Origin of the sequence: Pedobacter segetis, assembly GCF_016623585.1 — a bacterium.
Taxonomy (GTDB): Bacteria; Bacteroidota; Bacteroidia; order Sphingobacteriales; family Sphingobacteriaceae; genus Pseudopedobacter; species Pseudopedobacter segetis.
This window is the reverse complement of the sequence record NZ_JAEHFY010000003.1, coordinates 115,344-173,014: the sequence shown is the minus strand read 5'-3', so window position 1 is coordinate 173,014 and position 57,671 is coordinate 115,344. Positions and strand designations below refer to the sequence as shown.

General features: G+C 36.0%; 53 protein-coding genes (1 of these 53 only partly in view). 22 read left to right on the top strand and 31 right to left on the bottom strand.

The features are described 5' to 3' along the window. The 8 genes from I5M32_RS03075 to I5M32_RS03040 form a co-directional block, all read left to right on the top strand. A protein-coding gene (locus I5M32_RS03075) for a SulP family inorganic anion transporter (protein WP_200584709.1) crosses the window boundary here: on the top strand, nucleotides 1-346 show its 3' portion. It extends 1,193 nt beyond the left edge of the window; the window shows 346 of its 1,539 coding nt (coding positions 1,194-1,539); the start codon falls outside the window, past its left edge; the stop codon is at nucleotides 344-346. 35 nt (nucleotides 347-381) lie between these two features. Then, the gene (locus tag I5M32_RS03070; protein WP_200584708.1) at nucleotides 382-777 is read left to right on the top strand and encodes a hypothetical protein; all 396 of its coding nucleotides are present in this window, start codon (nucleotides 382-384) and stop codon (nucleotides 775-777) included. A gap of 82 nt (nucleotides 778-859) precedes the next feature. Continuing rightward, on the top strand, nucleotides 860-2,776 hold the full coding sequence (locus I5M32_RS03065) for an LTA synthase family protein (protein ID WP_200584707.1): 1,917 nt from the start codon (nucleotides 860-862) through the stop codon (nucleotides 2,774-2,776). Nucleotides 2,777-2,931: 155 nt separating this feature from the next. Then, nucleotides 2,932-3,171, top strand: a complete 240-nt coding sequence (locus I5M32_RS16965; RefSeq protein WP_200584732.1) for a pentapeptide repeat-containing protein — start codon at nucleotides 2,932-2,934, stop codon at nucleotides 3,169-3,171. A gap of 122 nt (nucleotides 3,172-3,293) precedes the next feature. After that, nucleotides 3,294-5,015 carry an amino acid permease gene (locus I5M32_RS03055; RefSeq protein WP_200584706.1) on the top strand — a complete coding sequence of 574 codons (1,722 nt, stop codon included), beginning with the start codon at nucleotides 3,294-3,296 and terminating at the stop codon, nucleotides 5,013-5,015. 110 nt (nucleotides 5,016-5,125) lie between these two features. Then, nucleotides 5,126-5,794, top strand: coding sequence for a hypothetical protein (locus I5M32_RS03050; RefSeq protein ID WP_200584705.1), 669 nt, complete (start codon nucleotides 5,126-5,128; stop codon nucleotides 5,792-5,794). Nucleotides 5,795-5,800: 6 nt separating this feature from the next. Then, on the top strand, nucleotides 5,801-6,313 hold the full coding sequence (locus tag I5M32_RS03045; RefSeq protein WP_200584704.1) for a GNAT family N-acetyltransferase: 513 nt from the start codon (nucleotides 5,801-5,803) through the stop codon (nucleotides 6,311-6,313). A 36-nt stretch (nucleotides 6,314-6,349) separates the two neighbouring features. Further along, entirely contained in the window at nucleotides 6,350-6,808 is a 459-nt protein-coding gene (locus I5M32_RS03040; protein ID WP_200584703.1) for a c-type cytochrome, read from the top strand. Between the two features lie 28 nt (nucleotides 6,809-6,836). Here the strand turns inward: I5M32_RS03040 and I5M32_RS03035 are convergent, their stop codons facing one another. Beyond that, nucleotides 6,837-7,400, bottom strand: coding sequence for a type 1 glutamine amidotransferase domain-containing protein (locus I5M32_RS03035; protein WP_200584702.1), 564 nt, complete (start codon nucleotides 7,398-7,400; stop codon nucleotides 6,837-6,839). Nucleotides 7,401-7,814: 414 nt separating this feature from the next. Here I5M32_RS03035 and purN point away from each other — a divergent pair, with 414 nt between their 5' ends. Next, entirely contained in the window at nucleotides 7,815-8,396 is a 582-nt protein-coding gene (gene purN / locus I5M32_RS03030; RefSeq protein ID WP_200584701.1) for a phosphoribosylglycinamide formyltransferase, read from the top strand. Between the two features lie 128 nt (nucleotides 8,397-8,524). On the opposite strand, the gene I5M32_RS03025 is transcribed toward purN, so the two are convergent. From I5M32_RS03025 to folB, 10 genes are all read right to left on the bottom strand, one after another. Continuing rightward, nucleotides 8,525-9,541 carry a PorP/SprF family type IX secretion system membrane protein gene (locus I5M32_RS03025; RefSeq protein ID WP_200584700.1) on the bottom strand — a complete coding sequence of 339 codons (1,017 nt, stop codon included), beginning with the start codon at nucleotides 9,539-9,541 and terminating at the stop codon, nucleotides 8,525-8,527. Beyond that, nucleotides 9,538-13,074 carry a PKD domain-containing protein gene (locus I5M32_RS03020; RefSeq protein ID WP_200584699.1) on the bottom strand — a complete coding sequence of 1,179 codons (3,537 nt, stop codon included), beginning with the start codon at nucleotides 13,072-13,074 and terminating at the stop codon, nucleotides 9,538-9,540. The genes I5M32_RS03025 and I5M32_RS03020 overlap by 4 nt, the downstream gene beginning before the upstream one ends. A gap of 102 nt (nucleotides 13,075-13,176) precedes the next feature. Then, the gene (locus I5M32_RS03015) at nucleotides 13,177-17,289 is read right to left on the bottom strand and encodes a PKD domain-containing protein (protein WP_200584698.1); all 4,113 of its coding nucleotides are present in this window, start codon (nucleotides 17,287-17,289) and stop codon (nucleotides 13,177-13,179) included. Between the two features lie 145 nt (nucleotides 17,290-17,434). Next, entirely contained in the window at nucleotides 17,435-17,890 is a 456-nt protein-coding gene (locus tag I5M32_RS03010) for a YHS domain-containing (seleno)protein (RefSeq protein ID WP_200584697.1), read from the bottom strand. A 61-nt stretch (nucleotides 17,891-17,951) separates the two neighbouring features. Next, nucleotides 17,952-18,362 carry an EVE domain-containing protein gene (locus I5M32_RS03005; RefSeq protein WP_200584696.1) on the bottom strand — a complete coding sequence of 137 codons (411 nt, stop codon included), beginning with the start codon at nucleotides 18,360-18,362 and terminating at the stop codon, nucleotides 17,952-17,954. A 36-nt stretch (nucleotides 18,363-18,398) separates the two neighbouring features. Continuing rightward, nucleotides 18,399-19,724 carry a DEAD/DEAH box helicase gene (locus I5M32_RS03000; RefSeq protein ID WP_200584695.1) on the bottom strand — a complete coding sequence of 442 codons (1,326 nt, stop codon included), beginning with the start codon at nucleotides 19,722-19,724 and terminating at the stop codon, nucleotides 18,399-18,401. Nucleotides 19,725-19,968: 244 nt separating this feature from the next. Further along, a complete protein-coding gene (locus I5M32_RS02995) occupies nucleotides 19,969-20,334 on the bottom strand; it encodes a methionine-R-sulfoxide reductase (protein ID WP_200584694.1) in 366 nt (121 codons plus the stop codon). A gap of 44 nt (nucleotides 20,335-20,378) precedes the next feature. After that, a complete protein-coding gene (locus tag I5M32_RS02990) occupies nucleotides 20,379-20,729 on the bottom strand; it encodes a septal ring lytic transglycosylase RlpA family protein (RefSeq protein ID WP_200584693.1) in 351 nt (116 codons plus the stop codon). Between the two features lie 43 nt (nucleotides 20,730-20,772). Then, on the bottom strand, nucleotides 20,773-22,170 hold the full coding sequence (locus I5M32_RS02985) for an FAD-binding oxidoreductase (protein ID WP_200584692.1): 1,398 nt from the start codon (nucleotides 22,168-22,170) through the stop codon (nucleotides 20,773-20,775). Next, nucleotides 22,170-22,535: a dihydroneopterin aldolase gene (gene folB, locus I5M32_RS02980; protein ID WP_200584691.1), complete on the bottom strand. Its 366-nt coding sequence runs from the start codon at nucleotides 22,533-22,535 to the stop codon at nucleotides 22,170-22,172. The genes I5M32_RS02985 and folB overlap by 1 nt, the downstream gene beginning before the upstream one ends. Before the next feature lie 316 nt (nucleotides 22,536-22,851). Between folB and I5M32_RS02975 the strand changes: the two genes are divergently transcribed. From I5M32_RS02975 to I5M32_RS02960, 4 genes are all read left to right on the top strand, one after another. Continuing rightward, nucleotides 22,852-24,057, top strand: a complete 1,206-nt coding sequence (locus I5M32_RS02975; RefSeq protein ID WP_200584690.1) for an acyl-CoA dehydrogenase family protein — start codon at nucleotides 22,852-22,854, stop codon at nucleotides 24,055-24,057. A gap of 47 nt (nucleotides 24,058-24,104) precedes the next feature. Beyond that, nucleotides 24,105-24,911 (top strand): hypothetical protein, encoded by an 807-nt coding sequence (locus tag I5M32_RS02970; protein WP_200584689.1) that lies wholly within the window; start codon nucleotides 24,105-24,107, stop codon nucleotides 24,909-24,911. An 82-nt stretch (nucleotides 24,912-24,993) separates the two neighbouring features. Further along, nucleotides 24,994-25,206, top strand: coding sequence for a hypothetical protein (locus I5M32_RS02965; RefSeq protein ID WP_200584688.1), 213 nt, complete (start codon nucleotides 24,994-24,996; stop codon nucleotides 25,204-25,206). Nucleotides 25,207-25,378: 172 nt separating this feature from the next. Then, complete coding sequence (locus I5M32_RS02960; protein WP_200584687.1) at nucleotides 25,379-25,768, top strand: SRPBCC domain-containing protein; 390 nt, start codon at nucleotides 25,379-25,381, stop codon at nucleotides 25,766-25,768. A gap of 20 nt (nucleotides 25,769-25,788) precedes the next feature. Here I5M32_RS02960 and I5M32_RS02955 read toward each other — a convergent pair whose 3' ends face one another. The 13 genes from I5M32_RS02955 to I5M32_RS02900 all read right to left on the bottom strand — a co-directional run bounded on the left by I5M32_RS02955 (nucleotide 25,789) and on the right by I5M32_RS02900 (nucleotide 35,418). Beyond that, nucleotides 25,789-26,793 carry a glycosyltransferase gene (locus I5M32_RS02955; protein WP_200584686.1) on the bottom strand — a complete coding sequence of 335 codons (1,005 nt, stop codon included), beginning with the start codon at nucleotides 26,791-26,793 and terminating at the stop codon, nucleotides 25,789-25,791. Further along, a complete protein-coding gene (gene lysA, locus I5M32_RS02950) occupies nucleotides 26,774-27,976 on the bottom strand; it encodes a diaminopimelate decarboxylase (protein ID WP_200584685.1) in 1,203 nt (400 codons plus the stop codon). Before lysA ends, I5M32_RS02955 begins: the two co-directional genes overlap by 20 nt. 13 nt (nucleotides 27,977-27,989) lie before the next feature. After that, nucleotides 27,990-29,303, bottom strand: coding sequence for an aspartate kinase (locus tag I5M32_RS02945; protein WP_200584684.1), 1,314 nt, complete (start codon nucleotides 29,301-29,303; stop codon nucleotides 27,990-27,992). A gap of 177 nt (nucleotides 29,304-29,480) precedes the next feature. Further along, nucleotides 29,481-29,579, bottom strand: a complete 99-nt coding sequence (locus I5M32_RS16905) for a HepT-like ribonuclease domain-containing protein (RefSeq protein ID WP_317193091.1) — start codon at nucleotides 29,577-29,579, stop codon at nucleotides 29,481-29,483. 62 nt (nucleotides 29,580-29,641) lie between these two features. Next, entirely contained in the window at nucleotides 29,642-29,812 is a 171-nt protein-coding gene (locus I5M32_RS16815) for a HepT-like ribonuclease domain-containing protein (protein WP_262895579.1), read from the bottom strand. Next, complete coding sequence (locus tag I5M32_RS02935; RefSeq protein ID WP_200584683.1) at nucleotides 29,809-30,111, bottom strand: nucleotidyltransferase family protein; 303 nt, start codon at nucleotides 30,109-30,111, stop codon at nucleotides 29,809-29,811. The genes I5M32_RS16815 and I5M32_RS02935 overlap by 4 nt, the downstream gene beginning before the upstream one ends. A 134-nt stretch (nucleotides 30,112-30,245) precedes the next feature. Next, on the bottom strand, nucleotides 30,246-31,682 hold the full coding sequence (locus I5M32_RS02930) for a Glu/Leu/Phe/Val family dehydrogenase (protein ID WP_200584682.1): 1,437 nt from the start codon (nucleotides 31,680-31,682) through the stop codon (nucleotides 30,246-30,248). Nucleotides 31,683-31,835: 153 nt separating this feature from the next. After that, nucleotides 31,836-32,042, bottom strand: a complete 207-nt coding sequence (locus I5M32_RS02925; protein ID WP_200584681.1) for a CcmD family protein — start codon at nucleotides 32,040-32,042, stop codon at nucleotides 31,836-31,838. After that, nucleotides 32,042-32,707 (bottom strand): cytochrome c biogenesis protein, encoded by a 666-nt coding sequence (gene ccsA, locus I5M32_RS02920; protein ID WP_200584731.1) that lies wholly within the window; start codon nucleotides 32,705-32,707, stop codon nucleotides 32,042-32,044. The genes I5M32_RS02925 and ccsA overlap by 1 nt, the downstream gene beginning before the upstream one ends. A gap of 13 nt (nucleotides 32,708-32,720) precedes the next feature. Continuing rightward, nucleotides 32,721-33,380 (bottom strand): heme exporter protein CcmB, encoded by a 660-nt coding sequence (locus I5M32_RS02915; RefSeq protein ID WP_200584680.1) that lies wholly within the window; start codon nucleotides 33,378-33,380, stop codon nucleotides 32,721-32,723. A 22-nt stretch (nucleotides 33,381-33,402) separates the two neighbouring features. Further along, a complete protein-coding gene (gldC, locus tag I5M32_RS02910) occupies nucleotides 33,403-33,735 on the bottom strand; it encodes a gliding motility protein GldC (protein WP_200584679.1) in 333 nt (110 codons plus the stop codon). Between the two features lie 82 nt (nucleotides 33,736-33,817). After that, entirely contained in the window at nucleotides 33,818-34,084 is a 267-nt protein-coding gene (locus I5M32_RS02905) for a hypothetical protein (protein WP_200584678.1), read from the bottom strand. Between the two features lie 2 nt (nucleotides 34,085-34,086). Beyond that, entirely contained in the window at nucleotides 34,087-35,418 is a 1,332-nt protein-coding gene (locus I5M32_RS02900) for a DEAD/DEAH box helicase (protein WP_200584677.1), read from the bottom strand. A gap of 271 nt (nucleotides 35,419-35,689) precedes the next feature. Between I5M32_RS02900 and I5M32_RS02895 the strand changes: the two genes are divergently transcribed. The 5 genes from I5M32_RS02895 (at nucleotide 35,690) to I5M32_RS02875 (ending at nucleotide 43,869) form a co-directional block, all read left to right on the top strand. Further along, a complete protein-coding gene (locus tag I5M32_RS02895; RefSeq protein WP_200584676.1) occupies nucleotides 35,690-37,024 on the top strand; it encodes a dihydroorotase in 1,335 nt (444 codons plus the stop codon). Nucleotides 37,025-37,252: 228 nt separating this feature from the next. Continuing rightward, on the top strand, nucleotides 37,253-37,801 hold the full coding sequence (locus tag I5M32_RS02890; protein ID WP_200584675.1) for a transposase: 549 nt from the start codon (nucleotides 37,253-37,255) through the stop codon (nucleotides 37,799-37,801). Between the two features lie 320 nt (nucleotides 37,802-38,121). Next, nucleotides 38,122-39,960, top strand: a complete 1,839-nt coding sequence (gene hscA / locus I5M32_RS02885; RefSeq protein ID WP_200584674.1) for a Fe-S protein assembly chaperone HscA — start codon at nucleotides 38,122-38,124, stop codon at nucleotides 39,958-39,960. Nucleotides 39,961-40,257: 297 nt separating this feature from the next. Beyond that, on the top strand, nucleotides 40,258-42,645 hold the full coding sequence (gene pbpC / locus I5M32_RS02880) for a penicillin-binding protein 1C (RefSeq protein ID WP_200584673.1): 2,388 nt from the start codon (nucleotides 40,258-40,260) through the stop codon (nucleotides 42,643-42,645). Nucleotides 42,646-42,768: 123 nt separating this feature from the next. Further along, nucleotides 42,769-43,869: a DUF4172 domain-containing protein gene (locus tag I5M32_RS02875; protein WP_200584672.1), complete on the top strand. Its 1,101-nt coding sequence runs from the start codon at nucleotides 42,769-42,771 to the stop codon at nucleotides 43,867-43,869. 427 nt (nucleotides 43,870-44,296) lie between these two features. Here the strand turns inward: I5M32_RS02875 and I5M32_RS02870 are convergent, their stop codons facing one another. Together I5M32_RS02870 and I5M32_RS02865 are read right to left on the bottom strand one after the other, a co-directional pair. Then, nucleotides 44,297-44,851 (bottom strand): DUF5606 family protein, encoded by a 555-nt coding sequence (locus I5M32_RS02870; protein WP_200584671.1) that lies wholly within the window; start codon nucleotides 44,849-44,851, stop codon nucleotides 44,297-44,299. Between the two features lie 10 nt (nucleotides 44,852-44,861). Further along, the gene (locus tag I5M32_RS02865) at nucleotides 44,862-45,323 is read right to left on the bottom strand and encodes a peptidylprolyl isomerase (protein WP_200584670.1); all 462 of its coding nucleotides are present in this window, start codon (nucleotides 45,321-45,323) and stop codon (nucleotides 44,862-44,864) included. Between the two features lie 160 nt (nucleotides 45,324-45,483). Between I5M32_RS02865 and I5M32_RS02860 the strand changes: the two genes are divergently transcribed. Both I5M32_RS02860 and I5M32_RS02855 read left to right on the top strand, forming a co-directional pair. After that, nucleotides 45,484-46,665, top strand: coding sequence for an asparagine synthetase B (locus I5M32_RS02860; protein WP_200584730.1), 1,182 nt, complete (start codon nucleotides 45,484-45,486; stop codon nucleotides 46,663-46,665). Between the two features lie 50 nt (nucleotides 46,666-46,715). Next, nucleotides 46,716-46,916, top strand: coding sequence for a hypothetical protein (locus I5M32_RS02855; protein WP_200584669.1), 201 nt, complete (start codon nucleotides 46,716-46,718; stop codon nucleotides 46,914-46,916). Here the strand turns inward: I5M32_RS02855 and I5M32_RS02850 are convergent, their stop codons facing one another. Further along, nucleotides 46,917-49,232, bottom strand: a complete 2,316-nt coding sequence (locus tag I5M32_RS02850; RefSeq protein ID WP_234461838.1) for an efflux RND transporter permease subunit — start codon at nucleotides 49,230-49,232, stop codon at nucleotides 46,917-46,919. It lies immediately after the preceding gene. Nucleotides 49,233-49,291: 59 nt separating this feature from the next. On the opposite strand from I5M32_RS02850, the gene porZ reads away from it, so the two are divergent. Further along, a complete protein-coding gene (gene porZ, locus I5M32_RS02845) occupies nucleotides 49,292-51,550 on the top strand; it encodes a type IX secretion system anionic LPS delivery protein PorZ (RefSeq protein ID WP_200584668.1) in 2,259 nt (752 codons plus the stop codon). Beyond that, on the top strand, nucleotides 51,550-52,275 hold the full coding sequence (recO, locus tag I5M32_RS02840; protein ID WP_200584667.1) for a DNA repair protein RecO: 726 nt from the start codon (nucleotides 51,550-51,552) through the stop codon (nucleotides 52,273-52,275). Before porZ ends, recO begins: the two co-directional genes overlap by 1 nt. A 252-nt stretch (nucleotides 52,276-52,527) precedes the next feature. Here the strand turns inward: recO and I5M32_RS02835 are convergent, their stop codons facing one another. From I5M32_RS02835 to I5M32_RS02820, 4 genes are read right to left on the bottom strand one after another with little or no spacing between them, the layout of a single operon-like run. After that, entirely contained in the window at nucleotides 52,528-54,561 is a 2,034-nt protein-coding gene (locus I5M32_RS02835; protein WP_200584666.1) for an OmpA family protein, read from the bottom strand. 3 nt (nucleotides 54,562-54,564) lie between these two features. Beyond that, nucleotides 54,565-55,545: a PorP/SprF family type IX secretion system membrane protein gene (locus I5M32_RS02830; RefSeq protein WP_200584665.1), complete on the bottom strand. Its 981-nt coding sequence runs from the start codon at nucleotides 55,543-55,545 to the stop codon at nucleotides 54,565-54,567. Next, complete coding sequence (locus tag I5M32_RS02825) at nucleotides 55,538-56,752, bottom strand: gliding motility-associated C-terminal domain-containing protein (RefSeq protein WP_200584664.1); 1,215 nt, start codon at nucleotides 56,750-56,752, stop codon at nucleotides 55,538-55,540. Before I5M32_RS02825 ends, I5M32_RS02830 begins: the two co-directional genes overlap by 8 nt. Nucleotides 56,753-56,761: 9 nt before the next feature. Further along, entirely contained in the window at nucleotides 56,762-57,526 is a 765-nt protein-coding gene (locus I5M32_RS02820) for a hypothetical protein (protein WP_200584663.1), read from the bottom strand. Nucleotides 57,527-57,671 lie beyond the last annotated feature (145 nt).

Below are 57,671 nucleotides of genomic sequence, written 5' to 3'. Positions count from 1 at the left end.
TGCCAAACGCATCAGGGCTAGAAAATATATAGATGAGAATGGCATCAAACATTATGAAATTTATGGGCCACTATTTTTTGGGTCTGTAACGGCATTTAACGAAAAATTTGATATAGTAAATGACCCAAATGAAGTAATTATAGATTTCAGCGATAGTAGAGTGGCCGATATGTCGGGGATTGATGCCTTGAATAAACTAACAGATAGGTATAAATTGGCAGGAAAAAAACTTCATTTGAGACATCTAAGCGATGATTGCAAACAACTTTTGCACAACGCCAGTGATGTTATTGATGTAAATATCTTAGAAGACCCAACTTATAAAGTGGCGGTGGATAGGGTTTGATTTTTTGATTGATGAAAAATTTTTACCTTTAAATTATGGCACAGCTGATTGTCAAACGAAAAAAACAGTTTTTTGGTAGTTTCAAAATTGTAAACGTAACTATTGATGATCGCTTTGTTTTTAATCTGGGAAACGGCGAGGGATTTAAAATAGATTTACCAGAAAACTCACATCAAATAGCTATTGAAAGCTGCTTTGGATCAGAACAACTAACTTTAAAAGAGAATTGGTTTTTAAACAAGGAAATCCAAATTGGGTTTAAGAAAACAGATAAAGAATTACTACTTATTATCGCAGCTATTCTATTAGTCTGTATTTCATCGATCTATATTGATTTTAAATATGATCTTAACTTTATTTCTATTGTTCTGATTTTACCTTTTTTATTTATGATGGATAATAAATCACAACTTTTTACAGAGATATATTAAATTACGTTAATATTCTAAATATCATTAAAATCACAAACGGATTTACATTAACTTCGTTTATTATCACAAACTAAAATTTTAGATGTCTTTTTTTCAAAAAATTTTTGCCAAAAGATTTGGCCCAGTTTTCCTCCTTTATCTGATCATCATTTCTTTAGCATTCATTACCAGAACCGCTTTGTTGATCAAATCGGCAGCAGGTTTTGATTGGACATTTATAAACATCATTGGGGTTTATTTTATTGGTTTATTTTACGATACCGTATTAGCGGGATATTTTTGCATCCCTTTGGTTCTTTATATATGGCTTGTTCCCAATAAATTGTATAAAAAACAATGGCATCGCTTTTTATTATATAGCTATTTTTTAATAGTTACCTTTTTATTGCTTTTCAATATTGTTGCCGAGTGGGTGTTTTGGGAAGAGTTTTCTACCCGTTTCAACTTTATAGCGGTAGATTACCTGGTTTATACCACAGAAGTTATCGGTAATATTTGGGAATCTTATCCTGTTGTAAAAATCATCATTGTTGTATTTTTAATAGCCATTGCAGCATTCTTTCTGATAAAAAACAGCATTAAAGCATCCCTAAAAAGCAATCTTCGCTTTGGCAAAAGAACTTTAATAGCGGTTCCCTTGCTTTGTATCCCTATCCTTTCTTGGTTTTTTGTGGGCAACAAAGGGAAAGAGTTTAGCGATAACCAGTTTGCGGTTGAGCTGGCCGGTGATGGTTTGTACGAGTTTGGTGCTGCTTTTTGGAACAACGAACTTGATTATAATAAATTTTACGCCACCATTGATCAAGATAAGGCTTTTAAAATAGTAAGGGATTTATTAGGGAGAGATAGCGTAGCTTTTGTTGATAAAGCAAATAGCATCGAAAGAAAGATTTCTTATAACGGCACCGAAAAAAGATATAACGTAGTTTTGATAAGCGTAGAAAGTTTAAGTGCAGATTATTTGGGCGTTTATGGCAATACGCAAGGGCTTACCCCAAATCTGGATAGTTTGGGGAAAAACGGTTTATTATTCAGTAATCTTTACGCTTCTGGCACCAGAACGGTACGTGGTTTAGAAGCACTTTCTTTATCAATTCTACCAACTCCCGGCCAATCCATCGTTAAAAGACCCAATAACGAAAACCTTTTTACCATCGGTAATCTATTAAAGAAACGGAATTATATCCCTCAATTTATTTATGGCGGCTATGGTTATTTTGATAACATGAACTATTTCTTTGGCAATAATGGTTACCAAGTTATTGATAGAACTGCCATTACCGATAAAAAAGACATCCATTATGAAAACATTTGGGGCGTTGCCGATGAAGATTTATTTACGCTTTCAATAAAGCAACTAGATAAGGATTATCAATCTGGAAACCCGTTTTTTACGCACATCATGACGGTTTCTAACCATCGCCCGTTTACTTATCCTAACGGTAGGATTGATATTCCATCGCATACCAGCCAAGAGGGAGCGGTAAAATACACCGATTATGCCATTGGGAAATTTTTAAGAGAAGCGGCTTCCAAACCTTGGTTTAATAACACCATTTTTGTTATTGTGGCCGATCATTGTGCCTCTAGTGCCGGTAAAACCGAGCTTCCTGCTTATAGGTACCATATTCCTGCAATTATTTATGCCCCCAAAATAGTTAAACCTCAAGTTTATACTAAACTAACCGGGCAAATGGATCTGGTACCCACAATTTTAGGGATGTTAAAGGTAAACTACAACTCTAAATTTTTTGGTAGGGATATTTTTAGGGTTAAACCCGATGAGGAATGGGCTTTTATAAGCACTTACGAAAAGTTGGGCTTTATAAGGAATGGGCATTTATTGGTATTATCACCACAAAAAAAGGTGCAGCAATTTAAAATTATGCCCAATACCGATCAAATACCAGAAAAAGTAGATAAAAAACTGAAAGAAGAAGCGATAGCTTTTTACCAAACCGCAAGTTACCTCTATAAAAATCATCTTTACGGTAAATAAATTAGGTTTTTTTAATTTAAGCCATTTTTTGGCTGATAATTTTTTAAGTTTGATTTTGAGCTTGTTTAAGATTTATCTATAAACTTGAGTTCGATAATTAACGTGGCTATAAAAAAGATTAATCAGGGCTATATCTACATTGTAGATCGTTAACGATTAGAGCGGCATCCCCCGCCAGTAGTTGGGCTTGCTTTTTTGTCTTTCTGAGCATTTTCACTCTGGGAATTGCAACTCTGGTAATTGCAACTCTGAGCAATGCCACTCTGAGCAATGTCACTCTGAGCAATGCCACTCTGAGCAATGCCACTCTGAGCAATGTCACTCTGAGCAATGTCACTCTGAGCGAAGTCGAAGAGGAAGTCGAAGAGGAAGTCGAAGAGGATGCCGAAGAATAAAACAAAAAAATAGCCGCCAGTTGGTGGAGTGTTAAAACGCCCCAAAACTAAGGTTTACGATAAAGAATTATCAAATTCAGATTATCAATTGATCAAGCTGTTAAAAGCGATAAATAAAATAGATGCAAAAAGGAATATTCAGAAAAAAAACCATTGCCAAAATATTAAATGATACCAAAGAAGGTTATGGCGATGGTGAACACGCTAGCCTAAATAAAGTATTGAACGTTAAAGATTTAACCATGATGGGAATTGCCGCCGTAATTGGTGCGGGCATTTTCTCTACTATTGGCCAAGCATCTTTTAACGGAGGCCCAGGAGTAAGTATTTTATTTGTGATAACAGCCATTACCTGTGGCTTTTCTGCACTTTGCTATGCCGAGTTTGCCTCTAGGATCCCAGTTTCTGGTAGTGCTTATACCTATGCTTATGCCTCTTTTGGCGAATTGGTGGCATGGATCATCGGTTGGGATCTATTGATGGAATATGCCATCGGAAACATTGCCGTTGCCATATCTTGGAGCGGTTATTTTGTAAACCTGTTAAAAGGTTTCAACATCCATTTGCCCGCCTATGTTACCATGGATTATTTTTCTGCTTACAAAGCTAATGAGCAAGTGGCGCAATTGGTGGCATCAGGTGGGGCGGTAGAAAGTTTAAGCTCTAATACAAAATATGCCGCAGAAGCTTGGGCAACCGCACCATCAATTGGGGGTGTTAGATTAATTGCCGATTTCCCTGCCTTATTAATCGTATTTATCATCACTTATTTAGTTTATATTGGCATCAGGGAAACTAAAAGAGCAACTAATGCCATGGTTGTACTAAAAATTTGCGTGGTTTTAGCGGTAATTGTGATTGGCTTCTTTTACGTTACCCCAGCAAATTGGCACCCGTTTTTACCAAACGGTTTTTCTGGGATGATGAAAGGTGTTTCGGGAGTTTTCTTTGCTTATATAGGTTTCGATGCAATTTCTACAACCGCAGAAGAATGTGAAAACCCGCAAAAAGATTTACCACGAGGGATGATCTATTCATTGATCATTTGTACGGTATTATATATTTTAGTTGCCTTGGTTTTAACCGGGATGGTTAATTACAGCGAATTGGCGGTTTCCGATCCATTGGCTTTTGTGTTTGAAAGGGTTGGGTTAAATAAAATCAGTTATGTAATTTCTATCAGTGCGGTAATTGCAACAGCAAGTGTTTTATTGATCTTTCAGATGGGCCAACCACGTATCTGGATGAGCATGAGCCGCGACGGACTATTACCAAGAGTATTTTCAAAAATCCATCCCAAATATAAAACGCCTTCATTTTCTACTATCGTAACAGGTTTTGTAGTGGCAATACCTGCACTGTTCATGAACCTTACCGAGGTTACGGATCTAACCAGCATAGGGACATTATTTGCCTTTGTTTTGGTTTGCAGTGGGGTTTTATTATTGCCAAAAGATACCGAAGAAAATATCGGGAAAAAACGCTTTAAAATGCCATACATCAATGGCAAATTCATAGTTCCCGTATTGGTAGCTGTTGGTTTAATTTTCTTTTATAAACCCCTTATACAGGTTTTTGATTTTAGCCACGGTTGGGAAACAGTGAGGGAAAGATTGCCTTTATACCTGTTTTTAATTTTATTGGTATTGATCACCTACTTCTCTTTTACCAAAAATTTATCGCTAATACCGGTCTTAGGCTTGTTAAGTTGTTCTTATTTGATGACAGAATTGGGCTATACCAATTGGCTAAGGTTTTTGATATGGTTAGTGGTTGGCCTGGTAATCTATTTTACTTACAGTTACAAAAACAGCAAACTCAATTTGGAAAAAGAAATGATCTAATCTTTGTATCATAATTAAAAGCAGTACCGTATTGGTTAAGAATTCTTTTAGTTTTTCTATATATTTAAGGCCTTAACATTCCTCACGTTAAGGCCTTTTTAATTTTATTTATGAGAAAAACTTACAGAAAAATTTTAACGCCATTATTGTGTACCATTTACGCTGCCGCATTTGCCCAAACCAGTAAAGACAGCATCAAATATAGTTTTCAAAAGAGGGAAAGCATATCATTAGAGACCTTTTACGCTAACCACGGGACCGGAGATTTGAGTGGTTTAATGATTGCGATTGGTTATAAGCATCAATTTAGATCGAGGTTATCATTTTATACCAATCTGGCTTTTACCGTTAATAGTGCAGATGATTTCTCTTACAGATCTATTAGCCAACCCCCAAATACCATAGATAAAACGGTTGCTTTACATTTTGTAACAGCAGGTTTACAAACCTCACCAACTCTATTTTACACCCTGTTAAAAAGCAAAAAACAACAACTTAATATTGGTGCCGGTACTATAATAAGGTTTCAGAACACTAGTTTGCCAGAAAAATATGGTTATGGCTATGATAATTCTCAAGATAGACAACCTTCTTACAAGATTTATAAAACTCATCCTACAACATTAAGTATCGGTTATCAATTTGCACTAGATTACAAATATTTAATAACAAATAAAATGGAATATGGCCTTAAAGGTTTTTACCAAAATGACACCAATAGTGATTTAATAGTTGGTGTTGGTCTAACCTTCGCCCGTAAGTTTTCATTCGCTAAATAAATCATTTTGCTAACCATTAAACCAGTAAATATCCATCAAGTAAATTTGCTTCAAAAGATCAGTAAAGAAACTTTTCTTTTGGCTTTCGCCGATGACAATACGCAAGAAAATTTGGCTATTTATTTTGAAAAAACCTTTTCAATCGCAGCTTTAACACATCAAATACACCAAAGCAATTCAAAATTTTATTTTGTTTATCACGATGATTTGTTGGCCGCCTATTTTAAGATAAACATCGGCGAAAGCCAAACAGAGATTGGGGCACAAGATGGGATAGAATTAGAACGACTTTATGTTTACCCAACGTTCCAAAATAAAAAGATAGGTAATTTCATCATCAATGAAGTTAAGATTAAAGCGGTTTTGGATGATAAGAAATATATCTGGCTAGGTGTTTGGGAACATAATATAAATGCCATCAGGTTTTATCAAAACCAAGGTTTTAAAAAGTTCGATAGCCATATCTACCCTATCGGTAAAGACCTTCAAACCGATTGGATGATGCGTTTGGAATTGTAAAAAATTATGCCCTATTTTAATTAAAATTAGCACATCATGAAAAATAAAATAAAACCTTTTCTTTTTATCCTTACGATAATTGGGGGCATAAGTTTGGCGGCCACGGTTCCACAGCAAAATACGCAGCAACAAGACTGGAAAGCCAAAAACCTAAAGGTACTGCCAAAAGATATTTCTAAAAAAGCCTTGGATAGCATTATGCATAATTTTAAGGATGCTTTAGGAGTAAAATGTAATTTTTGCCATGCAAAATCAAAAACAGATAGTACAAAATTAGATTTTGCTAGCGATGAGAACAGGAAGAAAAATTTCGCAAGATATATGATGGTGATGACAGATTCTATCAACAACAAATATTTTAAAAGACATTTAGAACGCCATGGTAGTTTTGCCGTTACCTGTGCAACTTGCCACAGAGGCCAAGAAGAACCAGCCGTTACCATGCCAACAACAGAAAAAAACATGGGAATGATGCCACAAAAAAAGGGAGAATAATTTCTCCCTTTTTTTATTGATTTCTTTATTAAAGCGTGTTTTGCTCTTCGTGAACGCCTTCTCTAAACTCCTCGATCATCTTTTTATTAAATGCAGGTAAATCTTTAGGCGATCTGCTAGTAACCAAACCTTGGTCAACCACAACTTCGCTATCTTCCCAGTTTGCACCAGCGTTAATTAAATCTGTTTTAATGGAAGGGTAAGAAGTCATCCTTCTTCCTTTTAAGGCCCCGGTTTCGATTAATAATTGTGGGCCGTGGCATATAGAAGCTATTGGTTTACCGGCGGCAAAAAATTCTTTTACAAAATCTATATAGCTTTGGCTTGCTCTCATTTTATCAGGGTTCATCACGCCGCCAGGAATCATCAAGCCATCATAATCATCGGCCTTGGCATGATACAGATCTACGTCCACATCTACATCGAGGCCCCAATCTTTTTGGTCCCAGGCTTTAATTCTGTTTTTTTGATTTGAAATTACATGAACGGTTGCTCCGGCATCTTCCAATGCTTTCTTTGGTTCTAATAGTTCTGATTGTTCAAAACCGTTATCACTTAAAATAGCGATATTTTTTCCTTTTAAATTTTCCATTATTTTATTTTTTTAAGGTAAATGATTAATAATGTCTCTAAAATACCCTTCATACGGTTAGCTGTAAATTTTGATGTATAAACATACAACATGAAGGCTGTCAACCTTAGCGAAGTGAAAGGGGAGCGTTGGGCTGCTTCGACCTCGTTCGGCACCACATTCGACCTCGCTCGGTACCACATTCGACCTCGCTAGGCATTTGAATCTGCTCAGCATTACAAACCAATCTGTTTAAACTACTTATTACCGCATAACGAATATCTTGAGACAAACTTTGGTATCATTAAAGCAAATACTAATCCATTAAGTAAAAGAAAGGGATGTTAATTTTAATTATCCATAATTCTTACATTTCATTTTCAAAAAACATTCAAAACTATATCTTTGGGAAAACAGAAAAATCCCATTTTAATAGTGAAGAAACGTATTGCCATTTTTGCATCAGGATCAGGATCAAACGCTCAAAAAATTATGGAGCATTTTAAAAAAAGTAATGAAGCAGAAGTTGCACTTATTTTAACCAACAACCCTTATGCCTATGTTTTGCAAAGGGCAGATAATTTTGAGGTCCCGTCTCATATCTTCGATAAAAAAGAATTTTATGAAACCAACAAAATACTGGCACTTTTAAACAATTTGAATATAGATCTAGTGGTTTTGGCGGGTTTTTTATGGTTGGTACCATTGAATTTATTAAAGGCCTATCCAAATAAGATCATTAATATACATCCTTCGTTATTACCAAAATACGGAGGGAAAGGAATGTATGGCGAACGCGTTCATGAAGCTGTTTTAGCAAATAAAGAAACAGAATCTGGCATTACCATCCATTTTGTGAACGAGAATTTTGATGATGGCGAAATTATCCATCAATCTAAATTTAGGGTTGATAAAGGAGATGATCTTGAAATGATGAAGTTTAAGGTGCAACAATTAGAACATACCCACTTCCCAAAAGTGATAGAAGGTTTGTTAAAAAAGATGAAGAGTATTTAAAGGCCTTTTAAAATTTATCTGATAATTTGTTTGTGCTTACCGCCAGAGGTCGGTTAGGCTTTTTTGGCTGCAAATGCGTTAAAGCTATAAATATTTTTACGATACAAATTTAAACAGGCTCTAATTGATTACCATAATTTTTGCGGACAGGTAACTTTGTAATGATTGTTCAGCGTAAGGCCAATCACAATCTCATGCGAACCCCTTGAAACGGTGTTTAATGCAGACTGCGTAAAATCATAGGCATAACCTACGTTAATTAATGAACCTAGGTTAAAACCCACCATTCCAGAATAAGAATCGTCTTTTCTGTAAGCCCCGCCTACCCAAAATTTATCCCTAAAGGCAACTTTGGTATTAAAATCAATCCCTAAAGGCACAGGGTTTACATACTTTACCATTATAGAAGGTATAACGGTAACATCATCGCTCAACCAAAAACGATAACCTGCCGTAAAAAAAGAATGCGGAACGGTTTTCCCTTGATTGTAAGAAGATTGATCGGAAAATGAAAGGGTTTGTGGCAAAATTTGCTGAACCGAAGCCCCAAAGAAAAACTCTGCCGAGTAAAGCCAAATGCCAACGTTAAGATCGGGTTTTATCCGGTTTATATTACCACTATTGGCAATAGCTGCATCGTTTGGGTTTTCTAAAGTGATATCATTTGTATTTAAAGTTACCTTAGATATTCCTGCCCCAACACCAACCGCCAAATTTAACCTTGGGGCCAAACCAATGTGATAGGCATAAGTTAAATTAAAGGAATTATTGCTCAATGGGCCGGTTTTATCTACAACGGCTATTAAACCTATACCAGAATGAGATTTAGAAGCTTCATAATCAGATTTATAACTCCTGCCAAGTGGATTATCGCCAACCATGCCATAAGAAGTTGCACTTCCCCAATCATTTGTGTTGCCTAAAGGCATATGAGCCGTTAAATAAGATGTTTGAGGTGCGTTTTCTAAACCCGCCCATTGTTGCCGGGTAGCTGCTTTAACATCGATATAATTTTCTATACCCGAAATTGCAGGGTTGATGATAAAATTGTTGAGTATATATTGGGTGTATTGGGGCTTTTGCTGCGCCAAAGAACTTTTTAGCACACCAAACAACACAAATAATATAAAAATTAATCGCCTCATCTGATCACCGTAACCGAACCTGTAAATTTTCGTCCTTCCACTTTTGTATCAATCACATAATAATATACCCCAACCGGAACTTCCTTACCATTTGATCTACCATCCCAAGGGGTTGCATAGCCTATAGAAGTAAATACCGGGTTACCAAAGCGGTTAAAAATCGTCATTCTAGCGTTTACGTAAGAATCTAAGTATTTAATGTTCCAGGTATCGTTATTGCCATCTCCGTTAGGTGTAAATGTATTGGGTATTGTTGGTTTGGTTGCTACTTCAACGTTAACTTGGTCGCTTATTGTACAACCATCTTTAGAAGTTACAATTAAAGTATAAAGTGTGGTTTGCCTAGGCGATGCAATTGGGTTTAAAACTGAGGCATCGCTCAATCCTGTTGAAGGAAGCCATTGATAAGTTAACCCCTCTCCTGTGGCTTTAGCAGGTATAGTATATTGCCCGCCTATTAAAATTGTGGCATCGTCTCCGGCATCTGCCGTTGGTTGTGGGAATACCTCTATTTCTTGTTGCTTAATGTCATTACAACCATTATCTGCGGTAAATGTGTAGGAGATAGTATGGCTGCCAATGCCAGCAATTACGGGGTCAAATACACCATCTTTAGTAATCCCATCGCCGGTAAATATACCTTTACCTGCAATGCCCGTAATTTCTTTGGCTTGCGTTATGGTAATTTTTGGTTTATCGATACAAATCCCTGCCAAGGGAGAGAAATTAACCTCTGGGCTTCCTTTTACGGTAATACTAACCGGTCCAAAATCTTCAAAACAATCATTACCAGAGTAGGCCCTTAAGGTAACTTGGTAATTAACCGTTTCTTTAGTGCTAGGATATTTATGCGTATAGGTAGAGTCGCTTGCGGGTAACAAATAAGCCTCTTTTGTATTTACGCCTCCGTTTTGATATTCAAAAACCCATTCTAGCTTTACTATTTTACCTGTTTGTACATTAGATAGATCTTTAAATTGTACAGGTTGGTTGCTACAAAGATTAGCGGCGTTAATAACAGAAAACCCTGCCTTTGGATTAGAAGAACTTATCAATATGGTTTTACTTTTGGTATAATCGCACCCGTTAGACGATAAGACTTTCAAAGAAACCGTATAAGTGCCCGGTATAGAAAATTGATGCGAAGGGGAGTTCTTTGTTGTTTGGGTAACACTTGGCGAACCATCGCCAAAACTCCACTGATAAGAAACAATATCTGATGAAGTATTGATGGCTTTAAAAACGATGTTATCCCTTGCACAAGCATTTGGATCTGCAAAATCTGCCAAGGGCGAATCATTGATGATTATAGAAGTACTTTTTGTTGATGAGCAACCTGCTTTGGTAGAAAGTGTAAGGTTTATCTGATAGGTATTTCCAGCCAAATATGTGTGCTTTGGGCTTACATCGGTAGATGTTGTACCATCGCCAAAATCCCAGATATAATTTACACTATCTGGTGGGTAAGTAAACAGTTGAGATTGATTGGTAAATGCTATTTCTTGGTTGGCACAAGAGATATTTGAAATACTAAAGTCTGATACGGGTTTTTTATAAACCATAATAGGTAACTCGTTCACTTCAGAAACGCAGGCAACATCGTTTTTGATGGCCAATTTAATGGTTTTAAGTCCTCCTGTATTAAACGCATGAACAGGGTTTTGTTCTGTTGAGGTAGCCCCATCACCAAAATCCCAAAGATAACTTATTATCGGCCTATCTCTATTTATCTCTTCTAATTTAAAATTAACCGGATCATTTATGCAAACATTAGAAGGTGCCAATACTTTAGAAGTTGCCGGTGGATTGTAAACCTCAAAATCAAAATTAAGCGTTTCGTCTCCAGAAGGGCATCCGCCAGAAGGCGGAATTGTAGCTACGATCTTTATCTGCTTGGTACCTACCTGATCGTATATTTTATTTGCCGGTAAACGATACTCGAATAGTAATTTACCGTTTACAGTTATCGCTTTAGGCCTTAGATTTGCGCCTTCTTGTGTAATGCTAGAATCTCCCGTTTCTAATGTCCAAATTAATTTTGTGGCCATGTAAGGTAAAACCAATCTAAAATCGAAAGGTTGATCGGTACAGGCGTTGGTAATAAAATCGTCTGTGCCGGGTTTTGCAGCATTTATAAAAATTGAAGAGGCCAGATTGGTACCAGCAGAATATGCGTACGATTCGTAATCGCCAAATCCATAGGCCATGGCATTAAATGCCACCTCAGATTTAAGGTTAAAACTTGAAGTTGGGCTGTTTATCTGTTTCAGGTTTATTTGAGCATAAGAATAGGCAGCGTTACCGGGCACAGGGCTAAACCTATTACTGTAACTTGTACCATTAATTGTGAAACTTGCCACACCTGCATTGGGTATCATAATATTAAGGTATTGATCCCTAATGGCTTCCTTTAAAGCCGAATACATGGTTACATCTTTTATCCTATACTCTAGAGGGTTCAGGATTACCATATCCGGGTCACTAGGCCTGGCATTGTTCCCTCTATTGCGTGAATCTGCACAGAACTGGGTTAGTGCATATTCTGCAACTGTAACGGGTTTATCTGCCGTTACCGTTGAAATGGCGTTTGTTGGCGTTGTGGTATAATATTGGCCTCTATTAAGCACTTTATTAACCCCGTTTATTTGTATGTTGGTGTTATCTTCAGATGCTAAAACCCTATAAATAGAGCCTGTATTTCTATCAAAAAAAGGAATCAGAGGGAATTCTTTACCCCAACTTTCTAATGGGTATAATTGCTGGAACAAAGGATCATAAGAAATATTTAGACTGGTATCGAAATTACTACCAGGAGGATTACAGCCCGGAGATAAAATTCCTAGGGCCGAACTTCCAGAAAAAGCCGCAAATCTTTTGCAACTAGATGATGAAGCATCAACTTCTATGTAAGAACCCGTAATATCTGCATCGCTTTGGTATTGGTAAACATCGCCAACATTAAAAAGTCTAACACTAAATGTTGGTTTAAGAACCCCGTTTTCGCGAGGAGTAATGTTTATCTTAGTATCAGGTTCTACGCAAACAATATCAAACTGAGACCTAGAATTGTTTACGCTTAAGGTTTGATCGTAAGAGATCGCAAAATATTTTTGTCCCAACGCCAACTTAGGGAGTACCAATGTTGCGGCAGATCTTGCCCCGGCAAAAACATGGCCATAAACTACTGCTTTAGGCATACCACTATCTATTAAAACCCTTATTCCCTTGTTAGGATTATAATTTGAAGCATCAGAAATATAAGAAGCATTTCTATCAACAATTACTTCCGTTACCGTATTAGCCGCTACGGTAAAGGTTTGTCTGAAATTTGTTCCACAAGTTACCTCCCCGCTAGTATTGTTTTTAGAGGTGATGAATACCGATAGGTTTGCAAGGTCTGGGTTGTTTCTTGATCCCGCAGGCGAGTGTGAAGGAAAACACAGCCAAAACTCGGTACCTTCGTTAGAAATGTTTTGTGCATTTACATTAACGATACTTATTAGCACAAATAAAAAAGTAAAAATATACTTCATTTATAAATAAGCGATGATTTGGTGCGGTTATCAAAATAACGATTAATTCCCTGTTTATTATTCCCTTACGTTGATATTAACTAAATAATTACAATTATGGTTTTATCTTACGATCAAAACCGATCCAGAATACTTTAATTCCCCTTGCTTTGCCGTAATGATATAATAATACAATCCCTCTGGCAAATCTTTGTTGTTAAACTTTCCGTCCCAGGGGGTAGTATAAGATTTTGAATTATAAACTAAGTTTCCGTACCTGTTAAATACCTGCACAGTCATAGACGGGTAGCTGCTTAAATATTTAATATCCCAAGTATCATTAACACCATCTCCGTTGGGCGTAAATGTATTTGGTATTTCTGGCAATAGCAAAACCTTCACAAAAACATCGTCCATATTGATACACCCATCTTTACTGGTAACCAACAGGTTGTATTTGGTATCTTTGGTTGGTGATGCAATGGGGTTTAAAACATCATCTTTATCTAACCCTGTTGATGGTGTCCATTTATAAGTCAAATTATCGCCGTTAGCCGTTGCGTCTAATCTTATCTGGCCACCTATTAAAATGTTTTTATCATCTCCGGCGTTTACGCTAGGCGTTGGGTTTACGGTAATATCCTGCGTTTTAAAATCACTACAACCGTTATCGCCGATAAAATTATACATGATGGTGTGTTTACCGGCCCCTGCAATTTTTGGCGAGAAAAGCCCACTTGCGTCAACACCGTCGCCAGAATAGGTTCCTTTACCGGCAAAACCACTAACTTCTTTTGCCTCGGTTAACATAAAGGGTTCAAATTCTTCACAAACAGAGGGAATAGCGCTAAACTCTACATCAGGAACTGCTTTTAAAGTAATTATTTTTGAAAATTGATTTACACAGCCAGTAGCACTTGTGGCAAACATAGTTACCTTAAAGTCTTTGGTTGCAGGGCTACTAAATTTAGGGTACGTAAACTCATAGGTTTTTTGGTTTGATCCTCTAGCGGCTGGTGCATTATCTATCAACATAAACGCTGGATCGTTAGGATGGTTGATCGCATCAAATTGCCATTCAATTTTGGTAATCTGCCCGAAAGCGATCGCGGCATCATCTTTAAATAAGAATTTGCTATTGCTACAAAAACCATCATTAATTACCTCGAAATTTGTATTTGGCAAAGCGGCACTTACCTTAAAAACCTTAGAAACAGTTGCGCTACACCCATTTAAAGCTGTAACCGTAAGAGTTATGGTATAATCTTTTGCTTTTTTATATTGATGTATCGGATCTTTATCTGTTGAGGTATTATCTTGATCATCGCCAAAATCCCATTGGTAGGTTAAGCCATTGGTAGAACTATCAAAAGTTGAGTTATTGGTAAACGTTGCTTGGCCATTTGGCAAACACCCATCCGGAAGGATAAAGTCTGCTTTCGGGATTGCTTTTAAAGTGATAGACTTTTGCATCGTGTTTGCACAACTGATGCCAGAATATGCTTTCATCTTTACCAAAACCAATCTTTGAGCAGGAGAATAAAAAGTAGGATAGTGGTGTGTATATATTTTTGCTGTATCGCTCCTTAAATTAGGATCATTATCTGTTTCGATGTTTGGCAAGGCATCGTCATAGATCCATTCTATTTTGGTTATTTCTCCAAAATCTACAGAGGCAGCATCTTTAAAACTAACAATTTGATCACTGCAAAGTTGATTTGGGTTCGATACCGAAAAATCGGCCTTTGGCGTACTTCCGTTTACCGTAAAAGTTTTGGATAATGTAGTTACACAAGAATTTGCACTGGTAACCGTTAATTTTACGATGTAATTTTTAGCTTGGGTATAATGATGAGTTGGGTCTTTTAATGTTGATGTATTATTGGCCACCGTAGAGTTGCTATCGCCAAAATCCCATAAATATGTTAGAGATGAGTTATCAGAAACGGTTGATTTATTGATAAACTGAGCAGAAGCATCGTTTAAGCAAATATCAGGCGTATCAAAATCAACTTCTGGCAAAGGGTTTATGATCACTTGTTTAAGCAAAGTATCTTTACAGCCTATATTTGTACCCACAATCAATTTTACCGTAAAACTGCCTACTTTATTATAGGTGTGGGACGGATTTTGTAAAATAGATGAGTTTGAAGCACTAGCCGTATCCCCAAAATCCCATGTCCAGTTTGTGATTGTTTGATTTGCCACCGTAGAAGCATCTGCAAACTGGGTTTCATTATTTAAACATTGATTAGATGATATGGTAAAGTTGGCAACGGGCAATTGCATAATTTCAATATCTTTAGAAATCACGTCAGACCAGCACCCATCTTGAGATTTTACAGAGAATTTTATCGTTTTTTTCCCAGGAGTGGAGAACTTGAATTTTGGGTTCTCTAAAGTAGAAGTTGCTTCGCCGTTAAAATCCCACATATATTCATTTAAGGGGATATTATTATCTACCACAACATTTTTAAAACTAACAGAATCTGCAAAGCAAGATTGCGGAGGAGCAGTAAAGTTTGCTACCGGTTTTGGATTGATGATAAAATCGAAAGTAAATTCGTCGCCGGTACCACAATCATCGGCCGATGGTTTTGTAGTTCTAACTTTATAAGTATATGTGCTGTCTTTGGTATAAGTAATATCAGGGATTAGCGAGTAATAATAAGTTGTAGCGCCATCTTTTGTGCTTTGAGCTATCTTATTAACAGTAATGTATTTTAAACCAGTGCCATCATCTTTATCCAATTGAATATCCAAAGGCTCATAAGGTAGTTTCAAATTCAAATCATAGTGTATCCCAACACAGCCAGAAGAAACCGAGATAGAATCTGAACCATCCTTTACCGGATCGATCCCGAAAGCAGTTAAATTTGCGCCGGCAGCATATCCATAAGATTCTGCTGCTCCAAAACCATAAGCAATAGCGTTAAAACCAACCAAAGAATTCAAGTTATGCGTACCCTCGGCCACAGAAAGCTGAGCATAAGAATACGATGAATTGTTTGGGACGGGGGCAAACTGTGAAGAAACATTTACGCCATCTAAAGTAAAACTTGCCACTCCGTCATTTCTTATTACCACATTTATAAAATGTTTTAAGATCTTAAAATTATTGGTAGAGTACATGGTTATTTTGGTGAGTGTTTGTTCTAACGGGTTTAAGTAGATCATCTCTGGATCGCCAACGTCACTAGCATCATTGCCGCAATTAATGGTTATACGCTGTGTTACGGCGTATTGAACAACCTGTATAGGCTTATCTGCGGTAATTTCATCTACTTGTTGTGATGCGTAATCATAATAAAAACCATTTGTAAAATTTGCGGCAGGCACTACGTTTCCGTTAACTTTCACAATTGCGCTTACATCACTTTTTAAAACCCTGTATATCACAAAGTTTCTCTCTTTTTCTGGAACGGTAATGAAAGTTTTGCCCCAACTAGAAGTAGGGTAAGTTTGTTGAAAAAGGTTATCGGCAGAGCCAGGGTTAGAGTTTAAAACGTAATTAAGACAGTTTATAGAGATTTTGCTACTACCAGAAAAAACCGCGATCTTTTTACAAGTACCGTTTGCGGTTGATACCGATTTGATCCTAGAACCGGTTAAATCTACCCCTGAAGAATTTTTCCCTGAATCGGTAAATTTCCCTAAAACATTGTATATCTGCCCTTTATTTAAAAGTACAGTATGGGTGGTATTAGCGTTCCATTGCTCAGTATCGGCAGATGGGGTAATTTCTATTTTAGTACTGTCTTCTACCGCAACCACAAAGAACCATCCAACGGCACCATTAGAATTAGAAATCTGTTTATAGTTTATAGAGTAATAATCTTTACCTAAGGCATTTACGGGCAAAACCAACGTAGCCCCAGAGACAGAATTAGCATATATATGCGCATAAACGATAATAGGTTTTATAGAAGTGACATGGATCCCGTTTAAAGATAATCCATCATTGGCTAAGTGTGCGTTAGTAGGAATATCTACAGAGACCACGCCGTTGGCAGGCACATCAACCGTTTGGCTAAATCCAAGATTATCAATAGAGACCGTTGCGGTTGTGCTAACATCAGAAGTTAAATAAACCACCATTTGCCCTACGGATGTGTGCTTTCCGTATCCTAGCCAAAAATCTGTTCCTTTATTGGACGCACCTTGCCCATAGCAATTGCATACAAATAAAATGCCCAGCAATAATAAGGGCGATAATTTTTTAAAACGAGGTATCAAGGTGCGTATTAGGCCAATTTAAAAATAGACGAAAAATTTCGGTTTTAGTTTAAATTGGGGAGTGTAATTTATCTATTTTTTTTTCAAAAAAACAGCCGATCCTTTTTCAAAAAATCGGCTTAAATAATTTATGGTTCTTAAATGATCAATTGCCCTTGTTCTTTTCTATTTCTGCTTTATAGTTTTTATCTGCCTTTGTGATGAAACCTGGGATATCCTTGTTCCACATTTGTTGCACTTTTTGGTTATAATTCAAATATAATTTGCCATCTACCACAGTAAAAACATCTGGCTCTGTTGGTGCTGCATGCCCTTGGGCATATCCAAAAGCGCAATAGCCACCGTATTGAGGTGCATATCTTTCTGGTGATGCCTTAAAAGCTTTCATATTCTCTTTAGAACTAAAATACCATTTTGCCCCGTTCCAATCGTAGGTAAAGTTTTTGTTCCCTTTAACCGCCTTGTTGTCTTTAAAATATGCAACAGCATCATAACCTTTAATTGCACCATCTTCTGTTTGGAAGATTGCTTTTTCTTGGGCTTTAACTAAACTTGCTAACCCTATAAAAAATATGACCAATAATAATATCGGTTTTTTCATGATCGTGAATTTTAATTGATTTATAGAAATAAAATTATGTAATTTTTTTCATCGATGCGTGTTATAACATCTTTTTTACGATCAGCTCAAAGTCAGATTTATTGATTTCTATAAAGCCAGCCCTTAAATGCAAGCCCCAATTCTTTTTATTCTTTATGAAAGATAACTGCTGTATCAAAGGCTTTATCTCCAACTCTTCAATATCAGAATACTTAACTTTTCTGCGCCAAGGTTTAAAATTTTCATTTACCTGTGTCTGATAAGGTTTATCATCATATACTTGGCCAGCCGCAGTAAATTTCTGATAAGGTTTATCTACATCATATTTTACTTTAGACGAATAATAAATGATCCAATCGTGTTTTTTCAATTTCTCTAAAAGATTTTTTTTACCATGCCCTGCTTGTGCAAAACCACCTTCAACCCCTTTTTCTACATGGTCTTTAGAAACCACAATAACATAATACTTCATCTTAAAACCTAAAACTTATCACTTAAAACCTATTACCTAAAACTCATCAACCCCGATCTTATATTTTTTGCCTTTTATTTTTTCTTGTTTTATCAGCGAAAGCGTTGCATTTATCTTAGTTCTTTTAACGGCAACATAACTCATGTGGTCAAAAACTTCTATTAAGCCAATATCTTCTCTTTGCAGATCTGCTTTTTTGTGCAACAAACCAACTACATCAATTTTATTGATCTTATCTTTTTTGCCTGCGGCGATGTAAATGGTTTTCCAATCACTAGGCGCAAACATTTTAAAATCTTCCACAACATCAACTTCCGTCACTTTCTCTTTCACATAATCTGGCTTAAATTCTTCATCGGCTAAAAGCAGATAAGCTTTCCCGCTTGCCTTCATTCTGGCTGTACGCCCATTTCTGTGCGTAAAAGATTCTTCCGTAAAAGGGATTTGATAATGGATAACCTGTTGCACATCTGGGATATCTAACCCTCTCGAAGCCAAATCTGTGGTTACCAATACAGAAAAAGTACCGTTCCTGAATTTTACCAAGGCTTTTTCTCTATCGGGTTGATCCATGCCGCCATGGTATATCCCATTGCTCATCCCTTTGTTCCATAAAATATCACTAACCCTACTCGCAGCTTCGCGGTGGTTACAAAAAATTAATGTTGGCCCTTCCGGAAATTCAGAAACAACCTGCATCAAAAGCTTCAATTTCTCTTTAGACTTGGTATGCAAAACCTTTAAGGCCAACTGTGGGCTATTTCCCTCATCCTTTAAAAAGTTAACATACATTAAATCATCAAGCTTGGCAAAGTTTGGCAACTCTTCCATCTTTGTAGCAGATGTCAGTATTTTTTGTTTCAAGTGGGATAGGGATTGTATGATAAATTCCATCTCTACCTGAAAACCCATCTCCAGAGATTTATCAAACTCATCCAAAACCAAAAACTCTACTTCGGCAGGGTTAATATTTTCGTTTCTGATATGATAGCTGATTTTACCTGGTGTGCCGATAATGACCGAAGGTGTTTCTGAAAGACTTTGCGATTCTGTTTTGGTAGAATGGCCTCCGTAAATACAACTTACCTTAAAGCCAGATTGCATAGATCTAAAAACCTGTTCGATCTGTAGAGCTAATTCCCTTGATGGCACAATGACCATAACCTGTGCCTTTTTTATATTTTTCTTTAATTTAAACAAAAGAGGGATCAAAAACGCTAAAGTTTTGCCCGATCCCGTTGATGATAAAACCATCACATCCTTACCCGTTTGTATGGCATTATCGGTTGCCAATTGCATTGGGTTTAGTGCTTTGATTTTCAATTGCTTTAACAAAGATGATTTATCGATTGTATTCTCCATAGCGGCAAATATCCTCAAATTATTGGTACGGTTTTGATATGAATTTGATAATCACTCGATAAAATAATCTGTTTAATCTTTTGGCCAAGCAATTGAAGGTTGTTTTGATGCTGTATTACCCTTATGATTTATTGAGAAAAAAAGCCTTTTAAAACGGTTTTTTACCCAAAGAAAAGCTATCAATAGGCACATCAAATATCTTAAAACAAATTTATTTAAACTTTATAGGTGTTGGCTATTGATGCTACCCTTCTTTAGGGATAAATTTCATACTCAAAGAATTAACACAATGTCTGGTATTTTTCTCCGTCAATCTTTCGCCTTCAAAAACATGGCCTAAATGTCCGCCACAATTGGCGCAAACAATCTCTACCCTTCTACCATCTGCATCAGGTACTCTTTTTACTGCTCCCGCAATTTCGTCATCAAAGCTTGGCCACCCACAATGCGATTCAAATTTATCTTCAGATTTATAAAGTGGGGCATCGCATTGGCGGCAGATATAAGTTCCCGCTTCTTTAGTAGAGGTATATTCGCCAACAAAAGGTCTTTCGGTACCTTTGTTCTTAATGATATATTCTTCTTCTGGGGTTAACTGGTTCAATTTCATATACTAAAAACGAATTTTTTGGTAGAAAGTTTTAGTGTTAATTTTTATTGCAACTCGTATTCGATCTCACAGTTAACAACTCCTTTGCCATAAAGCCCAATTTCTTTTGCAGCAGATTGCGAAAGATCGATCAGCATATTTTTGCCATAAGGCCCACGATCATTGATGATTACCGTAACCGATTTCCCATTATCTAAATTGGTAACTTTTACCTGTGTGCCAAAAGGTAGCGTTTTATGTGCAGCCGTAAATTTATCGTGTTTGTAGATCTGGCCACTTGTTGTTCTTCTCCCGTTAAATCTATTGGCGTAATAAGTTGCCCTACCGGTTTTGGTAACTATTTCTGATGCAAACAGGGTACTGATAAAAAACAAACAACTGATTATCAATTTCATAATTCAAAATTTTGGTTTTGAAAGTTCAAAAAATTAATTGAAATTAAAAAATCTTACCCGGGTTTAAGATGTTGTTCTCATCAAAAACGTTCTTAATTCCACGCATCAAGTTTAAATTTATTTCAGAATATTTAATTTTCATGTATTCTTTTTGCACCAAACCAATGCCATGTTCGCCAGAAATTGTACCTCCCAATTTTACGGTAAGCTTAAAAATCTCTGTGATCCCATCTTTCAATTTATTTTTCCAATCCTCATCGCTCATATTCCCTTTGATGATGTTGATATGCAAATTTCCATCGCCAGCATGGCCATAACAAACAGAATCGAAACCGTAAAGCATCCCGATTTCTTTGATCCCTTCGATCAGCTTTGGCAACTCTGCCCTTGGCACCACGGTATCTTCTTCTTTATAAACCGAATTAGATTTTACAGAAACTGCCATTGTCCTCCTGATTTTCCATAATTCTTCCTTTTGAGCAGATGAATCGGCAAAAAGCACCTCAATACAATTAAAATGCTCTAGCTCTTGATTTATAGTTTCGCAATCGGCAAAAAGCATCTCCATATTTGCACCATCAACTTCGATCATCAAAAATGCCTTGGCTTTGGGGTTCATCTCAAAATTTATCCCATCATGCTCAATTACCCATTCTATGCCTTTTCGCTCCATAAACTCTAAAGCAGATGGTGTGATCCCTGCCCTAAAAATTGCAGAAACAGCGGCACAGGCATCTTCGTTTGTAGGGAAAGAAGCCATCAGTAAAATATTGTGCAGTGGTTGCGGAACCAGCTTTAAAACAATTTTTGTAACAATGCCCAAAGTACCTTCAGAACCGATCATCAATTGCGTTAAATTATATCCCGAAGCATATTTTAAGGTGTTGGCCCCAGTCCAGATAATATCGCCATTAGGCAAAACCACCTCTAAATTAAGCACATACTCTCTAATGGTGCCATATTTTACCACCCTTGGGCCGCCGCTGCCATGGGCAATATTGCCACCAATAAAACAAGAACCTTTGCTAGAAGGATCTACCGGATAAAGTAAGCCTTTATCAGCCACGGCATCCATAAATTCTTCTGTAATTACTCCCGGTTCTACGGTTGCTTGTAAATTTCGCTCATCAATTTCAATAATTTTGTCTAACCGCTCTAAAGCTAAAACCACGCCCCCAAAAACAGGCAAAGCGCCACCAGATAAGCCCGTTCCTCCTCCTCTGGGGGTAACCGGGATCAAATGCTCATTACAAAATTTCATGATGGCGGCAATATCTTTCACGTTTTTGGGCTTCAACACTATATCGGGGAAATAATGCAGATCCTCGGTTTCGTCTTTGCTATATTTATAAATAGCTTCTTGATCGGTAAAAATATTGCTATCGCCCACAATTTTAGTGAGGGCCTTGATAATTTTATGGTTAATAGGGGTGTAAGACATTATTTTGTATAATCTAACGCTACAAAAGAGTTTTGTATTTGAGCTTTTACAGGTGGATCTAGTTTTTTTATCTTGATGTTGATATGATCAACAAAAGTAAATTCTTGTTTGATATTTTGTAAAATTTCTTGGGCAACGGTTTCAATTAATTGGGCTTCTTTAGAGAAGGATTGATTGCAAATATCAAAAAGTGAAACATAATTTACGGTATTCTTCAAATCGTCTTTTACAAGATCATCATCTTCAAAAGCCACAGAAACATCAACCAAAAAATTATTCTTAAAAATGCGCTCTTCTTCATAAAAGCCAATTGCAGCATTAAATTTTACGCCTTCTAAACCAACTTTTCTAATCGTTTTGCCCATTATCCAAATATCAAGGTAATAGAACTGAAATCAAAATTATTGTTTTGTTTGTTAGCTATTATTTGAATTGACTTCTTTAAAGCTTATTTTTAGAAATTACGGAAGAAGTTGGAGATATTTTTTGGGCGTTTTAACACGCTTTACATTATATCTTTTTTGTAGAAAAACAAAAAAGGATGCCATTTCAATCGTTAACGCAAATTAAATTTCTATCTCAATAAATCAACATACAAAATAAGTTCTGCTAAAATTACCTAAATCTGCAGGAAATGTTTTTTTAAATAGAATCTTAAGTTCAAATCCAATAAATAAACCAATGAGCCAAAAACCAATTCAAAAATCAGCGAAAAAAGATTTATATGAGCATCCCGATTATTATTTATTGGATGATCTATTAACCGAAGAACATAAACTGATCAGGAAATCTGTTAGGGAATGGGTTAAAAAGGAAATTTCTCCTGTGATAGAAAGTTATGCCCAAAATGCAGAATTTCCAAAGCATTTAATCAAGGGTTTGGGAGAAATTGGTGCTTTTGGCCCAACCATACCCACAGAATTTAGAGGCGCAGGTTTAGATCATATCTCTTACGGTATTATTATGCAAGAAATTGAAAGAGGAGATTCTGGCATACGTTCTACCGCCTCTGTACAAGGAAGTTTGGTAATGTACCCGATATTTGCTTTTGGTTCTGAAGAGCAGAAGAGAAAATATTTACCCAAACTAGCAACCGGAGAATTGATGGGTTGCTTTGGTTTAACAGAACCTGATCATGGCTCGGACCCGGCAGGTATGGCCAGTATTATAAAAGATGCAGGTTCACATTATATTTTAAATGGTGCAAAAATGTGGATTTCCAATTCGCCATTTGCGGATATAGCTTTGGTTTGGGCAAAAGATGAAGAAGGAATTATAAGAGGAGTGATCGTAGAAAGGGGGATGGAAGGTTTTACAACGCCTGAAACGCATAATAAATGGTCGTTAAGAGCTTCGGCAACTGGCGAATTGGTTTTTGATAATGTAAAAATCCCGAAAGAAAATATTTTGCCGAATGCTAAGGGTTTAAAAGGCCCATTGAGTTGTTTAAACCAAGCTAGGTTTGGGATTGCTTGGGGAGCTTTAGGTGCCGCAATGGACTGTTATGATACCGCTTTAAGATATACCAAAGAGCGTGAACAGTTTGGTAAGCCCATTGCAGCCTTCCAGCTCCAACAAAAGAAATTGGCAGAAATGATCACAGAAATTACAAAAGCACAATTGTTAGTTTGGCGATTAGGTATTTTAAAAAACGAAGACCGAGCAACACCGGCGCAAATATCTATGGCCAAAAGAAATTCGGTAGAAACAGCCTTAAAAATTGCTAGGGAAGCTAGGCAAATGCTTGGCGGGATGGGAATTACTGGCGAGTTTCCGATTATGCGCCACATGATGAATTTAGAATCTGTTGTAACTTATGAAGGCACACATGATATTCATTTATTGATAACCGGTATGGACATTACTGGCGAAAATGCTTTTAGTTAACAAAAACTTAATGCAGCCATTAAACAAATTCAAACGTAATTTAGAATATGAAAAAAATCTCAGTTTTAGCTTTTTTTGCTTTAATAATTTTATCATCCTCTTGCGTAAGCTATATCACTCCTAATATGAGTGGGGATAGTAACATTGCCTACTTACCCAGACCATTGAAAGCTGATAGTGTAAAATCAAAAATCTATCTCTCAGGAGAATATGCCTCTAGCTCGCCTAAAGGCAATTTACTAATGAATTCGGGATTAATAAACTTGAGTAGAGGACACACCTTTAAAAAATTGAATTTTGCTTATGGATTATTTGGCTTTTTTGGAAATGCTTCTTATCAAGATAGCTCTATTGATAGGTATTCTTCTCAAACAATTGAGAATTTTAAAAGATCTTTTTATGGTTTTGGATTAAGGAGCGCCATTGGCTTGCAATTGGTTAAGAATGATTTTAACTTTAGATATGTTAATTGGGAAAATGCATTTTCTTCCGAATTTGGCGAATATGCCCAATATCGAAAACTTCTTTATGATGGCCCTCAATCTAATGGAAGTGAAACGGTTTATGTAAATAAAAGAACGTCATTTTATACAACAGGGCTTTCAACAGAAGCAATATGGAGCAACGCATTTAATGATAAAAATTCACAAATAGGTTTACGATTTTTTGCTGGAATTACCCCTGGTTTAAGAAATCACTTTAAAGAAGTAAATAATCAAACTATAAAAAATGACCAAAATAATATAGCGATAATCTTAAGCTCCTTCATTAAATTTCATCAGGCATTTCTTAATCTACAAATTGGTTCTGAAATAAATACAAGTATAAAAATAGGTTTAGGTTACGCATTTTGATGGTTTGTGAAAATTTGATTATTAGTCTATTTTAATGGTATAATGTTTGTCTTAACAGTGATGTTAACCAAAAATAAATATCATGAACAAGACAGTAGGAATCATTTTATTGGTAGTTGGGATCGCCATGTTAATATGGGGCGGATTCTCTTACACCAAAAAAGAAAAAGTTGTAGATGCCGGCCCTATACAAATCTCGGCAGATAAAAAACATACCGTTAATTGGCCTCCTTACGTTGGTGGAGCAATATTGATTGCCGGCGTAGTTGTGCTGGTAACCGCTAAAAAAAGCTAATTAGCTATTAAAACAAAATATTTAAGGTTAAACCTTAAGTTTGAGTATAAAATTTAAGGTATTATCTCTAAAATAGGTATTTTTGAAGCATTCGGATATTTCTCTGAATGCTTTTTTATTGATTATAAATATCGTCTTCTGACTACGGTTTTTTGACAGCCGACTTTAAAAAATGAAAGATTTTAAAAAATATTATACCATACCAGCACCAACCGAAGAAGTTTATTTAGCCTTAACCATCCCATTAAGTATCAAATTGTGGAGCGGTGCAGAAGCTGAAATGAGTACAGAACCTAATTCAGAATTTTCTTTGTTTGATGGGGATATAGTTGGGAAAAACCTGGAATTTGTTGAAGGGAAAAAAATTGTGCAACAATGGTATTTTGAAGGACAAGACGAGCCATCTATCGTAACCATTAAAATCCATGAAGGTAAAAATAAATCCTCTTCATCTGTAGAATTGATCCATACCAATATCCCAGATGATGTTTATGACGAGTTTGTTGATGGATGGAATACCAGCTATTTTGGTGAGTTGTATGAATTTTTTGATGGAGAATAGCCCACGGCTTTAATCGTGGACTATGTAAATAGCAAATATTTATCTTTTGGCTCTTCCTTTAAAGTAGGGTTTTCTTCATTCAAAATCTCACCATTTAAAACCCGCTCATAAAAAGCTAAATAATCTTTGGCCATTTTTATGGCAGAAAATTCATCTCTTGCATATTGGTGGCAAATCAATTTATTAAAAGAATCTGCGCTTTCTAAGCCATAGATTAAATCTTGTTTTTTATTAGAAACAATTCCGATGTCTTTTTTAACCAATTCTGTTAAAGAACCATAAGGCGTTGCAAAAACCGGGCAGCCAAAATACAAGCTTTCGATTAGGGCTAAACCAAAAGGTTCATGCCATAAAACAGGGAAAACCAATCCTTTAGAACGGTTTAAATAAACAGATTTTTTTTGATTATCAACCATTCCCCTAAACTTAACGTGGGCATCAAAAGTAAACCTTGGGCCCATTTTCAAATTTAAACGATAGCCTCCCAAAACCTCTAGTTTTACTCCCGCATTTTTTGTTAAACTAATTGCCCCTCTTACGTTTTTAACTTTCCAAGCTGCATTGGCCAAAAAATGAAACCCTGCTCTTTTTATATTAAAATCGGGCTTTGGATAATTATCCCAATCTAATCCATTATAAACAAATTGTTGAGAACCATACCTATCGGCATGGTTTTTACTTACAAAAACACTTTGCTTGTTTAATTTTTCGCCAAAAGGCACATTACCATGAACGGTAATTAAATAAGGCTTTTTTATATCTTCATTTGGGTTAAACTGAAAATGCACTAAATCTACATCTTCTGGTATTTGTTGGTTCAAATTTTTATAAGCATCATAAAAAAGAACATTTGCGAAAGAACACACAGAACCCTTATTTACTAAAAAACTAATTTGATGCCCCAAATCACTTAATCGTTTCCCTAAATCCCAAACAACCCTTTCTGTACCGCCATAAAGCAATGCAGGGATTTTTGCGGGCAGTACAATTAAAATATGAAGTTTCTTATTCTTCTGAATAAACATGCTTTATCGCTGGCCTTAAATTATAAGCCGATGCCATTACTTCCCCGTAAGCACCTGCCGTACGCAAAGCTATTAAATCTCCACGTTTTGTTTCTGGCATTTCTACCCCTTTTCCAAAACAATCAGATGATTCGCAAATAGGGCCTACAACATCGTAAGAAAGGTATGAGGTATGAGGTATGAGGTTTAGCTCTCCTTCTGCCTTAAAACCTTTACCTTCAACCATTCTAGAAACATTCTCGATCTTATGGTAAGCTTGGTACAATGCAGGGCGCATCAACTCGGTCATACCGGCATCTATAATCACAAAATTCTTTTTAATGCCGTTTTTGATATATAAAACTTTAGAAATCAAACTACTGCATTGGGCAACCAAAGCTCTTCCCAGTTCAAAATGAACTTCTTGATGAGGTTTGATATTCAAAAAATCTGCAAAAATTTGAAAGTAGCTTTTAAAATCTGGTATCGCATTCTCATCAGGGTTTTGATAATCTACACCTAAACCACCACCAACGTTTAATACCTTAACTGGCATTCCACGTTCTTCAAACCATTGCTGCATTTCGTTAACTTTTATGCAAAGGCTTTTAAAAACGTTCAGATCTAAAATTTGGGAACCCACATGAAAATGGATACCTAAAAACTCTAAATTTCTACAACTTTTTAAGGTATCGTAAACCAAGGGCAAATCCCAAGAATTGATCCCGAATTTGTTTTCATCTAAACCCGTGGTAATGTAATGGTGTGTATGCGCATCAACATTTGGATTGATCCTGATCGCAACCGAAGCTTTTTTATTTTTTGCAGTTGCCAATTGATCTATAACTTCTAACTCTTGAACAGATTCTACATTGAATGCGAAAATATCATTATCCAAAGCAAAATTTATTTCTGCATCAGACTTCCCAACACCGGCAAAAACGATCTGTTTCTTATCAAACCCAACCTCTACCGCTTTTTTTACTTCTCCCCCGCTCACACAATCGGCACCAAAACCATTTGCCTTAACGGCAGCTAAAACCTTTTGGTTAAAGTTAGCCTTTAGCGCAAAATGTATATGGAATTTATGCCCTTCGGCAGCAGATCTGCACTCTTTTAAAGTTTGGTTTAAGAGCTTTAGATCATAATAATAAAATGGGGTTTCTTTATCATCAAAAGAAGCAACAATACGTTCATCAAACATTTTCTTTCTTATTTTAATCAAATAAACGGTTATGTAAGCTCCTCAATGTCTCCACTTTATCCTCACCTTTTATCAAAAACGATAAGTTATGTTCGCTACCTCCGTAAGAAATCATCCTTAAAGGAATATGTTTGATAGATTCTAAAATACGAGAACCAAAACCATGAGAACTAGCGGATAAATCGCCAACAACACAAACAATTGTTTGGTTAACATCAACCTCTACAATTCCAAAATCGCTCAGATCTTTGGTAATTTCTCCTAAATACCCGGTATCATCAATAGTTACAGAAACTGCAACCTCTGAAGTCGTAATCATATCGATAGGAGTTTTGTAGCGCTCAAAAACCTCAAAAACCCTACGTAAAAAGCCATAGGCCAATAGCATACGGCTACTTTGAATTTTAATAGCGGTAATGCCATCTTTTGCGGCAATAGATTTAATTTTTCCTGTTTCGCTTTCGCTCGATATTAAAGTGCCAAAAGCCGATGGCTCCATGGTGTTTAACAACCTTACCGGGATCTTATATTTTTGCGCCGGGAAAACAGATTGCGGATGCAAGATTTTAGCACCAAAATAAGCCAACTCGGCAGCTTCATCAAAAGATAGATGAGAAATTGGTTTTGTTCCTTTTACAACACGGGGATCGTTATTGTGCATTCCATCAATATCCGTCCAGATCTGAACTTCTTCTGCTTTAATGCCCGCACCAATCAACGAAGCGGTATAATCACTTCCGCCACGGCGCAAATTATCAATCTCGCCAAAAGAGTTTCTGCAAATATAACCTTGGGTAATAAACAAATTATTTTTTGGTGCAGCCGCTAATAATGGTGTGAGGTGTTCGGTAATATATTCTACGATCGGCTCGTTATCAGCATCGATCTTCATGAAATCTAAAGCTGGTAATAATACCGATGGCACACCGATTTCTTTCAGATAAACATGATATAAAGTAGTTGATAGTAACTCGCCTTGGGCCACGATAATTTTATCTTCTACTTGGGTAAACAGATCGTTGGCAAAACCATAAAGCAAATCGAAATGATAATCTATCACTTCTTTAGCCTCTGTTAAAAATTCTGGTTTTTCAAAAAGCTCGGTAATAAAGATTTCATATTTATCTTTTAAAGCCTTGATCAAAATAGTAGCCTTGGGTTTATCAGAAGCCAAATATGCTTGCCCTATCTCTACTAAATTATTGGTTGTACCAGATACCGCCGATAAAACCACAATTTGCTTTTCGTTGGCGTTAATGATGTCCAACAGTTTTTTCATCCGCTCTGGACTACCAACCGAAGTACCGCCAAATTTTAAAACCTTCATTTTTGATTAATGTTAAGCCTTTTTATACTGTTTTTAAAAATTGGCTAAAAATAGCTAAAAGCTTTAGATTAGTAGAATTGAATTTGGATTTTTATTGTTGATATCAGAAAATATAATCTAGAAGAATAGATTAGAAGTTTAAATGAGGAAAAAGTTATTAAAATAATAATATTTAGATTAATTCAATAATTGAATAACTTCTTCTTTTAACTTGGGGATGTGATTAACAACAACATTCCAAATTACCATATCGTTAACATTATCATAAGCATGAATAACTTTATTCCTTAAATCTACAATTTGCCTAGCAAATGAAATAGTTATATCGGGCTTAATTTTCAGTAAGATATTACGGCTTCTCCAATAATCTCTAATTCTCTTTCCACGGCTCGCCTTTTAGTTTTATTAGAAATATATTCTTCAAAAATCTTTCTATTTTCTAGATGTTCATCGATAGAAATAATTGAATTTAGGATGTCGGTTAAAAGTTTTTTCTCTTCTAACTTCATAAAAGAAGCATTTTATGATTATTAATACTTTCTAATAAATAAGGATTCTGAATTGTTTTTTCTTCAACTAAATCAACTTCACAATTTAACAAATCTTGTAAGGCATACATTAGATTAAAATAATTATCAGCATAATTATCAAAGTCGGCATTAGGAGAAAAGCTAATTAAAAAATCAATATCACTCTTTTCTTTCATCTCATTTTTAGCTGCACTACCAAAAAGATATGCTTTTTCTACATGATGAGAAAGCATCAATTCTTTTATTGTAGAAAGGTTTTGTTCAATTCGATTTTGCATACTGTTATGAAGGTACTGATTTATATAATATTCTTTACAGATATTTTTAAATTGACATTAAATATGATTATAAACAATAAAGCCATCTCTAATTTCTTAGAGATAGCTTCCAAAATTTTACAATCATAAATTGTTTATGGCCAAATACCCATGTTCATGTAAGAAATAGCGATTTTATCTACCGCTGCTACAAAAGCCGCGGTTCTTAAACTATCTATGTTCTTCTTTAATTTGATTTCTCTAATCTCATGGTAAGATCTAATCATGGTATCTTCTAAACCAGAATTTACCAATTCTAATTCGGTTGCGCCTTTTGCCACCAATAATCTCTGTTGCTGTGTTAAAGTTGTACCGGTAGTTTTTTCTATCAGGTTCATGATATTGATGTTCGAATTCTCATCATATCTACGCCCCATGCGCCCAAAGGCAACGTGAGAAAGGTTTTTTAACCACTCGAAATAAGAAACAGTTACACCGCCAGCATTGGCATACATATCAGGGATAATGATCCCACCGTTTTCTATAAACAAGGCAGCAGCAGCCGGAGTGGTTGGTCCGTTAGCCCCTTCGCCAATAATCTTGGCTTTTATCCTACCAACATTTTTCTCGGTAATTTGGTTTTCTAATGCGGCGGGAACCAAAATATCACATTCTTGTTCTAAACCCTCTGCAGAATTGTTGAAATCTTGTTGAGATTTACTAAAGCCTAAGATAGAGCCCGTTTTTTTTCTATGTTCAAAAACCTCATCTAAATCAAATCCATTTTTATTATAAATGGCACCTTCAAACTCACAGAAACCAACAATGGTAGCTCCAAATTCTATTAAATATTTTGCCGAATGATAACCTACGTTTCCTAAACCTTGTACAATTACCCTTTTTCCTTCTAAACCTGTTGAAAGCCCAATTGCCTTCATATCTTCGGCAACGGAAGTACATTCTCTTATTGCGTAAGCTACCCCACGCCCTGTTGCTTCTCTCCTACCTGCAATTCCGTGTAATGCGATCGGTTTACCGGTTACACAGCCCAAAGCATCTAAAGAACCTGGGTTCATGGTAAGGTAAGTATCTGCTATCCAAGACATTTCACGTTCGCCAGAACCATAATCTGGAGCGGGAACATCTATGCCTGGGCCAATAAAATTTTTCTTGATAAGCTCTACCGTGTATCTACGGGTGATGGTTTCTAACTCGGCAACGGTATAGTTTTTTGGGTTGATTTTAACGCCTCCTTTTGCACCACCAAAGGGAACATTTACTATGGCACATTTATAGGTCATTAAAGCGGCCAACGCCATTACTTCGTCCTCATTAACCATCTCGCTGTAGCGGATACCACCTTTTGTTGGCGACATATGGTGAGAATGTTCTACTCGCCAAGCATGGATGATCTCGAAACTGTTGCCTTTTCTTATCGGGAATTGAAAACGATAAACACTATTACAGGCTTTTATTTGGCTGAGTAAACCTTTATCGTGGTCGGTGTATTTTGCTGCTTGATCTACATATTGGCAAACATCATCATAAAAATGGGGTTCTTCACTAAAAGCAATCTGATTATTATTGGCCATAACGCTTAGTTTTTAATAAATGTGGATTTAATTTTGTTGCAATTTGACGTAAAAAAAATCAATTAAACAAATCAAAAAAACGTTAGTGTGCCATCTACACCATGGTTTTTGTAATAAAAGGTAGCTTTATATTATTTAAACACCATATTTAGACTATTTCCCTTTTTCGATTTTTTTTAATTTTTTATCGATAGTGAAAAGGTAAACAATAAAAGCCGAAAAAAGCAATAACATTACCGTTACTACCACATAGATTTTTCCAGAACTTCTTAACTCATCTGCCATCTCAACTTTGCCATCTTGGGCAAAAGTTAAAACAGACATCAACATCATTATTAAAAACGAACCTAACTTTTTCATCAATTGATCTGATTATTTTTATTCTCTAAAATTCTTATTCTGTATCTGATGGTCATTAACCAAACAGAAATCAATATCCAACCTATAACAGCGGGGTAAAACACCAACCTCATGTTGCTATCCAAATCATAAGTACCAAAACCAGGGTTTCCACCGTTTCCGGGATGTAAGGAATCTGTTAAACGAGGTAAAACAAATAACAGAACAACCATTACGGGGTAAGCAAAAATATTATAGATGGCAGATATTTTTGCCCGCTTTTGTTCTTCATCAATAGAGCTTCTCAAAACAACATAAGCCAAATACATTAATGTAGCTATAGCTGCGCTATTCAGTTTTGGGTCGTTGGGCCAATAATCTCCCCAAGTAAATTTTGCCCAGATCATACCGGAAGTTAAGCCAACAAAACCGAATATAAGGCCTACGTTTACCGATTCTACCGCAACTAAATCGTGGTTTTCATTACTTGAGTTAAGATATTTTATACTGTAAACAACAGAAACCGTATAAATTACGATCATGGAAAACCACATGGGTACGTGGAAATAGAGGTTTCTGATAGATTCGTGAAGGATGGGTAATGTTGGCACATTAATTAAAAGCCCTCCAACTACTGTGTAAAGAACTAATACAGATGCTAGTATTTTCCACCAGCTTTTATACATCATGGTTTAAAATTTAATCTCGCCAAAGGTAAGGAAATAGTAATAAAGAAATAACGATTACAATGGCGTTTATTGCACATAAAACTCCTATTTCTTTATAAGAAACAGACCGGTCTAAACCATCCATTGCATTTTTGGATAGTTTGATTATCAAAATCAATAAAGGTATGATAACCGGGAAACTTAAAATGGCCATTAAAGTTCCATTATTGTTAGCTTTTGAAGCTATTGCGGAAATCATGGTGAATACCGTTGAAAAACTTATCGCACCTAAAATTACGGCTAAAAAATATAGAGGAATATCGCCAACATCGTTTGTGAAAACAATGCTATAAAAAACCAAAGCAACCGTTGCCATCAAAATCATCAATAAAATGTTATAGATTATTTTTGCAATGATAATAGCCTGCGGGCTGGCAATTTGATAATAATATAAAAGCCGCCCTTTGCTTTCTTGCATAAAACTTTTTGCGATGGCGTTAATAGCCGCAAAAAGTAGGATTATCCAGAATAAAGCGTTCCAAACTGTGGGTGGGGTAACTTTAAAAGATAGGTAGCAAACAAAAACAGTAGAAACTACATAGAGCAAAATTCCGTTTAGGGCATATTTAGAACGCCATTCTAAAAGGATTTCCTTTTTTAAAAGATATTTTATTTGGGTAACTAGGTTCATTTATTTTAAACCATTATTTAATTTATTTCTGCTCAATTTCCATCTTTTCTGCAAAATGGGCGCAATAATCCCTTAGATCTTCTACAATGTTTTTTTCACCGGTTGCCCTTAAAAAACTATCTGCCATGGTTTGTAAGGTTTCATAAAAGAAACGTTTCATCTCATCTACGGGCATATCTTTTGTCCAAAGATCTATACGTAAGCTATTTTTAAAATTATGGTCCCATAAGGCCAACATCATAGATTTTACCGCTAAGGCTTCTTTATTTTCTGCATCGGTAGATTCCCAAGTTATATTTTCGGGAACGTTGTTATCATCTAATTCAATGGTAAGTTTAATTTCTGCTTTTTTCATTCTTTGTTTTTATTTTTTATGGCATTAAAGCAATCATAATTTTAACGATAAACATTAAGACAATACATGGTCATGTTGGGCTTCATAATTTTTGCGAAATGATCATCATCGTTACTATCAACAGTACAAATGAACCTTCGATTAGCCAAAGCCATTTGGTGCTGGTAATAAATCTCCTAAATAATATATCGGTTAAAAAAAGTATCAGCGTAAGCGCTAAAGAATAACCCACTTTTGCTGTTATGCTTATTGCAGTATTGCCTTTATCTAAACCTAAAAGACAATAAAACGAATAGGCCAAACATAAGGCAACAACAATATTTAAAGGAGTTAGTTTAATTTTTAACATGCCTATTTATACTTTTTCTTTTTTGCGGCACTCATTTTCATACCTCCGGCTTTAGCTCTTCCTTCTTTAAACTTTTTCTTTTGGCTTAAAGTCTTTTTTTCATGGAAAGCGCCTTTAAAATCTGGGTCTTCTCTTCGCTTCTGATCATCAACCTGTTTGGCAATCAACTGGCGTTCATCGTAACCTGTTTCTTCTATAAATACTTTTTCGGGGATATCTAAAACCGGTATTTGCTGTCTGATTAGGTTTTCTATTTTGTTGATGTAATGTTGTTCTGCAGGGTTACAAAAAGTAATGGCTTTTCCCAAATTGAATGCCCTGCCAGTTCTACCTATCCTGTGCACATAATCTTCATAGATAATAGGCACATCAAAATTTATTACATGGCTTACGTTAGAAACATCAATACCACGGGCGGCAACATCGGTGGCAACCAAAATTCTTACCTCCTCGTTTTTAAAAGAATTGATAGAATTTATACGGGTATTTTGCCCTTTATTGGCGTGTAAAACTTTTACGTGGCTGGCATTAAAACGCCTTAATAAAAATTTATATACGTTTTCTGCATTTGCCCTGCTTCTACAAAAAACGATCAGTTTTTTAACTTCTGGGTCGTCTTCTACAAAAACCTTGAGCAAATTGATTTTAGTCTTAAAATTAGGGACGTGATATAAAATCTGCTCTACCGTAGTTGCGGGTGTTGCTTGGGGCGTAACCTCGATTTTTGTTGGCCAAAGCAAAAAATTTTCTGCTAAAGTTTCTACCCTTTGGTTCATGGTAGCAGAAAAAAGCATATTCTGCCTTTTGCGAGGCACAACTTCTAAGATTTTATTGATCTGGGGCATAAATCCCATATCCATCATCTTATCGGCTTCATCCAAAACCAAAATTTCTAGCTTTTTAGTGATGATATGACCTTCTAAATACAAATCCATAAATCTTCCCGGAGTAGTAATCAGAATATCCACTCCCTTTTTAAGGGCTTCTATTTGAGTTTTAGGCCCCAGGCCTCCATAAATTACCGAAGAGCGTAAATCTGTATATTTAGCATAGGTTTTTACGTTTTCCTCAATTTGCATGGCCAATTCGCGAGTTGGCGCAACAATTAATCCTCTAATGTCATTTCCTTGGGCATATTTCAGCTTCATGATCATGGGTAAAACAAAAGCCGCTGTTTTACCTGTTCCGGTTTGTGCAATGCCTAAAACATCTTGTCCGTTTAAAATAGGAGGAATTGCTTTTTGCTGAATAGGAGTTGGGTTTTCATACCCTGCATCGGCTATGGCATTTAAAACCTGCTTGTTAAAACCGAAATCCTCGAATTTTTTGGACATGCCGCAAAGATACGATTTGATTTAGGATTTTTTGGGGCGGGTGTTTGGTAATCGGTGCTTTTTGTGGTGGCTCGTCTGTGATCGGTATTCGGTGCTTTTTGTTGCGGATGGTTTGTGATCGGTATTCGGTGCTTTTTGTGGTGGCTCGTCTGTGATCGGTATTCGGTGCTTTTTGTGGTGGATGGTTTATAACTTTCAATATAAAACCCCAAAGTTTAAAAAAACACACTCATTATTTAAAATTATAATTTCAATATCCTTACTTTGTTTTATGACTCAATATCTCATCAAAAACGCAACAATCGTTAACGAAGGCAAACAAGAAATTGCCGATGTTTATATCAAAAACCAAAGGATAGAAAAAATCGGAAAGAATTTATACGCAAACGGCGCAAAAGAGATAAATGCCGAAGGCAAATATCTTCTTCCCGGCTTTATTGATGATCAGGTACATTTTAGAGAACCAGGGCTAACCCATAAAGCAGAGATTTATACCGAGGCTAGGGCGGCAGTTGCCGGAGGCATTACCTCTTTTATGGAAATGCCCAATACTGTTCCCAATACTTTAACACAAGAATTATTAGCAGATAAATATGCCATTGGTGCAAAAAAATCTTTAGCTAACTACTCTTTTTTTATGGGGGCTTCTAACGATAATTTAGAAGAAATTTTAAAAACCGATGTAAAAAACGTTTGTGGAATAAAAGTTTTTATGGGCTCTTCTACGGGTAATATGTTGGTAGATAACGAAAAAACTTTAGAAGGGATTTTTAAGAATGCCCCAACTTTAGTTGCTACCCATTGCGAAGATGAGGCCACCATCAGAAAAAATATCGAACTTTTCAAAGAAAAATATGGCGATAATTTAACGACAGAAATGCACCCAATGATCAGAAGTGAAGAAGCCTGTTATCTTTCATCTTCTTTTGCGGTTTCCCTTGCAAAAAAACATAATACCCGACTACATATCTTACATATTTCTACGGGCAAAGAAACTTTTCTGTTCGATCATACCAAACCTTTAAAAGATAAAAGAATAACTTCAGAAGCCTGTATCCATCATCTTTGGTTTTGCGATGAAGATTATAAAACCAAAGGCAACTGGATAAAATGGAACCCGGCTATAAAAACTGCGGCTGATAGAACACAAATTTTAAAAGCGGTTTTAGATAACCATATTGATGTGATCGCCACAGACCATGCGCCTCATACTATAGAAGAAAAATCGCAAAGTTATTCAAAAGCACCGGCCGGCGGCCCGTTGGTTCAACACGCTTTCAATGCGCTGTTTGAGATGTATCACCAAGGTAAAATCTCCTTAGAAAAAATCGCAGAAAAAACCGCCCATAGTTTGGCTATTTGTTTTCAAATAAAAGAACGTGGTTTTATCCGTGAAGGTTATTTTGCAGACCTAGTTTTAGTAGATTTAAACGCGTCATACAAAGTTGACAAAAATAATATTTTGGCAAAATGCGGCTGGTCGCCCTTTGAAGGACAAACATTTAATTCAAAAATCACACATACATTTGTAAGCGGCCATTTGGCTTTCGCCGATGATAAGTTTGACGAGAGCGTTTTGGGAGAAAGATTGAGATTTGATAGATAAAATGATGAAAAATTTTACGTAGATGCAACCCTCGGGTTGCTTAATACGTGTTGCAAAATAAGTGTTGCAAAATAAAGTAGTGCAAAATCCGTGTTGCCAAATAAGTAGTGCAAAATGCGTAGTGCCAAATACGTATGGCAAAATACGTATTGCAAAATAAGTGTTACCAAATTAAGGAAACCAAAATTGAATAACAAACCACAACAGCCCTAGGATCAACCCAACATCATGAAGTACAGGAAAATAATCCGTTTACCAGATTATGATTATTCACAAAGCGGAAATTATTTTATTACGTTTTGTGTCAACCATAGGAGGTGCAGCTTAGGGCAGGTTTCTAATCAAAAAATAAAACTCTCAGAAGATGGGTTGATCGTAGAAAAATGGATAAAAAATGTTTCATCAAAGTTTCCTGAAATATTGATTGATAGCTATGTTATTATGCCAAATCATATTCATATAATCATTGAAATAAATTCTTCTATTGAAAATCCAATATATGCAACGTATGATAAAAAAGAAGAATTTGAAAAATGGCGATTGGCCAGAAAAAATATGTTGATACCTAAAGCCATTAATTATTTAAAATCAAATTCATCTAGAGAAATAAACCTGAAAAATAATGAACAGGGAAACAGGTATTGGCAGTTAAATTATTATGAACATATTATCAGAAACGAGATAGAATATCAAAAAATTGATCAATATATTGAAAACAATCCCATTTTATGGAAGGGTGACAAATTTCATGTGGACGCAACCCTAGGGCTGCCCTAAAATAATTCAGATAATTTTTTACCAGATAAGAAAACATAAGGATAAAATAAATATCCAACAAGGATAACCCGAGGGTTATCCCTACAAAAAAACCAAAAAACCTCAAATTTCAACCTATTAAATTTCATCAACAAGGATAACCCGAGTGTTATCCCTAAAAAAACAAAAAAACTCAAATTTCAACCTATTACATTTTATCAACAAGGATAACCCGAGGGTTATCCCTACAAAAAAAACAAAAAAACTCAAATTTCAACCTATTACATTTTATCAACATCCATTCCTATAAAACATATTACCTTTGGCATAGTTAAAAAAATATGGCAAAAGTTTCAATCAATATAGCTACGGGCTCAATACAAAAAGAAGATATTATTGTAGGGATAGATTTAGGCACTACCAATTCTTTGGTCGCTTTCATCAACCCGGATGGAGATGCAAAAGTAATCAACGATACCGGTAAAGGCGTTTTAGTGCCTTCAGTTATCCATTTTGATAAAACTGGCGATGTATTAATTGGCAATGATGCCAAAGATTTTTTAATATCCGATCCTCAAAACACCATATTTTCGGTTAAAAGATTGTTAGGCCGTTCTTACAAAGATGTTCAAAAACATCAAGATTATTTTTCCTATAAAATCATCGATGATGAAAATGATGAAAGCTTGGTTAAGATAAAAGTTGGAGACAATTTTTATACACCGATAGATTTATCGGCACTTATTTTAAAAGAACTAAAATTAAGAGTAGAACATGCTTTAAAAACCACAGTTTCAAAGGCTGTAATTACTGTCCCTGCTTATTTTAACGACTCTCAACGCCAAGCCACTCGTGATGCTGGGAAATTAGCAGGCTTAGATGTTCTAAGAATTGTGAACGAACCAACTGCTGCCTCTTTAGCTTATGGTATCGGGTTAAACCCCGATGATGAAAAAACCATTGCCGTTTACGATCTGGGCGGAGGAACTTTTGATGTTTCAATCTTAAAAATCCAAAACGGTATTTTTGAGGTCTTGGCAACAAATGGAAATACGTTTTTAGGTGGCGATGATTTTGACCGAGCAATTGTTGATTATTGGATTGCACAAAACAAATTGGAAAAAGATATTCCGATGCAAGAATTGCGCTTAAAAGCCGAAGAAGCAAAAAAATCATTAAGCCATCAGAATTTATTCAATGAGAAAATCGGAGCTATATTTTGCAGCATCGATAAACAAACTTTTGAAAACCTGATCTCAGAAAAAGTTGATGAAACCATACAAGCTTGTGAGAGCGCATTAAAAGATGCGGGTATAAAAACTTCTGAAATAGATGAAGTGATCATGGTTGGAGGTTCTACCAGAACAGATTTGGTAAAGAAACGCGTTGCTAGTTTTTTTGGGAAACCAGTAAACGATACCATAAACCCCGACGAAGTAGTTGCTTTGGGTGCTGCTTTACAGGCAGATGTGCTATCTGGCAACAGAAAAGATATTTTATTGCTAGATGTTACGCCACTTTCTTTAGGCATCGAAACCATGGGCGGTTTGATGGATACCATTATCCCAAGAAATTCTAAAGTGCCTACAAAAGCAGGGCGACAGTATTCTACATCTATAGACGGTCAGGTTAATATGAAAATTGCCGTTTACCAGGGCGAGAGAGATTTGGTTAAAGAAAACAGAAAACTAGCCGAGTTTGAATTGAAAGGAATTCCTTCAATGCCCGCTGGTTTGCCAAAAGTAGATATCAATTTTTTGCTTAACGCCGATGGAATACTTACCATCCAAGCAATTGAGTTACGATCTGGCGTAAAACAACACATAGAAGTGAAGCCAACTTATGGCTTAAAAGATGATGAAGTGGAGCAAATGTTGTTAGATGCCGTAACCCACGCCAAAGACGATGTTGCGCAACGCATGATTGTTGAGGCCAAAACCGAAGGTGAGCAAATGGTTTATACGGTAGAACGTTTCATCAATAAAAACGGCAGTTATTTGAACGAGGAAGAAAAAGTTAAAACGTTAGAATTGGTTGCCAATTTAAAGAATCAGATCAGCAAGTCTGATAAAGACGCTATCCTAAGTGCGGTTGATGCCTTAAATGATTATACCCGCCCTTTTGCAGAAAGATTGATGGATGTTGCTGTTTCACAGGCCATGAAGGGCAAGAATATTTAGATCAAGTTTTTGGGCGTTTTAACACTCCGCCAACTGGCGGATATATCTTTTTTGCCACTTGCGTAATGGCGAAAGGCAAAAAAGCCTGCCCGAATTACAGGCGGGCATGCCAATCCTATCGTTAACGCAATGTTTAGCGTGATATTGAAATTGGTCTTAACTAGCTTTTACAATAAAATCAATACAAGTCTAAAAATTGATTACTATGGTAGTTGAAAATTAAACCTCTGAACCTAAAAATAAGTTTTCTTAATTTTACAGTTGAGGATCCAAAAACATTTGCGGCACAAACTCAAAATGCAATTCAAAAAAATCAGTAAAAAAAAGAAAATCATATCCATTACTGCTTTTTCAATCCTATTTCTATGGTTTTGGTTTTCCTTACCCAAACCACTCTTTAAATCACCAACCTCATATGTTATCGAAGCTGATAATGGTGAATTACTTAGTGCTTCAATTGCAAAAGACGGACAATGGCGATTCCCTTTGAACGATACCGTTCCAAAAAAATTTATTAAATGTATCACCACTTTTGAGGATAAAAGGTTCTTTTACCATCCGGGCGTAGATCCTTTCGCTTTCGGAAGAGCCATTATTCAAAATATCAGAAATAGAAAAATTGTGAGCGGCGGCAGCACTTTAACCATGCAAGTAATTAGGCTTAGCCGAAACAAAAACCGCACATTTTATCAAAAACTTATAGAAATATTATTGGCATTTCGCTTAGAACTCACCTATTCTAAAAAAGAGATTTTAGCATTATATGCTGCCAACGCACCTTTTGGCAGCAATGTAGTTGGTTTAGATGCTGCGGCTTGGCGCTATTTCGGTAGAAAAGCTAGTCAATTATCTTGGGCAGAAATGGCAACTTTGGCCGTTTTACCAAATTCTCCTTCCTTAGTGCATCCCGGTAAAAACAGAAAAACCCTACTCAACAAGCGTAACTCTTTATTAAAGAAGCTATTTGATGAGAAAATAATCGATGAGGAAACAGAAAAATTAGCGCAATTAGAGCCTATTCCATCAGAACCAGTGTCTCTGCCAACTAACGCTCCTCATTTGCTTAACAGGTTTAGAGCAGATTTTAATCCCAAAGAATTTAAGACCACAAAGATAAAGACCACCCTAAAAGCTAATCTGCAAATAAATGTATCCTCAATTCTAAGAAGGTATCATCAACAGTTTAAAGCTAACGGTATAAACAATGCGGCAGCTTTGGTTCTGGATGTTAAAACAGGGAATACTTTAGCTTATGTGGGCAATGTTTATGATCCTTCTAACCCAGAAATGGAAAGTTATGTAGATATGATCGGTGCTTTAAGAAGTCCGGGAAGTACTTTAAAACCTTTGCTGTATGCCAGCATGATGACGGATGGTTTTATTTTACCAAACACCTTGATCCCCGATGTGCCTACCCAAATTGGAGGCTACACCCCAAAAAATTATGACCTAGGTTATGATGGTGCCGTCCCGGCCTCTAAAGCGTTAAGCCGTTCTTTAAATATACCAGCGGTAAAGATGCTGCAACAATACAGATATGAACGTTTTTATTCCCAACTCAAAAAAATGGGTATAAACAGTTTAACCAATCCACCAGATTTCTATGGCTTATCAATGATTTTAGGAGGTTGCGAGGTTTCTATGTGGGAATTGGCAGGCACTTACGCTAGTTTGGCAAGATCGTTAAATCATTATCCGCAGCATCCAGATCAATATGATCCCGCAGATTTTCATGAGCCAACTTATATCACTAAAAAAACACCATCAAAACAAACTTTAGAAAAATCTTCGGTAGCAGATTATGGTTCTTTGTATTATACTTTTATGGCCATGCAAGAAGTGATGCGGCCAGGAGAAGAAATGCTTTGGCAACAATTTTCATCATCTAAAAAAATAGCTTGGAAAACCGGGACAAGTTTTGGGTTTAGGGATGGTTGGGCAGTTGGTTTAACACCAGATTTTGTGGTTTGTGTTTGGGTTGGCAATGCCGATGGAGAAGGGAGACCGAACCTTACGGGGATCCAAACCGCTGCTCCTATCCTATTTGATATTTTTGATTTGTTACCAGAAAAAAGAGAATTTACCATCCCCTATAAAAATTTGGTTAAAACAGATGTTTGCGAAATAAGTGGTTTTAGAGCAGGCGAATATTGTGATAAAAAAACAGCTTATATGCCAATATCGGCAGCCAAAACCAGAATTTGTCCTTATCATCAATTGGTTCATTTAGACCCTACAGAAAAGTACCAAGTCACTTCTGCCTGTGAATCACCAGAACTAATGGTGCATAAAAGTTGGTTCGTTTTACCGCCATCTATGGAGTATTATTACAAAGTGCGTAACAGAGATTATCGTACTTTACCACCAATGAGCCCAAATTGCATGGATGAAAGTGAAAATTTAAGAACCATGGAACTCATTTATCCAAAAAACAATGCTTTGGTTTATATCCCACTAGAAATTGATGGCAAAAGAGGAAAAGTGATTTTTAATGCCGCTCATCGCAATCCAAAAAGTAAGATTTACTGGTCCATTGATAATGAATATATAGCTACCACCACAGATTTCCATCAAATAGCCGTTTCTCCTGATTCAGGGAAACATACCTTAACTTTAGTTGATGATGAAGGGAATAGATTAGTGCAGATTTTTACCGTTTTGGATAAATCAAAGAAAGATAAATAATTTAGCGATGAGCCGATTATCAATCTTAATCGGCTCATGATTTACCTTTTTTTGAGCCGATTAAAATTTTAATCGGCTCATAATTTTATTATATTTGAGCCGATTAATTAATACATTCGGCTCATGGATTATAACTGGCAAAGAGAAAATTGGCCTAATTTTACGTATTCAACCGTTGATATAAAAGCAATCTCTATTGCTTTTGCACAAGAACTTGGGCTGTTAAACGGGTTGCTATTGGGTTTAAATGAAGGCTTTAAAAAAGAATCTTTATTAGAATTATTAAAGGAAGAAGCCATTAAAACCTCTGAGATTGAAGGTGAGTTTATGAGCAAAGATGATGTAATGTCATCCATAAAAAACAACCTTGGGATAAAACCCTCTAAAATTGTTAAAGATAAAAGGGCAAACGGAGTGGCCAATTTAATGGTAGAAGTTAGCCAGATTGAAAATAAAACATTAACAAAAAAATTAATCTGTGATTGGCATAAAGTTTTGCTAAGCCATGATAAATCAATCAATACAGGAGCATGGCGAAAAGGTGCTGAGCCGATGCGGATAATTTCTGGTTCTTATGGTGAAGAGAAAGTACATTTTGAAGCACCACCTTCTACAAATGTAGCTGCCGAGATGAAAGATTTTTTCAACTTCTTTAATAACGGAGTTATTAAAGTGGAAGATATTATTTCTAAAGCTTTAATAAAAGCTGCCATTGTACACCTTTATTTTGAAACAATCCATCCTTTTGAAGATGGTAACGGGCGTATTGGGCGGGCATTGGCAGATGCTGCGCTATCTCAAACATTAAAACAACCCGTCCTTATTTCACTATCTAAAACCATAGATAAAAATAAGAAGCTGTATTATGCACAACTAAAAAACGCACAAAAGAGCTTAGATGTAACGGAGTGGGTCAATTATTTTACCCGGGTTTTATTAGATGCGCTCAAAAACGCAAAAAATGTAATTGAGTTTACTTTAAAAAAATCGATGTTTTTTGAAAAGTTTAAACAACAATTAAATGCCCGTCAGTTAAAGGTTATTAATAAAATGATGGAAAAAGGAAGCGAAGGTTTTGAAGGCGGTATGACTGCCAAGAAATATATTTCAATCACTAAAACATCTAAAGCAACGGCCACAAGAGATTTGCAGATGCTACAAGAAATTGATGTTCTTAAACAAGAAGGAGCAGGAAGATCTATCAGTTACCAGTTGAAGATTTGATTTCAAAAAAAATTGTCCTAAAAAGAGAAATCCGTCATGCTGTTCGCCAGCTGACGGATTAAGCGTCTAATTTTCAGATTGTTAAACTACATGAGAATCATTCTGATAAGATTCCGATTAGCCAGCCGGCCAACGGAATGACACTAAATTTTTAAGACAATCTTTTAAATATTCTTTGAAACCATTCTACAAGGCTTTAAAGATTGAAGCTAGATTCCCGCCTTTTTTCGGGCAGGCTTTTTTCTTGTCATCCTGAGCGGAGCTGCCTTTTTTGCTGTCATCCTGAGCATTGTCACTCTGAGCATTATCACTCTGAGCATTGTCACTCTGAGCATTGTCACTCTGAGCGGAGTCGAAGAGGGAGTTGCGAAGGACAGAAAAAAGATATATCCGCCAATTGGCCGAGTGTTAAAACGCCCTAATAAAATTAAGGGGTTTTACTTCCTCCGGTTTTCTTAACTGCAGCACTTTTTGTATTTGCTACTTTTTGGTTTTTTGGTTTAGCCGTTGCTGCTTTTGGCTTGGCAACCTTTATTTCTTTCCTCGTTTCCTTAATGTCACTTGTTTTTTCTGCATCTTCGGTTAATTCTGCTTTTGCTTCTTTTTCAGAAAATAGTGGCATATCCTTTAACAAGTGAAACCAAGAAACTATTTTCTTAATATCAGAAGAGTAAACCCTTTGTTCATCATGATCTGCGGCAACTTCAAAAAAGAAAGCCCTTAAAACTTTGCCATCTGCTTTTGCATCGGGCACTTCTTTGGCTGCTTTCATTTTCTCAAAAACATCTTTTAACCTTAAATCTTCATCGTTACCGTAAATGGTAATATCATCTAGCGAGGCTAATTTAGCCGTAGATATGTTTACGATAGTTTTAGATTTTGCATCATCCAAACTTTCTAAAATATAGCCAGATTTATTCTGACCTATCAATTTGTATAACCCTGGCTTGCCAGATACGGCAACTAAACCTGCTAAATTCATCTTATTTTTATTAATCTTCTATTAAATCAATAGATAAAATTCTATCTCCTTGTTTGATATCGTCCACAACATCAACATTATCTATCACTTTACCAAAACAAGTATGGTTACGATCTAAATGTGCGGTGTTGTTACGGCTGTGGCAAATAAAAAATTGGGAACCTCCTGTATTTCTACCGGCATGTGCCATAGATAAAACGCCCCTATCGTGGTATTGGTTTTCTCCGTTCAATTCGCAATCTATATGGTAACCAGGGCCGCCAGAACCAGCTTTATAGGCTGTTGCATCGTCTTTAGAAAAAGGGCAACCACCTTGGATCACAAAATCTGGAAGTACCCTGTGAAAAGTTAATCCGTTATAAAAACCTTCTTTTGCTAATTTCTTGAAATTTTCTACTGTTTTTGGAGCGTCTTTTTCGTAAAATTCTACGGTCATATCGCCTTTGGCAGTTTTTATTATCGCTTTGCTCATTATTTATATTTTTTGGAAGCTGCAAAATTAACAAAATTTTTAGGGATGCTAAACGTTTTAATGCTTTATCCTTAAATTAGAGGAAATGAAAAAACTTGCACTGCTATCTATCATCATCCTACTCTCTGCCAAAAGTTTCGCCTCATCTATTTTAATCAATATGGATGAAGCCCAAAGAAATCATTTAAAAGCTTATGGCATTGCATTTTATACCTTACAAAAAGGAATTGCAGTTGATTGGCTTTTGAACTATAAGGGTGGTAGTTTTTTAATCGATTATAATCAAAATATAGAAAACGAATTAAAAATTAGGGGCGTTAGCTACAATGTGATCGCTGATGCTAAAGTTAACGCTATTTTGACAGAAATTAACAATCCGGAAGTGAACATGGAAATTGTTAAATTAGAGAAAGCACCCAAAATTGCCGTTTATTCTCCAAAAAGCAAGCTTCCTTGGGATGATGCCGTTACCATGGTTTTAACTTATGCAGAAATTCCTTACGATGTGATCTATGATGAAGAAGTGATCGGAGGCAAATTACCAGAATATGATTGGCTGCATTTACACCACGAGGATTTTACGGGACAATATGGGCGATTTTGGGCAAATTACAGAGGTGCCAGTTGGTACCAGGCCGATGTTAGGCAACAGGAAGCTACCGCAAAAAAATTAGGCTTTAGCAAAGTTTCACAAATGAAATTGGCGGTAGCAGAAAAAATAAGGGATTTTTGTAGCGGAGGGGGTTTCCTTTTTGCCATGTGCTCTGGTACGGATAGTTTTGATATAGCCCTTTCTGCAGCTGGTATAGATATTTGCGAACAAATGTTTGATGGCGATGGCGTTACGCCAAATGCGCAATCGAAATTAGATTATAACCAAACCTTTGCTTTTCAAAACTTTAAGCTAGATCTAAACCCCATGAATTACGAGTTTTCTGATATTGATGTTACCAATACCAGAAAAGTTGATAGGGCAAACGATTATTTCACTTTATTCGATTTTTCTGCCAAATGGGATGTAGTGCCTACGATGTTAACCCAAAACCACGAGAAAGTGATCAAAGGGTTTATGGGGCAAACTACCGCTTTTAGAGAGACTTTGCTAAAGCCCAATGTGTTGGTTTTAGGCGAATTAAAATCTGCCGGGGAAGCCAGATATATACATGGCGACCTTGGGAAAGGCTCTTGGACTTTTTATGGCGGCCATGATCCAGAAGATTATCAACACATGGTTGGCGATCCTCCAACAGATCTAAATCTATATCCAAACTCACCGGGCTATCGTTTAATACTGAACAATATATTGTTCCCGGCAGCTAAGAAGAAAAAACAAAAAACATAGTTAGGTTTTGGTAGAGATTTTGCTAATAATTTACTGTAACAAGTAAAAACATGCTAAGAAAATCTATACCTACCTTTAAAATTGGAATATTAGTTACAGCTATTGGTTTAGGTCTTTATTTTTTTAAAGCCGATTATGGGAAGTTTATAATGGGGATTGGATTGTTTACCATTTCAATTGCTATGATCCTTTATATACTGTATATGTTTAGAAGATACGGCGAGAAGAAAAAATCGGCGTTAAAACCCTAATCATGATTGCTTTTTACTGAAAGTTAATAAAATAGCAGGTAAAAATATAAGATTAAAAAGCATAGAGAGCACTAATGTTATCGCTAATAAAGTCCCTAATGCTACTGTACCACCAAATGTTGAAAAGGCAAACACCCCAAACCCAAAAAATAAAATAATTGCGGTATAAATCATGCTCAAACCTGTTTCTTTAATTGTTTTTGAAACTATTTGTTGTACAGAAAAACCACTTAACAATTCTTGCTGGTACCGTGTTAAAAAATAAATGGTTTGATCGGATGCAATACCCAAAGCAATGCTAAAGATCAATACGGTTGATGGTTTTAAAGCTAAACCAAAGTACCCCATTAAACCTGCCGTAATAAACAAAGGGATTAAATTGGGAACCAAGGAAATGATGATCATTTTAAAGCTTCTGAATAAAACAAGCATAATCATAGCGATTAAAAACACCGCCAAAAGCAAGCTTTGCCTTAAATTTTTTAAAAGGTAATTTGTGCCCTTAACATACATTACCACTGGCCCAGTAATATTAACATTGTATTTGGCCGGATTAAAAATTGCATTTACTTTTGGTTTTAGATCCACCAATAATTGGTTCACTTTTTCAGAACCTACATCTTTCATTTGGAAAGTTATCCTTGTAGTTTGTTTATCCTCATCCAAAAAGTTATTCATTAAATTGTTTTGTTTGCCTGTATTTGCAACGTAAAGTAAAATGAAATCTTTTTCCATCTCGTTTGGTAACCTGTAAAAAGCCGGTTTACCGTTATAAAATGTTTGTGAAGTATATTTAAGAACATTATTTATCGAAAAAGATTTGCCGAACTCTGGATATTGATGAATCAACTGGTCTAATTTCTCTATTTTTTTTAGGTTATATAGTTTGATGATCCCGTTTTTTCGCTTTGCATCAATACTGAATTCTAAAGGCAAAACCCCCTTAAAAGTAGCTTCAAAAAACTTCAAATCTTGATAAACTGGGTCGTTTTTAGGTAAATCATCTACAACAAAACCGTTTGTACTAATTTTAGAAACGCCTATTGCCCCAAAAATCAATAAAAATAGAACTCCTATGTAAACCCATTTTCTCTTGCGTATAACTATTTCAATTATTTTGTTTAAAAACCCATCAAAAATATTTGTTTTAACTTCTTTAGATTCTTTTTCGATTTTTAGATAGCCGAGGATGATAGGCAACATTACCAAAAAGATCATCCATGTCAACATTACCCCTATCGCCGCCGTTATCCCAAATTCTTTTAAAACATCGCTATTGGTAAAATAAAGTACGCCAAAACCTATCGCCGTGGTTAAGTTGGCGATAAATGTAGTCAGTGAAATTTTTTGGATGGTTATCCTTAATGCTTCAATTTTATCCTGACCATTTTGTAGTTCCCCTTTGTATTTATTGATGATTAAAATACTGTTAGGGATGCCGATAATTACCATCAATGGAGGAATAACGCCTGTTAACAAGGTAATCTCATAACCGCAGCTCGCCATAAAACCAACGCTCCAAATAACACCAAAAAGCACCAAAAGAATGGGGTAAAAAATCATAGCCCAAGAGCGATAAAATAAAAACAAAATGATCGCCGATATCAAGATAGACAAACCCAAAAACAAAATAAATTCTTTGGCAACCAAAGCACTCACCACAGATTTAATATAAGGCAAGCCTGATAAATGGATTTTCACATTCTCCACATTCTCAAAGTTTTTTACCAGATTTTGAATTTTGTTTATCAGTTTATTTCTAGCGGGGGTTTGCATTACGCCATCATCAAAAGTAATGGCTATAATGGTGGCATCTTTATCGAGATTAAATAACAAACCTTCATAAAATGGTTGTTGAGAAAGTATATTTTTAATGCTATCCAGATCACTTTGGTTTTGGATCGGATGATCACTAATGGGATTAAATTTAAACTTTCTGTGAATGGTATCTTTGGCTAAAAGCGGTAAATTGGTAATTGAAAGCACTTTCTTTATGCCTTTTAATTTTTGCAGTTCATTGTTTAAGAATTGCCAATTATTAAAAAAATCCTTTTTAAAAAGCCGTGGACTTTTTACACCCAAAACCATGGCGTTTCCATCTTCTCCAAATTTTTGCTCAAATTTTTGATAGGCGATATAAGTGCTATCTGTTGTTGGTAAAATTTTACCTGGGTTAAAGGCCAGTTTTACATTTGTGGCTTTATACCCTAAAAAAAAAGTAATTAAAATGAAGGTTGCTGGTAGAAATTGTTTTTTTGAAAGGATAAATTTGGCCAAATTGGTCCACATAGAATTTTTTTTTAGGATAAAGATCAAAACTACATAAATTGCTTGATGTGCTTTGTAATTGAATTACGTATTTTAGTTGGCGATAGATGAAAAAGATTTTATGCTATTTTATATTACTATACTCAAGTATTTGTAATGCTCAGCAAGTTCCTTTGGGGCAATGGCGAACACATTTACCTTATAATCAGGTTTTAAGTGTTGCTGAAAGTGCTACCCAAACATTTTGCGCTACAACGGGCGGCATTTTTAGTGTAGATAACAAAACCGGAGAGCTAAGGAAACTATCAACCATAGATGGTTTATCTGATGTAAAATCTACTTTATTGGCTTATAATACCGCCACGCAACAAACACTAATAGCTTATCAAAACAGCAAAATAGACCTTTTAAAAAATAATGAGATTACCCACCTAAATGAAATTTTTGATAAAAAAGGACTGGGTAATAAAACTATTAATGCCGTAACTTTTAAAGATCAGTTTGCTTATTTAAGTTGCGGTTTCGGGATCGTTGTTTACGATTTAGAGCGAAAGGAAGTAAAAGACACCTATTTTATAGGGAGCCTTGCCAGCAATTTAGAAATATTTGAAATTGCCATTGATGATCAAAATATTTATGCAGCTACCGCCGATGGCATTTACGTTAACAGATTAGATAACGCTGCAATAACCGATGCTTCAACATGGTTTAAGCAAGGGGTTTCGCAAGGTTACCCGGGTGGCATAAGTAAATCTATCACAAGCTTTAACGGATCTATTTATGGTGTTTTTGATAAGGGGATTTATAAATTCAAAAATAACGCTTGGCAACCTACCAATATTTTTGCACCAAACGTTTATAAATTAAAAACCTGTAAAAACCAACTTTTAAGCATTGCTAAGTTTAGGATCATCAGTTATGACGATAATGAGAACATCAATAAAAACATCCAAAATACAGCTAATTTCTCAAATGCCAATGATGCGATCATCAACCAAGAAAATGAGTTTTTAATAGCCGATGGCAATAAAGGATTGGTTAAAACAACAGATGGTAATTCTTTTGATTTTGTTTTACCCAACGGGCCAAATACCACCAGCGTACAAAATTTGAATTTCAATAACGGAAGGGTGGTTTTATCTCCCGGTACTATTTCACAAAACATTTCGCCAGGTTTTAATAACGATGGTTTTTCGATTTTTGAAAATGAAACATGGAAAAGTTATAGCTCTACGAATACGCCGGCTTTTAACCCGATAAGAGATTTGGTTATTTCTGCGCCTTTAGCCTCATCAAAAAATATCTTTTTAGGCTCTTTTTTAAACGGGGTTTTAGATTTTAACACAGAAAATTCGACTTTGAAAATCTATGATCAAAACAACAGTTCTTTACAAACAACGATCGGCGATCCATCAACCATCCGCATTAGCGGTTTAGCTTTTGATAGCGATGGTAAACTATGGGTAACTCAATATGGTGTCTCAAAACCTTTATCGGTTAAAACCAAAGATAACCAATGGACGGCTTATGGTTTCCCAAACGAAATCCCAGATCCTTTTGCAAGTGTTACTAAATTATTGATCGATCAAGAGGATAATAAATGGTTAAGTATAAGAAATGCCGGATTATTGATTTTTAACGGAAGTATTTCTAAAAAACTAGGTTTCAACCTAAATAATGGCGGCATCCCTGGGTCCAACGTTAACGCTTTAACTTTAGATAAAGACGGCGCAATTTGGATAGGCACAGATCAAGGCGTAGCGGTAGTTTACAACCCCGATAATGCTTTTAATGGGCAAAATGTAGAAATACCAAATTTAATTGATGGGAAGTTTCTAAAACCGCTGTTAGCAACAGAAAATGTGAACTGCATTAGCGTTGATGGTGCAAACAGAAAATGGATAGGTACTAATAACGGGGTTTGGCTCTTTAGTGCAGATGGTTCTAAACAAATTTTAAATTTTAACACCAATAACAGTCCGCTATTAAACAATGCCGTTTTAAGCATAGCGATCAATGATGAAACAGGAGAAGTTTTTATGGGGACGGCAAGCGGTATTATTTCTTATCGTGGGGATGCTACAGAGCCTGTTTCTAAAATGAAAAAGGTAATCGCTTACCCAAACCCCGTAAGGCCGGGATATACAGGGACAATCGGTATTAAGGGTTTAGCAAACAATGTCTCTGTTAAGATTACCGATATTAACGGAAACCTAGTTTATGAAACAACTGCAAATGGAGGCACTGCAACATGGAATGGTAAAAACTTTAATGGCCAAGCTGCTTCAACTGGGGTGTATTTAATATTGGTTGTGAACAAAGACGGGAGTGATACTGCCGTTTCTAAAATCTTGATCGTAAGATAATGCTACATAAAAGCCGTGGTATAGTTTTAAGGGTAACGGATTATTCTGAGAATAGCGTGATCGCTAAGATTTACACCTCTAAATTTGGGTTGCAATCTTATTTGATCAACGGCGTAAAAAAGCCTAAAGCAAAGATCAGATCCAATATGTTGCAACCATTGCACCTTTTAGATTTGGTGGTTTACCATAAACCAAACGGTAATATACAACGTATTTCTGATGCCCGTAGCGAACCCATTTTACAAAGTATCCCTTATGATATAGCCAAAAGTGCCATTATCATTTTTATGAACGAGATGATCTACAAATCTATAAAACAACAACATGAAGACGAGGTGATGTTCCATTTTATAGAAAAAAGTATCGAGCTATTAGACGAAAGCAAAAAAGGGTTTGCCAATTTCCATCTCATCTTTTTGGTAAAACTAACCCGCTTTTTGGGTTTTTATCCAGATTTGAGCGATGCTTCGCGATTTCATTTTTTCGATTTAGTTGCGGGAAATTTTGTGGCCAAGCAACCTCCACATATTCATTTTATAGAAGAAAAATACATTAACATTTGGGTTTCTTTACTCAACAGCTCTATAGATAATTTTTATAATCTGCGGTTAAATGCACACTCAAGAAAATACCTCCTTCAAAAAATAATAGATTACTACACTTTGCATATCGAGGATTTTGGGCAGGTAAAGTCCAATTTGATATTAGAAGAGGTTTTGAACTAAAATCTTCATTCTTCTTCTCATCATTTCAAAGTTAAAAAACAGTTCTTTATAAAATACTTTCCGCAAATCTCGCCGATTAATGCAGGTTATTAGCGGTCGCTTTATATCTTTCATGCTTTCATAATTAAATTAATTCTCCATATCATAAATATTGATTAACTATTTCAACTAATAAAAAAATTCCTTAAACCAAAAAAGGGCAACATTAAATGCTGCCCTTGGGTTAATCTAAGTTTTATTGTTGTGTTTCTTCTATTTAGTACCGCTTATGGACGGAAATAAAGGTTCTAATTTATAAGCTGGTGCATAAGATATGGTTGGTGTAACTTTTACCACTTTAAATTCTGTTCTCCTATTTAACTGATGTTCTTCTTTAGTGCATTTAACACCATCGCTACATTTGTTCAATAACTGGGTTTCGCCAAAACCTTTTGCACTCAGCCTTTCTTTGTTAGCTCCCTTTTTCAAAAGATAATTTTCTGCAGATAGTGCCCTCTTTTGCGATAAAACCAGGTTGTAAGCGGCACTGCCCCTAGAATCTGTATGCGATCTTAACTCAATGTTTACGTTTGGAGTGGTACTCATAAAATTAAGGACCTTGTTTAATTCTGGTTCGGCATCTTTACGGATATTATATTTATCAAAATCATAATAGATGTTATTAAGCCTAACCAAATAAGCATCCTCGCCTTTCTCTACCTCAAACTTCACATTGTAAACGGTTGATTCTTTTGCGCCTTTGGTAGTGATTTCTCCTTGTTGCCTGCTAAAATACTTATCCAGATCGCCACGCACTACGTAATCTGTTTCTTTATCTAAATTAAATTTGAAAGAACCATCGGCATCAGAAAGCAAGCTGGTTTCTTTACCAGTGCTTTTGTTTACTAAAAATATCTTAACACCACTAATTGGGTTATCCGTTCCTTTTTCAACCACTTCGCCCTGTACGGCAAAAAATACCGCTTTTGGCTTGGTATCAAATAGATAAATATCATCAGAACCTTTACCCCCAAACCGGTTAGAAGAGATAAAGCCGGTTAAATTATCATCAAAATAATAGATGCCAAAATCGTCTTTTGGTGAGTTTAAAGGAGCTTTTAGGTTTTCGGGTTCTGTCCAATTAGATTTTTCCCCTTTGGCAGAAAAAATGTCCAATCCACCAATGGTAATATGCCCACGCGAAGAGAAAAACAGCTTTCCGTCTTTTCTTACATAAGGGAAAACTTCGTCTTGCGGTGTATTGATTTCTGGGCCGCAGTTTTTAGGTTTCGACCATCCAGACCCTGTGTTTTCTGAATAAAACAAATCCATACCTCCTAAAGTACCCGGCATATCCGAAGCGAAATACAAAATTTTCCCATCGGGGCTTAAAGCAGGGTGTTCAATGGAATATTCGTAAGGTTTGTTATAAGGGAAAGGCAACGCTTGGGTCCAAACTCCATTTTGCTTTACAGAGTAGTAAATGGTTTTTCTCATTACCAGATTTTTGATCTTCCGGGTATTTACGTCAGGGTCGTTTGTTACGCCCGCCTTTGTAAAATACATTACCCTGCCATCGGCAGATAAGGTAGCCGGCCCCGAATGAAATTGATCGTTAATTTGCTCTGGCATTAAGGTAAGCTTTAGATTGCCATCTAAAGTATCGTTTTGGTTTTCTGCCTGGTATAATTTCAAATAGGGATTGCCCGTCCAACCGTATATTTTTTTTGATTTATTATCCTTATTAACTATTGGTTTTAAAAATTCCCTATCAGAAACAAAAATGAATCCTTTATCGTAAGGAATAGGAGAAAAGTCAGAATATTCTGTATTCATCCCACTTTCATTAACCAATTTCACGTTCAAATCGGGATTTTCTAACCACAATCTGGCCGCATCACACCCATTTGCTAATTTTACGGCTTCATCTGCCTTTGCAGGAACACGTTCTGCATATATTAGATAATTTCTTTTGGCTTGATCAAATTTTGCGTTCTGCTTTAGCATTTCTGCATAATAAACGTAGTTGATGGGATCAAAACCCGGAAAAGTAAGTACGGTTGCGTAGGCTTTTTCTGCCTCTACCGTATTGTTGATAAAACGGTAACAGTTTGCCAATTTTTGTGCAACTTCTAAAGTTGGCTTATCATTTAACAGCCTTTCATAAATTTCTATCGCATATTTATAATCATAGCGTTCATAATATTTATTGGCTTTGTCCAAATCATCAGACAATAATCTAAGAGGCAATAAATAAATGACTACCCCCAATGATATAATGATGAAGAATATCTTTTTTATTTTCATGGCTTAAAAATATCGAGGTGAAAGTATTACCGGCCTCGCTTTTGGCCCAAATGTTATCCCCAGTGAAATTTCATGCGATCCATTATCAAAACCCTTAAGGGCATTTAAACTATGGTCATAGGCATATCCTATGCGTACACCGGGTGATGCATAAATTTCTATCAAACCAACCAAAGCATCAGAATATTTCACATTACCAACCGTTCCTTTCTTAAATACATTTACAGATGTACGGTAAGAAACCCCCAACCAAACCTTTTCTCCAAATAAGAAAAAATTATTGATGTCTAAATTGGTAGGTGCTTTAGTATCTTCTTTGATTAAAAAAGAAGGTTTATACTTTACAAAGCTTCCAAAATCTAACAAATAACCAGCAGTTAAAAATATATGCCTGCCTTGTTTAACTATCTCATCTTTTGCGGTAGAACCGTTGTTTATGAATGATGATATTAAATTGGTAGATGATAAACCGGCATAAAACTTATCTGTACTGTAATGTATTCCCGCCCTTAAATCTGGGCTGATATAGGAAGCCGTCCCGAGCCCTAAAGTGGGATCGTTCGGGTCGTCGTACTCTGCCTGCCCTCCGTTGTATTTGTATTGGCCAACACCCGCACCTAGCCCAAAAGCCAATGTGGCACCATCTCCCACGGTTAATTTATAAGCAAAGTTTAAGAAAGCCGATGATTGCTCTTGTAAACCGATTTTATCTTTAACTACGGTTAAGCCCAAGCCAACCTTATCATCAAAAAAACTACCATCTAAAACAATAGACTGGGTAACGGGCCCACCTGGAACATCCACATATTGGATACGGTACAAACCGCTTGCATTTAAAGTTCCCTTATAGCCTGCATAAGCCGGGTTGATAACCAAACTATTAAACATATACTGGCTATACTGGGCATCTTGCTGTGCCTCGGCATAAAAAGTACTTGCTAATAAAGCGAAGCCTACTAATAAACTTTTCTTTATCTTAATCATGTCTTAATAGGGTTATAAAGCCTTTATAAACTTTCGGTTCGCTATTTACGGTAACTTTTAACAGATAAAAATAAGTGCCATTATTTAAACCGGCACCATCCCAAGCCTCACTATTTTTATAGTTCTTAGCTTTAAATACCTCGCTCCCCCATCTGTTTATAATTGTTAATTCATTATCTGGGAAAAGATCGATGTTTTTGATTTCCCACCTATCGTTTCTGCCATCCCCATCCGGAGAAAAACTATTAAAGAAAGTAATGGGATCGTTATTGGCTAAAATATTGGCCAAAGACATTGGCAAATTGTTTACCCTTTTTAGGGATGAAAATGTCATTACTTGATTAAGTTGCGCATTACCACCAGAAAACGGCCTTGGATTAGAAATACCTGCTTTTTCCCATAAATTAAACGGGATCCAATTCACTAATTGATTTACGTTACCGTCTGTTGTGCTGTAAAAAAAGTCGAAATTGGCTAAACTAGCACCTTGCCTTTGGTTTAGAATGTGAAAATAATTAGGATTAACCTCATTTACATCAAACCTTTTCTGCTGTCTGTTATACCCTTCGGTAGTTGGGTCGTTGTTGATAAAACTAACACCAAAACTATTATTGGCATTATCTAAGGGCTTAATGTTTACAGGCCTGTAAATAAACGATCCTTTTAAATTAGAGCCTAGCGGAAAAACATAACTATCAGAAATATTGGTATTTCTATACAAAAAACCTTTGCCATCTGTACTTATAAACCCAGAAGTAAAAGTTATGGCCGCTACATCGTTTTTAAGAATTGATAAATTTTGGGCATCAACCGCCAATTCTCTATCGGTTAAGTTTAACGTTCCCAAAATATCGGTACTAAACAATAATTTTTTTACGCCTGTACCGCCTAAAACTACATTGGGAAAATTTGTTTTTTGGCTTCCGCCGATGCTTTGATCGGCACCTAAAAAATTAACATTGCCCGATGAAACAACATTAAACGCACCTTGCGAATCGTTATTTATCCAATTACCGGTTAAAGTGATATCGCCCAAGTTGATGATACTTGCATTAGATTGGTTTACAAAATCTCCAGAAACAAATAAAACAGCACCGTTTTGGATAATTAAAGGGCTGCCATTATTCACAAATTGGGCATGCCCAGCTTTACCGATAAAAATCAGCACCAAGAATGAGAAAAAAGAATAGGTAAACTTTATTTTCATCCGTAAGGTTTAAAAAATTGCGATTTCGTAATCAAATGAAGTTAACGGGATTGCAGCAGCAGTTGGATTGTAGAATTTAACCTCGACAGTATTTGCCGCACTAACCCTAGCATAAGCAACAATAACCCCGTTAGGGAAACCAGCTTTTGGCGAAAACACCACCGCATTGGTTACGGCAGCACCCATATAGGTAAAAGTTTGGGTGCTAAACCCAACAGGTACACTATTAAAAGTGGTTTTATTAATTTCTTGTCTGTTTATGTTTTTTAGATTTACAGGGTTAGAACCTCCAAACCTTACCCAAGTATTAGAGAAATCTTTAGCATAAACATCACCTGTAAACCCGTCTAAGTAAAAATCATTTGGCTTGCCCAAAGTGGTGTTAGAAGGTACACCTTGCCCTGCATACCAAATAGTGCCATCTGCACCAGTTGCACCTGCACCAACATCATTCCATTGAGTGCCGTCCCAGTAATTAAATCTTTTAGTATCGGTATTATAAATTAATAATCCTGCAGAAGCAGTTGCACTACTTAAAAGCGGCGTTAGTGTTGCTCTTTGCGTTGCTGATAGCCTAGGGAATAAAACACCTTTTGTAGTAGATGAAACATCTAAAGCAGCATTAGGATATGGGGCAGTAGTGCCAATACCAACCGAACCGTTGGTTTGCGCCTGCACTAAATGAGACACCATTAAAAAACCAGTTACCATACCTATTATTTTCATTTTTTGAAAAAACTTTGGGAACTTATTTTCTTGTGATTTTTTTTCCATTGGTTTAAAAAGTTATCAACGTAGAGTTATAAACATTATCAACAATAAAAAATTATGCTTTCTATCGAATAAACAAAGATTATTTATAAAAATATAAACAATCGCAAAAGTTTTCCACATTATGTTGTTAACATCATAAAGTTAA

Bases quoted from the DNA above. Each gene is read 5' to 3' on its own strand.
- I5M32_RS03025 (WP_200584700.1), bottom strand. From the start codon at position 9,541: ATGAGGCGATTAATTTTTATATTATTTGTGTTGTTTGGTGTGCTAAAA.
- ccsA (WP_200584731.1), bottom strand. From the start codon at position 32,707: ATGTATAAAAGCTGGTGGAAAATACTAGCATCTGTATTAGTTCTTTAC.
- I5M32_RS03070 (WP_200584708.1), top strand. From the start codon at position 382: ATGGCACAGCTGATTGTCAAACGAAAAAAACAGTTTTTTGGTAGTTTC.
- I5M32_RS02930 (WP_200584682.1), bottom strand. From the start codon at position 31,682: ATGGCCAATAATAATCAGATTGCTTTTAGTGAAGAACCCCATTTTTAT.
- I5M32_RS03035 (WP_200584702.1), bottom strand. From the start codon at position 7,400: ATGGAAAATTTAAAAGGAAAAAATATCGCTATTTTAAGTGATAACGGT.
- hscA (WP_200584674.1), top strand. From the start codon at position 38,122: ATGGCAAAAGTTTCAATCAATATAGCTACGGGCTCAATACAAAAAGAA.
- I5M32_RS02820 (WP_200584663.1), bottom strand. From the start codon at position 57,526: ATGGAAAAAAAATCACAAGAAAATAAGTTCCCAAAGTTTTTTCAAAAA.
- I5M32_RS02990 (WP_200584693.1), bottom strand. From the start codon at position 20,729: ATGAAATTGATAATCAGTTGTTTGTTTTTTATCAGTACCCTGTTTGCA.
- I5M32_RS02860 (WP_200584730.1), top strand. From the start codon at position 45,484: ATGGATGAAGCCCAAAGAAATCATTTAAAAGCTTATGGCATTGCATTT.
- porZ (WP_200584668.1), top strand. From the start codon at position 49,292: ATGAAAAAGATTTTATGCTATTTTATATTACTATACTCAAGTATTTGT.
- I5M32_RS02870 (WP_200584671.1), bottom strand. From the start codon at position 44,851: ATGAATTTAGCAGGTTTAGTTGCCGTATCTGGCAAGCCAGGGTTATAC.
- lysA (WP_200584685.1), bottom strand. From the start codon at position 27,976: ATGTTTGATGAACGTATTGTTGCTTCTTTTGATGATAAAGAAACCCCA.
- I5M32_RS03000 (WP_200584695.1), bottom strand. From the start codon at position 19,724: ATGGAGAATACAATCGATAAATCATCTTTGTTAAAGCAATTGAAAATC.
- I5M32_RS02875 (WP_200584672.1), top strand. From the start codon at position 42,769: ATGGATTATAACTGGCAAAGAGAAAATTGGCCTAATTTTACGTATTCA.
- I5M32_RS03050 (WP_200584705.1), top strand. From the start codon at position 5,126: ATGAGAAAAACTTACAGAAAAATTTTAACGCCATTATTGTGTACCATT.
- I5M32_RS03065 (WP_200584707.1), top strand. From the start codon at position 860: ATGTCTTTTTTTCAAAAAATTTTTGCCAAAAGATTTGGCCCAGTTTTC.
- I5M32_RS02915 (WP_200584680.1), bottom strand. From the start codon at position 33,380: ATGAACCTAGTTACCCAAATAAAATATCTTTTAAAAAAGGAAATCCTT.
- I5M32_RS02935 (WP_200584683.1), bottom strand. From the start codon at position 30,111: ATGCAAAATCGAATTGAACAAAACCTTTCTACAATAAAAGAATTGATG.
- pbpC (WP_200584673.1), top strand. From the start codon at position 40,258: ATGCAATTCAAAAAAATCAGTAAAAAAAAGAAAATCATATCCATTACT.
- I5M32_RS02955 (WP_200584686.1), bottom strand. From the start codon at position 26,793: ATGTTTATTCAGAAGAATAAGAAACTTCATATTTTAATTGTACTGCCC.
- I5M32_RS02890 (WP_200584675.1), top strand. From the start codon at position 37,253: ATGAAGTACAGGAAAATAATCCGTTTACCAGATTATGATTATTCACAA.
- I5M32_RS02960 (WP_200584687.1), top strand. From the start codon at position 25,379: ATGAAAGATTTTAAAAAATATTATACCATACCAGCACCAACCGAAGAA.
- I5M32_RS02900 (WP_200584677.1), bottom strand. From the start codon at position 35,418: ATGTCCAAAAAATTCGAGGATTTCGGTTTTAACAAGCAGGTTTTAAAT.
- I5M32_RS02825 (WP_200584664.1), bottom strand. From the start codon at position 56,752: ATGAAAATAAAGTTTACCTATTCTTTTTTCTCATTCTTGGTGCTGATT.
- I5M32_RS02905 (WP_200584678.1), bottom strand. From the start codon at position 34,084: ATGTTAAAAATTAAACTAACTCCTTTAAATATTGTTGTTGCCTTATGT.
- I5M32_RS02835 (WP_200584666.1), bottom strand. From the start codon at position 54,561: ATGAAAATAAAAAAGATATTCTTCATCATTATATCATTGGGGGTAGTC.
- I5M32_RS02965 (WP_200584688.1), top strand. From the start codon at position 24,994: ATGAACAAGACAGTAGGAATCATTTTATTGGTAGTTGGGATCGCCATG.
- I5M32_RS03055 (WP_200584706.1), top strand. From the start codon at position 3,294: ATGCAAAAAGGAATATTCAGAAAAAAAACCATTGCCAAAATATTAAAT.
- I5M32_RS02830 (WP_200584665.1), bottom strand. From the start codon at position 55,545: ATGATTAAGATAAAGAAAAGTTTATTAGTAGGCTTCGCTTTATTAGCA.
- I5M32_RS16815 (WP_262895579.1), bottom strand. From the start codon at position 29,812: ATGAAGTTAGAAGAGAAAAAACTTTTAACCGACATCCTAAATTCAATT.
- recO (WP_200584667.1), top strand. From the start codon at position 51,550: ATGCTACATAAAAGCCGTGGTATAGTTTTAAGGGTAACGGATTATTCT.
- I5M32_RS02945 (WP_200584684.1), bottom strand. From the start codon at position 29,303: ATGAAGGTTTTAAAATTTGGCGGTACTTCGGTTGGTAGTCCAGAGCGG.
- I5M32_RS03040 (WP_200584703.1), top strand. From the start codon at position 6,350: ATGAAAAATAAAATAAAACCTTTTCTTTTTATCCTTACGATAATTGGG.
- I5M32_RS02970 (WP_200584689.1), top strand. From the start codon at position 24,105: ATGAAAAAAATCTCAGTTTTAGCTTTTTTTGCTTTAATAATTTTATCA.
- I5M32_RS02855 (WP_200584669.1), top strand. From the start codon at position 46,716: ATGCTAAGAAAATCTATACCTACCTTTAAAATTGGAATATTAGTTACA.
- I5M32_RS02985 (WP_200584692.1), bottom strand. From the start codon at position 22,170: ATGTCTTACACCCCTATTAACCATAAAATTATCAAGGCCCTCACTAAA.
- I5M32_RS02865 (WP_200584670.1), bottom strand. From the start codon at position 45,323: ATGAGCAAAGCGATAATAAAAACTGCCAAAGGCGATATGACCGTAGAA.
- I5M32_RS03005 (WP_200584696.1), bottom strand. From the start codon at position 18,362: ATGAAGTATTATGTTATTGTGGTTTCTAAAGACCATGTAGAAAAAGGG.
- I5M32_RS02925 (WP_200584681.1), bottom strand. From the start codon at position 32,042: ATGAAAAAGTTAGGTTCGTTTTTAATAATGATGTTGATGTCTGTTTTA.
- I5M32_RS03020 (WP_200584699.1), bottom strand. From the start codon at position 13,074: ATGAAGTATATTTTTACTTTTTTATTTGTGCTAATAAGTATCGTTAAT.
- I5M32_RS03010 (WP_200584697.1), bottom strand. From the start codon at position 17,890: ATGAAAAAACCGATATTATTATTGGTCATATTTTTTATAGGGTTAGCA.
- I5M32_RS02895 (WP_200584676.1), top strand. From the start codon at position 35,690: ATGACTCAATATCTCATCAAAAACGCAACAATCGTTAACGAAGGCAAA.
- I5M32_RS02975 (WP_200584690.1), top strand. From the start codon at position 22,852: ATGAGCCAAAAACCAATTCAAAAATCAGCGAAAAAAGATTTATATGAG.
- folB (WP_200584691.1), bottom strand. From the start codon at position 22,535: ATGGGCAAAACGATTAGAAAAGTTGGTTTAGAAGGCGTAAAATTTAAT.
- I5M32_RS02995 (WP_200584694.1), bottom strand. From the start codon at position 20,334: ATGAAATTGAACCAGTTAACCCCAGAAGAAGAATATATCATTAAGAAC.
- gldC (WP_200584679.1), bottom strand. From the start codon at position 33,735: ATGAAAAAAGCAGAAATTAAACTTACCATTGAATTAGATGATAACAAC.